This is a genomic window from Streptomyces sp. GbtcB7 (genome assembly GCF_019091445.1).
GTDB classification, from domain to species: domain Bacteria; phylum Actinomycetota; class Actinomycetes; order Streptomycetales; family Streptomycetaceae; genus Streptomyces; species Streptomyces mirabilis.
On sequence record NZ_JAGXJM010000026.1, the window covers coordinates 1 to 55706 of the forward strand.

A 55706-nucleotide genomic window follows, 5' to 3' on the forward strand; every position below is an offset into this window, starting at 1 on the left:
AGGACGAGGTTGCCGAGCTTCTGGTGACCGGCCAGGGAGGACGCCTCGTGCGAGATGCCCTCCTGGAGGCAGCCGTCACCGGCGATCGCGTAGATGAAGTGGTCGAAGGGGGACTCGCCCTGCGCCGCGTCCGGGTCGAACAGACCGCGCTCGTAGCGGGCGGCCATCGCCATGCCCACCGCGTTGGCGACACCCTGCCCGAGCGGGCCGGTCGTGGTCTCCACACCCGGGGTGTGCCCGTACTCGGGGTGGCCCGGGGTGCGGGAGCCCCACGTCCGGAAGGACTCCAGATCGTCCAGCTCCAGGCCGAACCCGGCCAGGTAGAGCTGCGTGTAGAGGGTCAGGGACGAGTGGCCCGCGGACAGCACGAAGCGGTCACGTCCGGTCCAGTCGGGGTCCGCCGGGTCGTGCCGCATCACCTTCTGAAAGAGGGTGTACGCGGCAGGCGCCAGACTCATGGCCGTACCGGGATGGCCGTTTCCGACCTTCTGTACGGCATCGGCGGCCAGGACGCGGGCGGTGTCGACGGCCCGCTGGTCCAACTCGGTCCACTCGAGGTCTGTGGTGGTCGGCTTGGTGCTCACCCTGGGTCAGGGCTCCTCTCCACATGTCACGCATGTCGAATGCCGGTGCACTGGGCGCCCACCGGCCGTTGTCGAGCCTACCCCCGTAGGTACGTGCGTTTTTTCGAGTCATTCCAGACTGCCGGGACTCTCCGGGATCCGCCTCCCGACTGGTCCGATCCGTGTTCGGCAACTGAATACGGAGCCGCTCGTAAGAGTGCTCAATCGAGCTCCGTCGCGCCCGTCGTGCACGCCCTCTCCCCGCCCTGGTGCGGCCGCTCCCAACACGACCCCACCCCCGCGAAGGCCGAGGTATAGGCAACGTCTACAGTGGCGTGGTACGCGCGAGCCTTTACGGGGAGTTCACACCCGGGGGCTTGCTGGGATGTCTCTGTCAGGGGTGTGCGTGACGGCCGTCGAATCCCGTCCAGCGGGAGTGCTCGGGACGAGCAGCAGCCCAAGCCACCGGCCGTTCGGGGCCCGTGTCAAGGCGTTCGTGGCGCTGACCAAGCCGCGAATCATCGAACTGCTGCTGATCACCACCGTTCCGGTGATGTTCCTGGCCCAGCAGGGTGTACCCGACCTCAAACTGGTCCTGCTCACCTGCCTCGGAGGCTATCTGTCGGCGGGCGGCGCCAACGCGCTGAACATGTACATCGACCGCGACATCGACGCCCTGATGGAGCGCACCTCGCAGCGGCCGCTGGTCACCGGCATGGTCAGCCCGCGCGAGTGCCTGGCCTTCGGGATCACGCTGGCGGTCGTCTCGACCCTGCTGTTCGGACTGGCCGTCAACTGGCTGTCCGCCTGGCTGTCACTCGGAGCGCTCCTTTTCTACGTCGTCGTTTACACGATGATCCTCAAGCGGCGCACCTCCCAGAACATCGTCTGGGGCGGCATCGCCGGCTGCCTCCCGGTGCTCATCGGCTGGTCGTCCGTCACCAACTCCATGTCGTGGGCGCCGGTCATCCTCTTCCTCGTCATGTTCTTCTGGACGCCGCCGCACTACTGGCCGCTGTCCATGAAGGTGAAGGAGGACTACGCGCGCGTGGGCGTGCCGATGCTCCCGGTCGTCGCCTCCAACAAGGTGGTCGCCCGCCAGATCGTCATCTACAGCTGGGTGATGGTCGCGGTCTCGCTGCTGCTCACCCCGCTCGGCTACACCGGCTGGTTCTACACCCTGGTCGCGCTCGGCGCGGGCGGGTTCTGGCTGTGGGAGGCGCACGGTCTGCAGAACCGCGCCAAGGCCGAGGTGACCGGCGGGAAGCTCAAGGAGATGCGGCTGTTCCACTGGTCCATCACCTATGTGTCGCTCCTGTTCGTCGCGGTCGCGGTGGACCCCTTCCTGCGCTAAGGCCCGTCCGGCGGATCTTCACGGGCGGGGTACGTGGGCCAAGCCACGTACCCCGCCCGTCGCCGTTTGATCTACCCGTCGGTAGCATCCTGACCATGGCAGACACGCAGCAGGTTGACGAGACCACCGGCGCCGCCCAGGACGTCAAGGCCGAGCGCAAGGCGGCCAAGCTCGCCCAGCGGATCAACGCCTTCGCCAAGGAGCACGGCGGGACCGAGGGGCACGTCGAGTACATCGGACAGCGCGGCGCCCGGATCGTCCTCGTCGGCGCGGACGGTGCCTGGGGGGACGTGGTGGCGCCCACCTTCACGATTGCCCAAGAGGCCGTGAAGAAGGCCGGGATCACTGTTCACGAGACGTTCGACGGTGAGTTCGCGGCGAAGGTCAAGACGGGGCCGTACGAGTGGAAGAGGATGGCGGGGATCCAGCTCGGGGCGCCGAGTAACGACTGACAGTATCTGTTATCTGTCACCTGATAGTTGATATCCGTCATCTGATATCCGTCAGCCGATTTCCGCCGGCTGTCACTCGTCAGGTGTCATCTGTCGGCTGTCATCCGTCAGCTGTTGGTACGCCTTGCGCTTCACCAACACCTGACGCCCGCCTCACCCGTTAGGACCTGAAGAACGCAACGGTCCAGTCGCGGGGAGTCCGGATGATCGAAACGCCGTCCCTGGTGGACCAGTACTGCCACGGCGTACTGAGGACGGAGTTGGGCCTCGGCACCTTCGAGGCCCACCTCGCCAGAACCGAGGGCCCCCCGGCCCCCGGCACCACCTTCTTCGACACCCAGACCGGCTTCGCGGTACGCCGCTGGTGCCCGCCCCTGCTCGGTCTGGAACCGCACTGTCCGCCCGCCCGCTATCTGGCCCGGCGCCGTGAACTCGGCGTCCTGGAGTCGGGGCGCAGACTCCTGCGCGGCAGCGGCATCACGACGTATCTCGTCGACACGGGGCTGCCCGGGGACCTGACGGGACCGGGCGAGATGGCGTCGACCGGCGCGGCCCACGCCCATGAGATCGTCCGCCTGGAGTTGCTGGCGGAACAGGTCGCGGACACCTCGGGCACCGTCGAGTCCTTCCTCGCCAATCTCGCCGAGTCCGTTCACGGGGCCGCCGCGAACGCCGTGGCCTTCACGTCGGTCGCGGGGGGACGCCACGGTCTGGCGCTCGCGCCCGAGCCGCCGGGACCGGGGGAGGTGCGGGGCGCGGCGGGCCGCTGGCTCGCGGGCCGCCGGGTGGGCGGGGCGCTGAGCGACCCGGTTCTGCTGCGCCACTTACTGTGGATCGCGGTCGCCTCGGGGCTGCCTCTCCAGCTCCACGCAGGCCTGGGCGAACCCGGTCTGCGCATCGACCGCACCGACCCCGTCCTGCTCACCGACTTCGCCCGTGCCACGGCCGGGCTGGGCACGGATCTCGTCCTCCTGCACGGCTACCCGTACCACCGTCACGCGGCGCACCTCGCCGGGGTCTTCCCGCACGTCTACGCCGACCTGGGTGCCGCGCTGGTGCGTACGGGGGCCCGGGCGGCGGCCGTCCTCTCCGAGATCCTGGAGCTGGCCCCTTTCGGCAAGCTTCTGTTCTCCAGCGGGGCACACGGTCTGCCCGAACTGCACGTCGTCGGCGCGCGCCTGTTCCGTGAGGCGCTCGCCCGGGTGCTGGGCGCCTGGGTCGCCGAGGGCGCCTGGTCGCTGGTGGACGCGCAGCGGGTGGCGGGCCTGATCGCGGCGGGGAACGCGCGGCGGGTGTACGGGGTGGAGTGAGCCTACGCGCGCGTGAGCGCCGATTCCGCGGCAGGACCCGGCAGTTCCGCCGCGGCCTCCGGGCGTTCGCGCAGCGACAGCAGGACCCGCAGGACGCCGATCCACACCAGGCAGGAGCCGAACATGTGGAGGCCGACCAGGGCTTCGGGGAGGTCCGTGAAGTACTGGACGTAGCCGATGACGCCCTGGCCGAGCAGGATCAGGAACAGCTCGCGGGTGCGGTCGAGCGGGCCCTTGGGGGCGTCGACGGCCTTGAGGACGAACCACAGGGCGAAGGTCAGCGTGACCACGATCCAGGCCAGCACGGCGTGCAGCTTGGCGACGGTCTCCCAGTTCACGGCCATGCGTTCGACTTCGCTGGAGTCGCCCGCGTGCGGACCCGCGCCGGTGACCACCGTGCCCACCGCGATCAGCAGGATGGCGGCGGCGACCAGGCACCACACGAGCTGCTGCACCGCCTTGCCGACCAGCGGGCGGGGCTCGGCGGAGCCCTCGCGCGTGCGCTGCCACATCACCGTGGCCACCGTGATGAGCGCCGTGGAGAGCAGGAAGTGCGCGGCGACCGTGTAGGGGTTGAGGCCGACCAGGACGACGATGCCGCCGAGGATCGCGTTGCTCATGACGATCCAGAACTGCGCCCAGCCGAGCCGGGTGAGATCGCGCCGCCAGGGCTTCTCGGAGCGCGCGGCGATGATCGCCCAGCCGACCGCCGCGCACAGCACGTAGGTCAGCATGCGGTTGGTGAACTCGATGACTCCGTGGAAGCCCATCGCGCTCGTCGTGGTGAGCGAGTCGTCGGTGCACTTGGGCCAGGTCGGGCAGCCGAGGCCCGAACCGGTCAGCCGTACGGCGCCGCCGGTGACCACGATGACCACCGACATGACGAGCGCGGCGAGGGCCGCTCGTCGAACCGTCCGGGAGGTCGGGGTCCAGCGTTCGGCGATGAGGGCGAGCGGGTTGCGCGCGAAGGCTACGGCGTCGGCTCGGGTCACGTTTGGCACGCGCCCCATCGTAGGCGGCCGCTTGTGCACGCCTTCACGAGGCCCCCGCACCTACGCAAATCGCCACCTCAGCCCGTTTCGGAGGTCCGTACACCCGGAACACCCGGAGTCGCTCACACCCGGAGTCACTCCCAGCGGAAGAACTTGGCCGCCGCTCCCAGGCCGACGACCGCCCACACGGCCAGGATCCCGAGGTCGCCCCACGGCAGGCCCGCACCGTGCTGGAGCACCTCCCGCAGCCCGTCCGAGAGAGCCGAGACGGGCAGCAGGCCGAGCACGTCCTGGGCGCCCGCCGGGAACTTGTCCATCGGGACGATCACACCGCCGCCCACGAGGAGCAGCAGGAAGACCAGGTTCGCGGCGGCGAGCGTCGCCTCCGCCTTGAGCGTGCCGGCCATCAGCAGGCCCAGGCCCGAGAAGGCGGCCGTGCCGAGGATCAGCAGGAGCAGGACGGACAGGGGGTTGCCGTGCGGCGACCAGCCCAGCGAGAAGGCGATCGCCGTCAGCAGGACGACCTGGAGGACCTCCGTGACCAGCACGGACGCCGTCTTCGCGGTCATCAGGCCCCAGCGGGGCAGCGGGGAGGCGGCGAGCCGCTTCAGGACCCCGTAGCGCCGCTCGAAGCCGGTGGCGATGGCCTGCCCGGTGAACGCGGTCGACATCACGGCGAGTGCCAGGATGCCGGGGGCCAGGAAGTCGACCGACTTGCCCTTGCCGGTGTCGATGATGTCGACCGAGCTGAACAGGACCAGCAGGAGTGTCGGGATGATCACCGTGAGGAGGAGCTGCTCACCGTTGCGGAGCAGCATCTTCGTCTCGAGCGCGGCCTGCGCGCCGATCATCCGGGGCAGCGGGGCCGCCCCCGGCTTCGGGGTGTAGGTACCGGCGGTGGTCACGAACGCAGCTCCTTGCCGGTCAGTTCCAAGAACACGTCTTCCAGGGTGTGGCGTTCGACGGAGATCTTCTCCGGCATCACCCCGTGCTGCGCGCACCAGGACGTGACGGTGGCCAGCAGCTGCGGGTCGATCTTGCCGCCCACCCGGTACGAGCCGGGCGTCAGCTCGGCGGCCGTGCAGTCGGCCGGCAGGGCCTTCAGCAGGGAGCCGACGTCGAGCCCCGGACGGCCGGTGAAGCGCAGGGTGTTCTCGGCGCCGCCGCGGCACAGCTGCTCGGGGGAGCCCTGCGCGATGACCCTGCCCGCGTCGATGATCGCGACGTCGTCGGCGAGTTGCTCGGCCTCGTCCATGTAGTGCGTGGTGAGGATGACCGAGGCGCCGTCGGCGCGCAGATCGCGGACGAGGTCCCAGGTGGCGCGGCGGGCCTGCGGGTCGAGGCCCGCGGTCGGCTCGTCGAGGAAGACCAGTTCGGGGCGGCCGACCACGGCCATCGCGAGCGCCAGGCGCTGCTGCTGGCCGCCCGAGAGCCGCCGGTAGGTCGTGCGGCCGCAGCTGTCGAGGCCGAGCCGTTCGATGAGCGCGTCGACGTCCAGGGGGTGGGCGTGGAGCTTCGCCACATGGCGGAGCATCTCGTCGGCGCGGGCACCGGAGTAGACCCCGCCGGACTGGAGCATCACGCCGATGCGGGAGTGGAGCTGCCCGGACTGTCTCACCGGGTCGAGGCCCAGGACGCGTACCGTGCCGGAATCCGGCTTCCGGTACCCCTCGCAGGTCTCGACCGTGGTCGTCTTGCCCGCCCCGTTGGGGCCCAGTACGGCGGTGATGCCCGCCTCGGCCACCAGGTCGAGGCCGTCCACCGCGGTCTTGTCGCCGTACCGCTTCACCAGGGCCTGGACCTGGACCACGGGCTCGCTTCGCATGAGGCGCAAGTCTAGGGAGCCGGTCGGGTGATCGGGTGGGCGGGGTTCAGGAGGCGGTGTTGGGCATGACCCATTCCTCGCGGGGGCGGTGCAGTGCCAGCCAGCGCTCCGCGTACGCCACCGCGTCGGCCACAGGGAACAGGCGTACGTCGGCCGCGCCCACCCGGCCCCGTACGACGGGGCGGTCCCGTTCGAAGTCGGAGCCCAGTTCGTCGAAGCGGTCGGAGTCGACGGAGACCTCCGTGACGACCTCCCAGCGGGTCGCTCCCTGCGGGGTGCGCACCGGGCGTCCCACCTCGACGAGCGGGGACGGTATGCGGTATTCGGCGAGGTGGAAGCTGGTGCACGTGTCGTAGTCCGCGCCGAGCAGGAGCACCCGGGCGTCTAGGGCCTCCAGGCGGGCCAGGGGGCTGCGCTCGCCGAGCCGGCAGTCGGGGGCGTGCCCCTCGACGATCTGTGCCGCGCGGGGGCCGAGGGCCGCGAAGGAGGTCTGCGGATGGGCGCTGCGCAGGGCGCCGGGCCAGGTGCGGACGGTCTCCGGGATCACGCCGACCCCGCGGCTGGGCGTCACGAGGGGGTCGTAGGCGGGCATCGTCGCCCGAATGGGCGACCACCACTCCTCGGGTACGGGCGGATTGCTCCACAGCGCCGGGTCGGAGAGGTCCCCGGACTGGGTGGGGACCACCAGGGTGCCGTCGGGACCCAGCGCGTCCAGCAGTCCCTGGACGACGGCGACCGGGCCGCCGTTGACCCAGCCGAGGGAACTCAGGGAGGAGTGCGCGAGAAGCGTTTCTCCGGGCTGGACGCCCAGCTCCAGAAGCTGCGCGGCGAGGGTCGCGCGTGTGACGAGTGGGCCGGTCGGAGGGGGTGTCGACATGGTTCCCGAGTCTTGCGGAGAGGAGGTCCCGAAGCCAGTGAATTGATCGATCAAAGATCGTTTCCGCAGGTCACCTTAGGTATACCTAAGTGATGTAGCGCACCGCCCGTCTCCGGGGGCGCGGCTTGTCAGGCTCCAGGGAATTACGCAACAATGGCGTTGTGAAAAACGTTGGCGAGGCTCGGGAGACCCCCACGGGGGCCCCTCAGGAGGAACTCGCGACCGGTGAGCGTTCGACGCGCAACCGTGTCGCGCGGTCCATCCTGGACCACGGCCCGTCGACCGTGGCCGACCTCGCGGGGCGGCTGGGCCTGACCCAGGCCGCCGTGCGCCGTCATCTCGACGCGCTGGTCGCCGACGACGTGGTGGAAGCACGGGAGCAGCGGGTCTACGGAGCGCGTACGCGCGGCCGTCCCGCCAAGGTGTTCGCCCTGACCGACTGCGGTCGGGACGCCTTCGACCAGTCCTACGACAAGCTCGCCGCGGACGCGATGCGCTGGATCGCGGCGCGCGAGGGCGGGGACGAGGCGGTCGTCGCGTTCGCCCGCGCCCGGATGGCCGCCCAGGCCGAGGCGTACCGCAGGGCCGTCGAGGCCGCCGCGCCGGAGCAGCGCACCGAAGCGCTGGCCAAGGCCTTGAGTGTGGACGGGTACGCTGCTGCAGCGCGTAGCGCACCGGTCGGCGAGCAGCTCTGCCAGCACCACTGCCCGGTCGCTCATGTCGCCGAGCAGTTCCCGCAGCTGTGCGAGGCGGAGACCGAGATCTTCTCCCAGCTGCTCGGCACCCATGTTCAGCGGCTGGCCACCATCGCCCACGGCGACGGTGTGTGCACCACGTTCATCCCCAAGATTTCCAAGATTTCCGAATCTACCCATAACGCATCTGCAAGTACCGCCGGGAGGAACCCCGCATGACGCTCCCCATCGAGGAGACTGCCCACCCTGAGCTCGAGGGTCTGGGTACGTACGAATACGGCTGGGCCGACTCCGACGTGGCCGGTGCCTCTGCCAAGCGCGGTATCAACGAGGACGTCGTCCGCGACATCTCCGCGAAGAAGAGCGAGCCGGAGTGGATGACCAAGCTCCGCCTCAAGGGCCTGCGCCTCTTCGAGAAGAAGCCCATGCCCAACTGGGGCTCGGACCTGTCCGGGATCGACTTCGACAACATCAAGTACTTCGTGCGTTCCACGGAGAAGCAGGCGGAGTCCTGGGAGGACCTGCCCGAGGACATCAAGAACACGTACGACAAGCTCGGCATCCCGGAGGCGGAGAAGCAGCGCCTCGTCGCCGGTGTCGCGGCCCAGTACGAGTCCGAGGTCGTCTACCACCAGATCCGCGAGGACCTGGAGGAGCAGGGCGTCATCTTCCTCGACACCGACACCGCGCTCAAGGAGCACCCGGAGCTCTTCAAGGAGTACTTCGGCACCGTCATCCCGGTCGGCGACAACAAGTTCGCGTCGCTGAACACCGCCGTGTGGTCCGGTGGCTCCTTCATCTACGTGCCGAAGGGCGTGCACGTCGAGATCCCGCTCCAGGCCTACTTCCGTATCAACACGGAGAACATGGGCCAGTTCGAGCGGACGCTGATCATCGTCGACGAGGACGCCTACGTCCACTACGTCGAGGGTTGTACGGCGCCGATCTACAAGTCGGACTCCCTGCACTCCGCGGTGGTCGAGATCATCGTGAAGAAGGGCGCCCGCTGCCGCTACACGACCATCCAGAACTGGTCGAACAACGTCTACAACCTGGTCACCAAGCGCGCCGTGGCGTACGAGGGCGCGACCATGGAGTGGATCGACGGCAACATCGGCTCCAAGGTCACCATGAAGTACCCGGCCGTCTACCTGATGGGCGAGCACGCCAAGGGTGAGACCCTCTCCATCGCCTTCGCGGGCGAGGGCCAGCACCAGGACGCGGGCTCCAAGATGGTCCACATGGCGCCGAACACGTCGTCGAACATCGTGTCGAAGTCCGTGGCGCGCGGTGGCGGTCGTACGTCCTACCGCGGTCTGGTCGAGATCGGCGAGGGCGCCCACGGCTCGAAGTCGAACGTGCTGTGCGACGCGCTGCTCGTCGACACCATCTCCCGCTCCGACACCTACCCGTACGTCGACGTCCGTGAGGACGACGTGTCCATGGGCCACGAGGCGACGGTCTCCAAGGTCTCCGAGGACCAGCTCTTCTACCTGATGAGCCGCGGTCTGACGGAGTTCGAGGCGATGGCGATGATCGTGCGCGGCTTCGTCGAGCCGATCGCCAAGGAGCTGCCCATGGAGTACGCGCTTGAACTCAACCGGCTGATCGAGCTGCAGATGGAAGGCGCAGTCGGCTAAGACCCGCCGCCCGGAAAACAGCTGGTGGCCCGCCCCTTCCGGCGGGCCCGAGGATCTCAACCGACGCAGGAAAGAGAGCAGACCGACAGCCATGGCTGAGGCTCAGAACATCCCGGTGGGTTCCACCACCGCCGGACAGATCGCGGTGGCCGCCGAGTCGACCGTCGCCACGCGCATGAGCGCGCCCCCGTCCTTCGACGTGGCGGACTTCCCGGTCCCCCACGGCCGCGAGGAGGAGTGGCGGTTCACCCCGCTGGAGCGCCTGCGCGGGCTGCACGACGGGACCGCGGTCGCGACCGGCGACGGCCTGAAGGTCGACGTGGAGGCGCCCGCGGGCGTCGTCGTGGAGACCGTCGGCCGTGACGACGCGCGCCTCGGCCGGGCGGGCACCCCGGTGGACCGCGTCGCCGCCCAGGCGTACTCCGCGTTCGAGAAGGCCGGCGTGATCACCGTCCCCAAGGAGACGGTGCTCACCGAGCCCATCCGCATCGCGGTGCACGGCGAGGGCGGGGTCGCTTACGGCCACCAGGTCGTGGAGCTCGGAGCCTTCGCCGAGGCCGTCGTCGTCATCGACCACACCGGTGACACCGTGCTCGCCGCCAACGTCGACTACATCCTGGGCGACGGCGCCAAGCTCACCGTCGTCTCCGTCCAGGACTGGGACGACAAGGCCGTGCACGTGGGCCAGCACAACGCGCTGATCGGCCGGGACGCCACGTTCAAGTCGTTCGTGGTCACCTTCGGCGGCGACCTCGTGCGCCTGCACCCGCGCGTGGCCTACGCCGGCACCGGTGGTGAGGTCGAGCTGTTCGGTCTGTACTTCACGGACGCGGGCCAGCACCAGGAGCACCGTCTGCTGGTCGACCACAACACCCCGCACTGCAAGTCGAACGTCGCCTACAAGGGCGCGCTCCAGGGCGACGGCGCGCACGCCGTGTGGATCGGTGACGTCCTCATCGAGGCCAAGGCCGAGGGCACGGACACGTACGAGATGAACCGCAACCTGGTTCTGACCGACGGCGCCCGCGTCGACTCCGTGCCGAACCTGGAGATCGAGACCGGCGAGATCGTCGGCGCCGGACACGCCTCCGCGACCGGCCGCTTCGACGACGAGCAGCTCTTCTACCTGATGGCCCGCGGCATCCCCGCCGACGAGGCCCGCCGACTGGTGGTCCGCGGCTTCTTCGCCGAGCTCGTGCAGCAGATCGGTGTCGACGACATCGAAGAGCGGCTCCTCGTGAAGATCGACGAGGAGCTGGAGGCGTCGGTCTGATGACTGCCTCGTCGACGTTCGTACGCGCCTGTGGGCTGAGCGAGCTGGAGGAGGACACCCCGAAGCGGGTGGAACTCGACGGCACGCCGGTCTCGGTCGTGAAGACCGAGGGGGAGGTGTTCGCGATCAACGACATCTGCTCGCACGCGAACGTCTCGCTCTCCGAGGGCGAGGTGGAGGACTGCCAGATCGAATGCTGGCTGCACGGCTCCGCGTTCGACCTGCGCACCGGCAAGCCGTCCGGCCTTCCCGCGACGCGCCCCGTCCCCGTATACCCCGTAAAGATCGAAGGGGACGACGTGCTCGTCTCCCTCACCCAGGAGTCCTGAGGAACCCATGGCAACGCTTGAAATCCACGACCTGCACGTCACCGTCGAGGCCGACAACGCCACGAAGGAGATCCTCAAGGGCGTCGACCTGACCGTGAAGCAGGGCGAGACGCACGCCATCATGGGCCCCAACGGCTCCGGCAAGTCGACCCTCGCCTACTCCCTCGCGGGCCACCCGAAGTACACGATCACCGGCGGCACCGTCACCCTCGACGGCGAGAACGTCCTGGAGATGTCCGTCGACGAGCGCGCCCGCGCGGGCCTGTTCCTGGCGATGCAGTACCCGGTCGAGATCCCCGGTGTCTCGGTCTCCAACTTCCTGCGCACCTCCGCCACGGCCGTCCGCGGCGAGGCCCCCAAGCTGCGCACCTGGGTGAAGGAGGTCAAGGAGACCATGGAGCGCCTCTCCATGGACCCCGCCTTCGCCGAGCGCAACGTGAACGAGGGCTTCTCCGGCGGTGAGAAGAAGCGCCACGAGATCCTCCAGCTGGAGCTGCTCAAGCCGAAGATCGCGGTCCTCGACGAGACCGACTCCGGCCTGGACGTCGACGCCCTGCGCGTCGTCTCCGAGGGTGTCAACCGCGTCCGTGAGACCGGTGAGGTCGGCACCCTGCTGATCACGCACTACACGCGCATCCTGCGCTACATCAAGCCCGACTTCGTCCACGTCTTCTCCGGCGGCCGCATCGTCGAGTCCGGCGGCGCCGAGCTCGCCGACAAGCTGGAGAACGAGGGCTACGAGGCTTATGCGAAGCATGAAGTCGACACGAAGGGTGGCGCATCCGCGTGACACAGCTGCCGGGCCTCCTCGACACCGAGGCGATCCGCAAGGACTTCCCCATCCTGGACCGTCAGGTCCACGACGGCAGGAAGCTCGTGTACCTGGACAACGCGGCGACCTCGCAGAAGCCGCGCCAGGTGCTGGACGCCCTGAGTGAGTACTACGAGCGCTACAACGCCAACGTCCACCGCGGTGTGCATGTGCTCGCCGAGGAGGCCACGGCGCTGTACGAGGGCGCGCGCGACAAGGTCGCCGCGTTCATCAACGCGCCGAGCCGCGACGAGGTGATCTTCACCAAGAACGCCTCCGAGTCGCTCAACCTCGTGGCCAACATGCTCGGCTGGGCCGACGAGCCCTACCGGGTCGACCACGAGACCGAGATCGTCATCACCGAGATGGAGCACCACTCCAACATCGTGCCGTGGCAGCTGCTGGCGCAGCGCACGGGCGCGAAGCTGAAGTGGTTCGGTCTCACCGACGACGGCCGTCTCGACCTGTCGAACATCAACGAGATCATCACCGAGAAGACGAAGATCGTCTCCTTCGTGCTGGTGTCGAACATCCTGGGCACCGTGAACCCGGTCGAGGCCATAGTCCGCCGCGCCCAGGAGGTCGGTGCGCTGGTCTGCATCGACGCCTCGCAGGCCGCGCCGCACATGCCGCTGGACGTCCAGGCCCTCCAGGCCGACTTCGTGGCCTTCACCGGCCACAAGATGTGCGGCCCGACGGGCATCGGCGTGCTGTGGGGCCGCCAGGAGCTCCTGGAGGACCTGCCTCCGTTCCTCGGCGGCGGCGAGATGATCGAGACGGTGTCGATGCACTCGTCGACGTACGCCCCGGCGCCGCACAAGTTCGAGGCGGGCACCCCGCCGATCGCGCAGGCGGTCGGCCTCGGCGCGGCGATCGACTACCTGAACGCGATCGGCATGGACAAGATCCTCGCCCACGAGCACGCGCTCACCGAATACGCGGTGAAGCGGCTCGGCGAGGTCCCCGACCTGCGGATCATCGGCCCGACCACGGCCGAGGACCGCGGCGCCGCGATCTCGTTCACCCTGGGTGACATCCACCCGCACGACGTGGGCCAGGTCCTGGACGAGCAGGGCATCGCGGTCCGGGTCGGACACCACTGCGCACGCCCGGTCTGCCTGCGGTACGGAATTCCTGCGACCACGCGAGCGTCGTTCTATCTGTACTCCACGCCGGCCGAGATCGACGCGCTGGTGGACGGCCTGGAGCACGTCCGGAACTTCTTCGGCTGAGGGGCTGGCTGAGACGTGAAGCTTGATTCGATGTACCAGGAAGTCATCCTGGACCACTACAAGCACCCCCATGGGCGAGGCTTGCGGGATGGCGATGCCGAGGTGCACCACGTCAACCCGACGTGCGGCGACGAGATCACGCTGCGCGTGAAGTACGACGGCGAGCAGATCGCGGACATCTCGTACGAGGGGCAGGGCTGCTCCATCAGCCAGGCCTCGGCGTCCGTGCTGAACGAGCTCCTCGTCGGCAAGGACGTGTCCGAGGCGCAGAAGATCCAGGAGGCCTTCCTGGAGCTGATGCAGTCCAAGGGCAGGATCGAGCCCGACGACGCGATGGAGGAGGTGCTGGAGGACGCGGTCGCGTTCGCCGGTGTCTCCAAGTACCCGGCCCGGGTCAAGTGCGCCCTCCTGAGTTGGATGGCGTGGAAGGACGCGACGGCCCAGGCTCTGGGCGAGAGCGCCGAGAGGAAGACGGCATGAGCGAGAACGAGACCCTGACGATGAAGCCGGCCTCGGAGGAAGAAGTCCGTGAGGCGCTGTACGACGTCGTCGACCCCGAGCTGGGCATCGACGTCGTCAACCTCGGCCTGATCTACGGTATCCACATCGACGACGCGAACATCGCGACGATCGACATGACCCTGACGTCCGCGGCCTGCCCGCTCACCGACGTCATCGAGGACCAGGCCAAGTCCGCCACGGACGGCATCGTCAACGAACTGCGCATCAACTGGGTCTGGATGCCGCCGTGGGGCCCGGACAAGATCACGGACGACGGGCGTGAGCAGCTTCGGGCGCTCGGGTTCAACGTCTGAGTCCGCGCACGCCCTCGCACACGTCTGTGGCCCCCGGCAGTTCGCCGGGGGCCACAGGTGTTCCTGCGCTAGGTGTTCCTGCGCTCAGGACCAGCCGTTCACCACACGGAACGCCGAGTCCGCGCGGAAGAGCTGACTGTTGTCGTCCCTGTCCAGGCGGAGCTGGAAGTTGCGGTGGCGCAGATAGCGGCCCGGGTAGTTGATCGACTCCAGCATGACGGCGCCGGTGTACGGGGACGTCCGGGGGCAGAAGGTGGCGTCCTTGCGGAAGAGGTCGGAGCCGTCGTTGCGGTCGGCGCGCAGAGAGAAGTTGCGGTGGCGCAGATAGGCGCCGTCGGCGGTGGCGAAGGAGTAGCAGTCGGAGTTGCCGAGTCCCGCCACCACCTTGAAGCTGGCGTCCCGCTTGGTCGAGCCCGAACTGCCCGAATCCACCGGATCGAGCCGTACGAAGCCGTCGCTCAGATGCCAGTAGCGGTTCGGGTAGTTGACCGACTGGAGCGACTTCCGCGAGGAGACGGGCTTGGACTCGGGAGGCTTGCTGGACGAGGCGGTCTTCGACGGCTCGGTGGTGCCGGCGACGGGCCTGTCGTCGGACCCCTGTTCCGAAGGCCCCGGCGAGGCCGAGTCCGACGCGGTGGAGGTGGAGCCGGACTGCCGCGGGGAGGACAGGGCGTTCTTGCCCGCCGGGGCCGTGGTGCTGCCGTCGGCCGAGGCGGAGAAGCCGGGTATGAACGGGACGTCGGTGTCGGAGGCGGTGTGGTTCGCCCGGTTCTTCGACGCGGCGTCAGTGTTGCTGTCCAGTACGGCGATCGCGGTCGCGGTGGCGATCAGTACCGCCACCGCGAGTCCGCCGGCCATCCACAGCCGTCGGGTTCCGGGCAGCCGTCCCTCGTCCGGGAACTCCCCGGACTCCCAGGGCACCGGCGGCTCGACGAAGGGAGGCAGTTCCGCAGGATAGGGAGTGCCTTGGGGGGTGGGGCGCCAGGCGGGTTCCTCCGAAGTGGGCACGGGCTGGTCGGGCCCGGGCTCGGGTTCGGGCTCTGGCGTTGTTTCTGGCATGCGCGTTCCTCCAGCGTCGCCCAAGGCGCACGCGGATTCGTCTACTGGTCTCAGCACAAGAGGGGGCGCAGGCACACGGAACGGCGGTAGCCGTGGAAACCCGGTGCGCGACTGGTGAAACAGTAGTGGACTTGGTGACTTCTGAGCAGCCGTTTGCCCACTGATCCCGGTGGCCCCACGGGGATTCATGGGGGTTGATGGGATTTCATGGGCGTGGTGGCTTCACATTGCATTCTCAGTGTGATCCAAGTCCGGGCCCATCGGGGCGCGACAGCGTGAGGTCGTGTCCGCTTCTGTGCAACCCACCCCCACCCGTCCGGTGTTCGTCCTCGGCTGCGCTCGAGCGTTGGATCACGGGCCGCAGGGAGACCCGCTTCCACGAGCTCGGGCTGGACGCCGGGCGCGTGACCGCGCGGATCACCGACGGGCCGCCGACCCTCGGTTCGGCGCTCGGGATCGCGCTCCGGGCGTACGCCGAGGAGCACGGCAAGGTGCGCCGGGGCGACAAGCGGCCCGCGTACGCCCTGCATGTGGCGGAGATCCAGCGGCTGTTCCCCGACGCGCAGTTCGTCCACCTCGTACGGGACGGCCGGGGCTGCGTCGCCTCGCTGCTCCGGATGCAGCGAACTGGGCCCGGACAGCTGGTACCGACTTCGCTTCGAGGAGCTCGTGGCCGATCCCGCGGGTCAACTCCGGGGCGTGTGCGGGTTCCTGGGCGAGAAGTACGCCCCCGGGATGACCGAGCCGCATCGTGTCGCAGGCATGGCCGTACCCGCCCGCAAGACCTGGCGCCGGCGCACCCACGGCGCACTGGACACCTCCCGGGCGGGCACCTGGTCCGCCAGGCTGACGCCCGATCAAATACGGCTGAGCGAGGCCGTATTGGGCGAACGGCTGACCTCGTACGGCTATGAACTCGCCGGAGCCGTCCGCCCCGACCCCGCCGAACTGCCGTGCTACCGGCGGGTGGAGGTACCGCGCCGGGCCGCCCACGCCAAGCGGCGGGCGCTCGACCGCCTGACGCGGGTGCGCGCACCGGGGCCGGTGGCCTGCCGGCCGGCTACAGGGTGAGCTGTGGCGAGGGGCTCGCGCTCCTTGTGTACGTGCGTACGCATCGATGCGTACACTCGTACACATGGGATACGCACTGCTCGCCGGAGCCATCGCCTCCGAGGTGGCCGCCACGACCGCCATGAAGTACAGCGAGGGCTTCAGCAGGCTCTGGCCCTCGCTGGTGACCGTCCTCGGATACGTCATCGCCTTCGTGCTGCTCGCGCAGTGCCTCAAGACCGTCCAGGTCGGCACGGCCTACGCGATCTGGGCCGGCGCCGGCACCGCCGTCATCGCCGCGATCGGCATGGTGTTCCTCGGCGAGGCGCTCAGCTTCACCAAGGTCGCCGGGATACTGCTGATCATCGGCGGGGTCGTGGTGCTGAACCTCGGCGGGGCCCACTGATGGCGGCGCGCCGCTACGACCCCGAGCGGCGGCAGCGGATCATCGACGCGGCGATCCGGGTCGTGGGCGCCAAGGGACTCGCCGGGCTGAGCCATCGCACCGTCGCAGCCGAGGCCGATGTGCCGCTCGGCTCCACCACGTACCACTTCAAGACCCTCGACGAGCTCATGGTCGCCGCGCTGCGCCAGGCGAACGAGGGCTTCGCCAAGGTGATCGCCGCGCGCGGCGCGCTGGAGGACCCCCGGGCCGACCTCGCCGGCGAACTCGCCGGACTGATGGGGGAGTGGCTCGCGGGCGACCGTACGGGGGTGGAGCTGGAGTACGAGCTCTACCTCGCGGCGCTGCGCCGCCCCGCCCTGCGCCCCGTCGCGGCCGAATGGGTCCAGGACCTCGCCCAACCCCTCGCCCGCCGCACCGACCCCGTCACCGCGAGGGCGCTGGTGGCACTGGTGGACGGGATCTGTCTGCAGGTGCTGCTGACGGGGGCCTCGTACGACGAGGAGTATGCGCGGGAGGTGTTGGGGCGGGTGATCGGCTGAGGGGAGGGCTCGGCGCGGGGGGACGCGCGGGGTGCGAGGGCGGGGTCCTGCCGTGCGTCCCGCAGAGGAGCGTACGGGGCGCCCGGCACGTGAGATGGCGGGTGTACCGGTTCGCTCGTGCGCCCCGGGCCGCGTTAGGTTTCACCCATGACCGACACGACTGCTACTCGCACCACCGGCGCCGTCGCCGCCGGCCTCGCCACGCTCACGGCCGACGGCACCGTCCTCGACACCTGGTTCCCCGCGCCCGAGCTGTCCGCCGAACCCGGCCCGGCCGGCACCGAGCGGCTGTCCGCCGAGCGTGCCGTCGAGCTGCTCGGCGAAGGCGCCGCCAAAGCCATCGGGCCCGACGCCCGCCGGGGCGTCGAAGTGGTCGCGGTCCGCACGGTCATCGCCTCACTGGACGAGAAGCCGATCGACGCGCACGACACCTACCTGCGCCTGCACCTGCTCTCGCACCGCCTCGTGAAGCCGCACGGCCAGAGCCTGGACGGCATCTTCGGTCACCTCGCCAACGTCGCCTGGACCTCGCTCGGCCCGGTCGCCGTGGACGACGTCGAGAAGGTGCGCCTCAACGCCCGCGCCGACGGCCTGCACCTCCAGGTGACGTCCATCGACAAGTTCCCGCGCATGACGGACTACGTCGCCCCCAAGGGCGTCCGGATCGCCGACGCCGACCGCGTCCGGCTCGGCGCGCACCTCGCCGAGGGCACCACCGTCATGCACGAGGGCTTCGTGAACTTCAACGCGGGCACGCTCGGCACGTCGATGATCGAGGGCCGCATCTCGGCCGGTGTCGTGATCGGCGACGGCTCCGACATCGGCGGCGGCGCCTCCACCATGGGCACCCTGTCCGGCGGTGGCAACGTCCGCATCACCATCGGCGAGCGCTGCCTGATCGGCGCCGAGGCGGGCGTCGGTATCGCCCTCGGCGACGAGTGCGTGGTCGAGGCGGGGCTGTACGTCACCGCGGGCACCCGCGTGACCATGCCCGACGGGCAGATCGTCAAGGCCCGCGAGCTGTCCGGTGCGTCGAACATCCTCTTCCGCCGCAACTCGGTGACCGGAACCGTCGAGGCGCGGCCGAACAACGCGGTGTGGGGCGGCCTGAACGAGATTCTGCACAGCCACAACTGATCATCGGCGGCCGTGACCTGCGGCCGCCTCCTCGACCAACGCCCTGACCTGCTGCCGAGCTGTCGGCAGCTGTCGACGTTGGTCACCATCGAGCGCCCTTCCACGGCCCCAGGACGGCAGGGAGGGCGCTCGCTGCCGCTCCATGGCCGACGCGCCTGTCCACGACGTCCTACCGCTCTTCGCCGGGCGGGAGCACCAGCTGATCTTTCAACGCCGCGTATGCGCGCTCGACCTCGCCCAGGTACTGCTCCAGGCGGAAGTGAGCCTCCTCGACAACTGTGCCATCGAGGCCCGGGTACATCAGGTCGGACCAGATGACCGTCTCGCCCCGGAGCCGGACCCGGACGGTCAGCCTGTCCGGCCCCGGCTCGGGCCGCTCCTGGGCCGCCACATCCACGTTGCACGGCATGTCCGTCGGACAGAGCGGTCCGCCCGGGCGGAGCAGTCGCCTCGGATCGAGGCCGGCCATTCTGCTGTCGCTGCGCGCGACCACGTCGAGGCCGTCGACGAAGAGGTATGTGTGCACGGCAGCACACGCCGGCGGCCCAGGACACGCGCTGATGAGCAGCGTGCTCGCCGCACCGTCGCTTCGCCCGACGGGCACGGTGGCCCTCAGCTCGCGCGGGGACCTACGCGGCATCCGCCTGATGTGACGTCATGGGCCGATCCTATCGGCCACCCCGCACCAGCACGGAAGAGCGCGTGCAGCCCGTGCTGCGGGCGGGGTCCGCTTACCTCTCAGGTCATCGACCGGGGTGCGCCCGCATGCCAGGCTTCCAGCGTACGGAGCCCGACCGACCGGAAGGACCACGATGCCCGCCTACGCCATTGCCCACCTGCAAGAGGCCGCTCCGCACCCGGAGATCGCCGAGTACATCGAGCGCATCCCCACCACCTTCGAGCCGTACGGCGGACGCTTTCTCGTGCACGCCGCGCAGCACGAGGTGAAGGAGGGCAGTTGGCCCGGGCACGTCGTCGTGATCGGGTTCCCGGGGATCGCCGAAGCGCGGGCCTGGTGGGACTCACCCGCATACCAGGAGATCGCACCGCTGCGGTCGCGGCACATCGAGGGCGAGATCATTCTGGTCGAAGGCGTCCCCGAGGGCTACGACCCGACCGCCACCGCAAAGGCGATGCGGGAGGCCCTGCCTGCGGAGCAGCCCTCGGGCTGGGCCGGCGCGCCCTGTTGATCGTCGGTGTCGAAGCGGCTTCATCAGCTTGTGAGGATGACGAGTTGCCGGGTCGCTCGGGTCATCGCGACATAGCGGTCGACCGCTCCTTCGATGCCGTCGCCGAACGCCTCCGGATCGATGAGGACGACCAGGTCGAACTCGAGCCCCTTCGACAGCTCCGGGGTCAGCGAACGGACACGGGACGTCGTCGGGAATGAGGGATCGCCGATGACGCAGGCGATCCCGTCGGCGTGCGTGGCGAGCCAGGTGTCGAGGATCGAGCTCAGATCCGCGGCGGATCCGTGGACGACGGGAACGCCGCCGCTGCGGATGGAGGTCGGCACATTGGCGTCCGGGAGCACGGCCCGGATGACCGGCTCGGCCTCCGCCATGATTTCTTCCGGCGTCCGGTAGTTGATGCCCAGGGAGGCCGACTCGATCCGGTCGAGCCCGATCCGCTCGAGCCGTTCCCGCCACGACTCCGTGAACCCGTGCCTGGCCTGGGCACGGTCCCCGACGATGGTGAAGCTCCGGGACGGGCACCGCAGCAGCAGCATCTGCCACTCCGCGTCGGTCAGCTCCTGGGCCTCGTCCACGACGATGTGCGCGAACGGGCCCGCCAGCAGGTCCGGTTCGGTGCCGGGCAGCGCGGACTCGTCGACCAGGGTGTCCCGCAGATCCTGTCCGTGCAGCATGCCCAGCGCGCCCTCGCTCTCGTCGATCACGACGTTCTGCAGCAGGCTGTCGATGACGTCGGCCCTGCGCGCGCGTTCGGCGGCCACGGCGGCTTCGTTGCGACGCTTGCGCCGCGCCGCCTCCGGGTCGCCGAGCCGCTGCCGTGCCGCGTCCAGGAACGGCAGGTCGGACACCGTCCAGGCCTGGGCGTCCTCGCGCTGCAGTGTCCGGACCTCGTCGGGGCCGAGCCAGGGTGCGCACTTGCGCAGGTAGGCGGGTACCGACCACAGATCTGAGACGAGGTCGGCCGCTTCGAGCAGCGGCCAGGCGCGGTTGAAGGCCAGGAGCAGCTCCCTGTTCCGCCGCAGCGACGTGCGGAGCAGGTCGGCCGAGACGTCGTCGTCATGTGCCGAGGCGTCGTCGTGCCTGTCCACCAGGATCGTGAGCAGCTCCTCCCAGACCTGGTCGCGGGCCTCGTTGTGCGGAGTACCGGGTTCCGCCGCTTCGAACGCCATGGCCCAGTCGTCGGCGCTCAGCCAGATGTCGGACCAGTGGGTCGTGACCGTCATGCCCTTGGTGGGCGGCTCCTCGTAGAACCTGACGGCCGTCTCGATCGCCTTCACCAGGTTCGCGGACGACTTCAGGGCGGCCACGTCCGGGTCGGCCTCGATCGTCGCCGCGGCCCCCTCGGTGACGAGGTCCCGCAGGACGCAGGTCTGCACGCCCTCCTCTCCGAGGCTGGGCAGGACGTCGGCGACGTACGCCAGGTAGGGCCGGTGCGGACCGACGAACAGCACGCCGCCCCGGCGGTGACCGAGGCGCGGGTCGGAGTGGAGGAGGTAGGCGGAGCGGTGCAGGGCGACGACCGTCTTGCCCGTACCCGGGCCGCCGTCGACGACGAGAGCGCCGCGTGATCCCGCGCGGATGATGGCGTCCTGGTCGGCCTGGATGGTGCCGAGCACGTCGCGCATCCGCCCCGACCGGTCGCCGCCCAGGCTGGCGATGAAGGCGGACTGGTCGTCGAGCGCGGCGTGCCCGGCGAACCCGTCCGAGGTGAACACCTCGTCCCAGTAGTCGCCGATCCGGCCGCGCGTCCAGCGATACCTGCGGCGGCTCGCCAGCCCCATCGGGTTGGCGTGGGTGGCTCCGAAGAACGGCTCGGCGGCGGGGGAGCGCCAGTCGAGCAGCAGCCGACGACCCGTGCTGTCCGTAAGGCCGAGTCGTCCGACGTACACGGGCTCGGGGCTGTCCGCGCCGACCATGTGCCCCAGGCACAGGTCCAGACCGAAGCGACGCAGTGCGCGCAGGCGAGCGGTCAGCCGGTGGATCTCGATGTCCCGGTCCATCGCCTGCTGGCCGAGGCCGCCGGGCGCCCTGCGCGCGGCGTCGAGGCGTTCGGTCAGCTCGGCGATCGACTCCTCCAAGCACTCCGCGAGAGCCGCGAAGTGCCGCTCGTCGCCGGCGATCAGCGTCGGGTCGGCCTTGGCGGAGAGACGGTCGGGAAGGTCGAACGCGCTGGTGGTCAGGGGGTTCACGTCGTTGGCTCCGAATCCTGCGAAGGTGAGGTCGCTCGTGACCCTTGCGCGCGGCAAGGCGTCCGGACCGGTGTGTGCGGGTTGTCGTGTGCGGGGTCCTGACAGGGCGGTCCCGTGTGGCTCATGCGGACATGCGCGGCTTTTCCCGGCCGGTCATGCCGATCACGTCGATCATGTCGAGGAGAAGCTTCGCGGCCCCCGTCGCCCCGTCGGTGCGGATCGTGGCGGCCACGGCCTCGCTCGTGCGCGGGTCTCGGGGCCAGAACCGTCCTGAGCGCGGCCGACAGGGACTCGAAGGTCGGAGCCGGACCGTCGTGGGCCACGCCGATGCCCAACTCGGCGACCTGTGCGGCCCAGTACGGCTGGTCCACGATCTGGGGTACGACCACCTGGGGCGCGCCGGCCCGGGCGGCCGTCGCCGAACGGATGGAAGCACGTGAACACGTGGCGGAGGCCCAGTTTCTCGGCCGCCGAGCGCGCGTCGGCCGGCATCAGACCGGTCGCCGCCAGCGCGTCACACCCCTCGGCCGCCGCGGTGAGCGTCTTGTACCTCGCGGCGACCAGCTCGGGCGCGAGCCGGAACGCGGTCGCTGCCGACGGCGGGCTCTCGCCGGTCACCACCGAGCGCACCGACGGGCCGAGCGGCACGAGCGGCACGCCGACCCGAGCCGGCAGCGCCACGAACCCCTCGTCCGGCGGCGCGCACACCCGCACGTCCGCGCCGAGTTCCCGCAACCCCATCGCCAGTCCCGCCAGCGGTTCGGCGTCCCCGCGCGATCCCCACGTCGACAACAGCACCCGCACTTCGCGACTCCCCGTTCCGCAGATTCCGGCCTCGGCCGGAGATTCTGCGGCACGACGGGGGCCTTGCCGCAAGCCCCCCGGTGCGCTATAAGTTGAAAGTGGCAAGGAGTGGGTCATCACTTCCTTGCCTCTTTCTTTTGCCGTCGTCTTTTGTCGTCCGCCGTGGAATTGATCGTGGCCCCGGGGCATAGCGGCGGGCGGTCACACGCGTCACAAGGGGATACAGGGGCGGGCCGTCAGGGCCGTCGGAGCAGACCCTCGGGGAAGACGTAGGTGACGATGGATGCCGAAGCGCAGAAGAGCTTCCGGGAGTTCGTGGCGAATCGGTCGTCCACGCTGTTGAGGACGGCCGTGCTGCTCAGCGGCGGCGACCGGCACGCCGCCGAGGATCTGCTGCAGAACGCCCTGATCAAGACCGCGGGGCGATGGCACCGGATCGACGAACCCGAGGCGTACGTACGGCAGGTCCTGTACCGCCAGCAGGTGAGCCGCTGGCGGCTGAAGTGGCCCCGGCGCGAGTTGAGCGTCGCCGAGCCGCCCGAGGGCGGGTTCCACGACGCGGACGCCTCGTCCGCCGCGGAGTTGCGGGTCGTGATGCGGGGGGCGCTGGCCCGGCTCACCGCCCGGCAGCGCACCGTGCTCGTCCTGCGCTATTTCGAGGACCTGCCCGAGGCCGACGTGGCCCGCCTCCTCGGCTGCTCCGTCGGAACCGTACGGTCCACCACCCACCGCTCGCTCGCCCGGCTGCGCACCCTCGCCCCCGAACTGGCCGCACTCGGCCGGGGCGACGACGAGCGGCCGTCGTCCCGTGACTTCTCACCGCTGGAGGTGCGCCCGTGAACGTCGACGACCTCGTCCGAGACTCCTTCCACGAGCAGGTCGCGGACCTCGCCCCGCCGCCCGTGGACTTCGCCGACCGGGTACTGGCCGTCCGACGGCGCCGCCGGACCCGCACGATCGCGTCCGCCGCCGTGGCCACCGCCGCCGCGGTCGCCGTCGCCGTCGCGATGCCCGTGCTGGGCACCGGCAAGGACGACGTGCGCCCGGCGAACGTCCTGAACGAGAACGACATCATCGCCCACCCCGGCCAGACCCCACCGCGCGACCTGATCGCGGCCGGGGGAGTCGCGCTGGCCGCGTACTACACGGAGACGAACGTCAAGTTGTCGGCCACGCACCACGTCGGCGTCCGTACGTACTGGCTCCTCGACGCGCGCACCCGTACGTACGAGAAGACGAAGTGGTCGTTCGTGGCGGTCGCCCCCGGCCTGCGGACCGCCGCCGTCCTGGAGCGGACACTGCCCGCCAAGCGGATCGGTCTGCTCAACCTGCTCACCGGCAAGGTGGAACGCTGGATTCCGGTCGACCACACCGTCGGAGCGGTCGCGTTCTCGCCCGACGGCCGCAAACTCGTCGCGACGACCTACAAGAAGAACCCCGATCTGCATGTCACGCCGAAGGACGGTCAGGGCAGCCCCTGGCCGAACTTCCAGGAGCCGGGCCGGACCGGCTTCTACGTCGTCGATGTCGCTTCCGGTGAGGCGGCGTCCTGGAACGAGGTGTCGCCCGGCGACGGCAGCGGCCTCAACGACCGCCAGGACTTCGGCTTCAGCCACGACGGAAAGCTGGTCTACACCGGGTTCACCACGACACCGGGCCAGTACTTCTACGACTTCCGGGGCCACCAGGTTCAGGCACCCGCGAACGAGAAGCACCTGCCCTGGTACGTCGACGCGCGGCTGTCCCCGGACGGCAGGCGCGCCGCGGGCGACTTCGCGGGCGGCGCGGAGAACACCGCCTCCGCGATCCTGGACCCCGTCACCGGCGGGCGGATCACGACCGTACGCGGGCAGGAACTGCTCGCCTGGGTCGACGACAAGCGCCTGATCGCGTGGGACATCACGCCGGGCTCGAACGAGTTCCACAACCGGCTCGTGGTCGTCGCCCTGGGCAGCGACAAGGAGGTACCGCTGAGCGGATTCCGGGGCGGCCGGGACGGCGCGGCCGGGCGCTGGACACCGGTCTTCGCCAGGCGCTGATCAGGCGGCCGTCAACTCCTCGTACGCCGCCAGCAGTCCGTCGGTCACCTCCCGGCCGGCGGGCCGCAGCGGCGGGCGGACCGGACCCGCGGGCAGGCCGAGCCGGCCGAGCAGGGCCTTGGCCGTGACCGTGCCGGGCAGGCCCGACGACATCATCAACTCGATGAGCGGGACAGCGCGTTGTTGCCGACGGGCCGCCTCCGCCGTGTCCCCCGCCTCGAACGCGTCGAGGATCGCGCGGAAGGAGCCCGGGGCGGCGTTCGCCACCGTGCTGATGTAGCCGGTCCCGCCGACCGCCCGCAGCGCGAGCACCTGCTCGTCGCAGCCCGCGTAGTACGCCAACTCCGTGCGGGCCAGCACCTTCTGGGTGCCGAGGAGGTCGTACGCGCAGTCCTTGACGGCGACGATCCGGGGGTGCTCGGCGAGCCGGATCAGGGTGTCGGGCTCGATGCGGGTGCCGGTGCGGCCGGGAATGTCGTACAGCGTGAGCGGCAGTCCGGTGGCGTCGGCGATCTCCCGGAAGTGGGCCTCGACGGCGTCCTGCGGAGGCCTGCTGTAGTACGGCGTCACGACCAACAGGCCGTCCGCGCCCGCCTTTTCGGCCGCCAGGGCCAGTTCGACGGTGTGCCGCGTGTCGGCGGTGCCGACGCCCGCGACGATCGCGGCCCGGTCGCCGACCGCCTCGCGCACGGCGCGTACGAGCGCGGACTTCTCGGCGTCGGTCGTGGTCGGGGACTCGCCCGTGGTGCCGGACAGGACCAGGCCGTCGCAGCCCGCGCGGACCAGCCGGTCGGCGAGCCACGCCGCCCCGTCGAGGTCGAGCGCGCCCGCCTCGGTGAAGGGCGTGACCATCGCGCAGAGCGCACGGCCGAAGGGAGGGGTGGGGGAAGAAGCGGGGGGAGGGGGGGAGGGGGCTGAGGTCGTCATACGAGTAGTCTCGGCAGCTCCACTGTGAAGCTCCACTTAATTCTTCTACGAGGTAAAGGAAAGCGTTGCTATCAGGTCGCCGCTTTCGCGAGGCCCTGGTGCCAACCCGGCCCCTCATGGGTCACCATGGCGGGGACGGAAGTCGACGGCAGATCGCGGGAGGCGTCATGAGGCTGGGCAAGGCACTCGCCACCGGAGTCGCGGAAGAGCGGACTCGCGCGGACGAAGACAATCTCCAACTTCCCGAGGAAATCGAGGAGCTGGAGGCGTCCGTGCCCGAAGAGGTCCCGGTCGCCCGATGAGGCTGCGGCTCCCCGAGGAACGCCCGACGGAGCCGCCGACCGGATACAAGATCGCCCACCCGGTGCTGTCCCAGGACGGCACCCGGGCCGGGTTCACCGGCGTCTCGCTGGGCGGCGCGGTGCCGTACGGAGTGCTGGACGAGGCGCGCTGCGTCTACGGGCTGCGGCACCGGGCGCCACACCGCCGCTGCGACTGCGGCTTCCACTGCGTGCACGACTCGGCCACGGCCGAGGCCATGCTCTGCACCGCCGAGCACCGGGCGGCCGTCCTCCTGGAGGTCTCCGTCCTCGGCGCCTACATCCGCTTCGAACAGGGGTTCCGCTACGCCCGCCAGCGGGTGCGGAGCGCGACGGTCGGTCCCTGCGCCTGCGGTGCGGTGGCCGCCGCGCTCGCGGACGCGGGCTGGGGGCGCCCCGGCTGGCGCGCCCTCGCGGCGGCCTGCGCGGGCTGTGTACGCGGTCGTACGTCCCTGTCGTTGGCGGGGTTCGCGCGGCTGGCCGGTGACGGGCTGCGGGTCCGCGCCGGGAGCGGGGCCGTGGTCGGGGATCTGCCCGCCGGGCTCGGGGTGTCCGAACTCGTGGCCGAGGCGGCACTGCTGCAGGCCCGGCTGGACTGGTTCCAGACCCAACTGGCACGTCTCGACGAGGGTGGGCCGCAGGGCTGAGTCCCCTTCGCCGGCAACTCGACTTCTCCGACAACTCGACCCGTCTGGACAAAAAAAATGTTCGGTGAGACGGTGGAGTCATGTTGGACGTGACCGTGATCGAGGACGCCGAGGCGGCCGCCGTCTCGCTTGACCCCATACGGGCCCGGCTGCTGGCCGAGCTGGCCGCCGGACCCGCGTCGGCCGCCATGCTGGCCGGAAAGGTCGGACTGCCGCGGCAGAAGGTGAACTACCACCTGAAGGCGCTGGAGCGGCACGGCCTGGTCGAGCTCGCGGGCGAGCGCCGCAAGGGCAATGTCACCGAGCGGCTGATGCGCGCGACGGCGGCGTCGTACGTCATCTCGCCGCTCGCCCTCGCCGCCGTGCAGCCCGACCCGGACCGCTTCCGGGACCAGCTCTCGGCCCGCTGGCTGCTCGCCGTCGGTGCCCGGCTGGTCCGGGACGTGGGGGCGCTGATCACCGGCGCGGCGAAGGCCCGCAAGCGGCTCGCGACCTACGCGCTCGACGGTGAGGTGACCTTCGCCTCCGCCGCCGACCGCGCCGCGTTCATCGAGGAGCTGACGCAAGGGGTCGGCGCGCTCATCCGCAAGTACCACGACGGGAACGCGGAGGGCGGGCGCGACCACCGGATCGTCGTCGCCGTCCACCCGACGCTCAAGCCGGAAGCCATCGCCAAGCCGGAAGTCACCGCCGAGCCGGAAGCCATCGCGGTGGACTCGACCCCGCCCGGCCAGGACTGAACCACAGGAGAACCACCACCATGTCCAAGGAATTCGAGATCGCCCGCGAGTTCGAGGTCGACGCCACCCCGGAGCAGATGTGGGAGGCGATCACCACCGGTACCGGCGGCTGGCTGTGGCCGATGGAGTTCGAGCCGCGTCAGGGCGGGACCGGGCCGTTCGGCTCCACGCTCACCAACTGGGACCCGCCGCACCGTCTCACCAGCCTGGTCGAGGACGTCGAGGGCATCTCCCAGCAGACCCTCAACCAGATCGACGAGACCATCGAGCCGCGCGACGACGGCCGCCGGTCCTGGGTGCGGTACGTGCACAGCGGCATCTTCGTCGAGGACTGGGACAACCAGTACGACGGCGCGAGCAAGCACACGGACTTCTATCTGCACACCCTGCGCCAGTACGTGACGCACTTCGCGGGGCGCCCGGTCGCCTTCGCCACCTTCGACGGGCCCGGCGCGTCCACGGCGTCCGACGCCTTCGCCGCCGTCGGGCGGGCGCTCGGCCTCGCGGACGACACGGCCGAGGGCGCGCGGGTGCGGGCCCGGGGACCCGAGGGGCAGCTCCTCGACGCCGTGGTCGACTACCGCAACCCGTACTTCATCGGGCTGCGCACCGACAACGCCCTCATCCGCTTCTTCGGGCGCAACCACTGGGGCGCCCCCGTCGGCATGAGCGTCCACGACTTCGCGTCCGACGCCGACGCCAAGCACAACGAGACCGCCTGGAAGGGCTGGCTGAACGAGACGTTCGCCGCCTGACATCGGGCAAGGGAAGAGCCCGGCCCCCCGGACGACGGGGCCGGGCTCTTCCCTTTTCGGGGCTGTGGCCTCATCCACAGCCCCTACAGGCCTACGGCCGGAACCGCAGTACCTGCGGGTCGTGGTCGCTGATCTGGTCGGAGAACTCCGAGTTGACGTGCACGCTGTCGTAGTCGAGGTCGCAGCCCTCGCGAATCGACGGGCTGACCAGGATCTGGTCCAGGACCTGCTGGTTGCCCTGGTAGTCGTACGTGTAACGCTCGCTCTTCGGCAGCGACTTGATCGCCGACCAGAGCTCGCCGTCACCCTCGAGGATCTTGGTGGTGTCCGAGAACTCGAAGTCGTTCATGTCGCCGAGGGCGAGCACGTCGGCGTTCTTCTGCGCCTTGAGGATCTCGTTGACGAAGGAGTTCACCGCCGTCGCCTGCAGATGACGCTGGGTCTCCGAGCTGCGGGCCGGGGGCTGGTACTGCGCGGTCAGACCCTGGTCACCGCCCTTGGAGTTGAGGTGGTTGGCGATGACGAAGACCGTCTTGCCACGGAAGACGAACTCGCCGGCCAGCGGCTTGCGGCTGGACGTCCAGGCCGTGTTGGCCGGGTCGATGCGGCCGGGGGAGGCCGTCAGCTGGGCCTTGCCGTGCACCTTGGTGACACCGACGGCGGTCGTCGAGTCGCCGCCCGCGCGGTCCGTGAAGGAGACCCGCTCCGGGTTGAAGAGGAAGACCTGGCGGATGTTGCCGCCGGGCTCGCCGCCGTCCTTGTCGTTGACCGGGTCTATGGAACGCCAGTCGTACTTCGGGCCGCCCGCCGCGACGATCGCGTCGATCAGCTTGTTCACCGTCTGGTCGGCGGCGACCGTGCCGTCGTCCGTGGCGCCGTTGTTGTCCTGGATCTCCTCCAGGGACACGATGTCGGGCGACTGGAGGTTGTTCACGATCGCGGCCGCGTGGGCGGCGAACGTGCCGTCGCCCGGGTCCAGGTTCTCGACGTTGTACGTCGCCACGGCCAGCTCGCTCCGCGACTGCTTGCGGGTCGTCTCGCGCTTCAGGTCGCCCTTCTCCAGGGTGCCCAACTGGCTCGCGACGAGCGTGTAGCCGCCGAACTGGTTGTAGTCGAGCGGGCCCGCGGTGGTGCCGGCGAGCTTGTCGCCGACGTTCGCGACGGGGAAGTCGGCGGTCGAGCCGAGGGACTGGATCTGCAGGCGTCCGGTGTTCTGCGAGGTGTACGCGCCGTAGATCGTGCCGCCGCGGCGGGTGACGTTCTCGTGCGGCTTCACCGTGACCCACAGCTCGCTGTACGGGTCGGTGGCGGTGACCACGCGGGTGTCGGCGACCTGGACGTTCATGCCCTCGAGGGACTCGTAGTAGTCCAGGGCGTACTTCGTCGGCTCCAGGGTGAGCGCGTTGATCGAGCCGCTCGCGGCCGTGTCGCCGGCGGGGGTGTAGGCGGCCGGCACGGAACGGCTGTCGATGACCGTGGGCGCGGGGACCGCGTTGCCGGACGACAGCACCGTGATCGTCGGCTTGGTGATCTCCGTCAGCGACTGGTTGCCGGAGGAGGCGCCGCCGGGCACGTACTCCGAGACGGTGCCCGTGACGGTGACCGAGTCGCCGACGGCGACCTTCGGGGTGGAGCTGGTGAAGACGAAGACGCCCTCACTGGTGGCCGGGTCGTTGTCCGGGGTCGGGTCCTGGATCCAGAAACCCCGGGACGAACCGTAGGTCCGCAGGGCCGTGACGATGCCCGCCACGTCCGTGACCTTCTGGCCCGCGTAGGGGGACGTCCGGGTGGTGCCCTGGATGTCGTGGATGTGGACGGTGTCCGCGTGGGCGGGTGCGGTCAGCACCACGGCGGAGACGGTGGAACAGACCGCGGCTACGGTCAGCGCGCCGATGCGCGCGGTTCTCTTGCTCGGCAAGGGAATCCCTCCGGGGACTTACATGAGCGCCGGGACGAGGGTGGAGCGTGTGGTGGTAGCGCGACCTGTGTGCGGGTCGGTGACGCGCGTAGAAGCTGGTGAGACGGGTGCCTCTTTGAACTTCTACGCGCGTCAATCTCGTGTGTGGGAAGGGGAGTTGTCAAGGATGGAGTGATGTACAACTCCTGACAGGGACATGAACCGGGCGGCATGGGTGGAAATCCGTCTAGGCTGAGCCGTCGACACGGCTTTCCGGTGTGGCGTCCGGATCCTCGGGTCCGGAGGCGGTTCGCGGGCGCGCCGGATGTCCTGCGGGGCGATGTCCTTACGGGCTCGGTGGGCGTTCTGCCGGACCCCGGTGGATGTCACGCTTGTTCCGCTCGTCATGCTTGTTCTGCTTGTACTGCGTTTCCTGCTTGTCATGCTTGGTCGGTCCCGCCGGTCGGGTCGCCCGGTTCCGCTCGTTCGGGCCGTTCGATCCCGCTGTTCGGGTCCTGATTGTTCGGAGGAGAACCCAGCCGATGTCAGAGAGCTCCCCCTTGCCGCCGGTGCGGCTGACTTCCGAAGCGGAGCTGGCGCGGGACGCGCTCGCCACACCGCTGCTCTCCCGCGCCGCACGGCTGGCCCGCTGGGCCGGCCCGGACACGCGGGTCGGCGCCGGGGGCGAACTCGTCGAGGAACAGCTTCCCGGGGCGGCCGACGCGCTCGGGCTCACCGGCGACGACGCGGCGGCGACGGCCAGTGAGGCCTGGCGGGTGGCCGTCGACACCGGGCTCGTCGAGATCGTGGACGAGGAGGAGGGCACGGTCGCCGCGGGCGCGGACCTCGCGCTGCTCACCTCCGGAGCGCCGCAGGACGTCCTCGGGGTGTGGCTCACCGCCCTGGAGACCGTTCTGGCCGACGCGAGCGTGCCCGACCTCGACGACCTCGTCGACGCGATGGACGGCGGCGGGGAGATCGACTTCTCCTCGCTGGACTGGGACCCCGAGGCCGAGGCCGAGTTCCTGGACGGAGTGCTCGGCAATCTGTACCTGCTGACCGTGAGCGAGGGCGGGGCCGGCGAAAGCCCCGTACCGCTGCCGGCCCTCGCCGCGTCCATGATCGTGCCGGACGACATGGGGGAGCCGACCAACGACGTACTGGAGCAGGTGTCGGACGCGATGATGCGGCTCGACGACCAGTTCCGGCTGCTCGAACCCGTCGGCCTCGTCGACTTCCAGCCGGTCGACGAGACACTGATGGCGGACACCGACGAGGAGTCCTCGGCCGCCGCCGACGAGGCCGACGTGTCGCGGTACGGGATGGTACGGCTGACACCGCTCGGCCTGTACGGGCTGCGGGCGCGGCTGCTGGAGTCCGGCCTCACCGCCCCCGCGGTGGGCGACCTGGCGGACAAGGGCGCGGACGCGCTGCTGGACGGCACCGCCGCCTTCCCGCCGACCGCCGCCCGGGCAGAGACCGAGCAGTGGCTCGCCCGGCGTGAACCCCTGGCCGCCGCACGGGAGTTGCTCGCCGCGGCGCGCGGTGGTGACGCCGGGGCGCCGCTGCGCCGGCTGCACTGTCAGCAGGCGCTCTCGCTCGTCGGCCTGGCGGCCGAGCCCGCGCTGCGCGAGGTCCTCGACGACGCCGAACTGGGCGGACTCGCCCGGGTCTGGCTCTCCGAACACGGCGCCGCCGATGTGCCCCCGCCGTCCGAGGCGATGATCTTCTGGCTCACCATCGACACGATCGCCGCGCAGCTCGCCGCCGAGGGCAACTCCGCCGAGCTGCAGGGGCTGGTCGAGGGCCTCGCCCAGCAGCACGGCGGCTTCTTCGCCGCGGCCTGGCGCGTCGACCACCCGGCTACCCCGGACGTCCTGGAGGCGATGGGCCGCCTCCACCCCGACAAGAAGGTCGCCAAGGAGGCCCGCAAGGCCGCGTTCAAGGCACGCTCACAACAAGGGGGTTGAGCGGGCCGGGACCGGTCGCGGGGGCCCTTGCCCCCCGGCCCCGAGGGGCGCTCGTTCCGCGGCCCCGACGGGCTTCGCCCGTTCTCGGGCCTCGGGAGGGGCGCTTCCCCGGCCCGGGCGGGGTTTCGCCTGTCCCCCGGTCCCGAGGGGGCGCTCGTTCCCCGGCCCCGGGAGTGGCGTCCGTTCCTCGGCCCCGGTGGGGCTTCGCCCATTCCTCGGCCTCGGGAGGTTTCGCCCGTTCTCCAGTCCCGGCAGGGGCGCTTCCTCGGCCTCGGGGGGCTTCGCCTATTCCTCGGCCCCGGTGGGGTTTCGCCCGTTCCCCGGTCCCGAGGGGGTGCTCGTTCCTCGGCCCCGAAGGGTTTCGCCCGTTCTCCAGTCTCGGGAGGGGCGCGCTTCCCCGGCCCCGGTGGGGTTTCGCCCGATCCTCAGCCCCGAGGGGGCGCCCGTTCCTCGGCCTCGGTGGGGCTTCGCCCATTCCTCGACCTCGGGGGGCTTCGACCGATCCCCAGCCTCGGGAGGGGCGCTTCCCTGGCCGCGGGGGGGGCTTCGCCTATTCCTCGGCCTCGGGGGGCGCCCGATCCCCAGCCCCGAGCGGGCGCTCGTTCCCTGGCCCCGAGCGGGCGCTCGTTCCCCGGCCCCGGGAGGGGCGCTCGTTCCCGGTTCCGGAGGGGCCGGCCCGTTCCCCCGTCCGGAGGACTTTTGGTCCCTGTGGCTGAGTCCTTACGGATTCATGGAACCGAGTGCGGTGAAGTCGCCCGGTGTTCAACCGGCGTTCAGGCGTGGGCGGGACGGTGTGGCCGCAATGCCCTCGGCCACCCTCCACGGTCATCCTCCACCGTCACGGGAGACACCCATGTCGCTCACCCGCAGGGACTTCGCCGGTCGATCCGCGCTGACCGGCGCCGGTATCGTCCTGGCCGGCAGTGTCGGCGCCCTCGCCACCGCTCCGAACGCCCTCGCGTCCACCGACACCGAGAGCGTGGGGGAGGACGGCAAGCCGACGGACCGGCACGGCGGAGTCGGCTACGGACCGCTGGTCCCGGACCCGAAGGGCCTGCTCGCGCTGCCCGCCGGATTCTCCTACCGCGTCATCACCTACAGCGGCCGTACCAAGCTGGACTCGGGCGAGTTCACGCCGTCCAACCACGACGGCACCTCCACCTTCGACGGGCCGCGCGGCGCCACCCTCCTCGTCAACAACCACGAGCTCAAGGGCCCCCGCGCCGGCTGGAAGTACCCCGTGCCGCTCACCGAGGGCCTGGTCTACGACCCGGCCGCGTCCGGCGGCTGCACGGTCGTCGAGGTGCGCCACGACAAGGTCGCCGAGTGGGTCGGCGTCGCGGGCACCTCCACCAACTGCGCGGGCGGCAACACCCCTTGGGGCACCTGGCTCACCTGCGAGGAGACCGAGGACAAGGCCGGCCAGAACGGCATGACCAAGGACCACGGTTACGTCTTCGAGGTCGACCCCGTCGACCGCCGCCGCAACCGGAACCCCAAGCCGATCAAGGCGCTCGGCCGGTACGCCCACGAGGCCGTCGTCGTCGACCCCAAGCGCGGCCGCCTCTACCTCACCGAGGACGCCTCGGGCCCCAACGGCCTCCTCTACCGCTGGACGCCCCCGCAGGGCTTCGAGCACGGCCACGGACAGCTCGCCACCCTCGCCGACGACGCCGGCGCCCTCCAGGCCTTCAAGTGCTTCGACTCCGGCGGCCGGTTCATCGACGACCTCTCCCGCGCCACGAAGATCGGCACGGTGTACGGCGTGGACTGGGTCGACGTCCCGGACCGTGACGCGAAGACCGTCTCCGTCCGCAAGCAGTTCACCGACGGCCAGGTCACCCGCGCCCGGAAGCTCGAAGGCATGTGGTGGGGCGACGGCGGCACGTACATCGTCTCCTCGTACGCCCGTGAGGAGAGCCCCGTCCAGCACGACGGCGCCGTCTGGTTCTACGACCCCAAGCGCCGCACCCTGACCCTCAAGGTCCTGCTCGGCGTGAACCCCGACCCGTCCAAGGACGGCGCCTTCGACGGCCCCGACAACATCACCGTCTCCCCCTACGGCGGCCTCGTCATCGCCGAGGACGGCGAGGGCGTCCAGCACCTCTTCGGCGCCACCGACAGCGGCCGTACCTACCCGATCGCCCGCAACGAACTGAACATCGGGACCGAAGCCGAGCCGGCCTACAGCGAGTTCACCGGCGTCACCTTCTCGCCCGACGGCAGGACCCTCTTCGCCAACATCCAGGAGCCCGGCATCATGCTCGCCATCACCGGCCCCTGGAAGCGCCAGAAGCGCGGGTAGTTAATTCAATGGCTCGAACCGCGGCCGCCCTCCTAAAGTGATGCATGTCCAGGTGCGAAGGCAGGACCTACTTCCACTGATAATGGGGCGGCCGCGGGTTCGAGTCCCGCCACCGGTACAACGCGCCGGTGTAGCTCAGGGGTTAGAGCACCTACGTCGGTTCCGCCGGCCTTGAACTCTGGACACCACAACTTCATGCACCTCCCGGTGCGCGGGCTGCGGCTACTTCTCTCTCAAAGAATCCACGCCGCCGCCGACTTGACCTCGGGAGGCGCAGCTCATGGTGGGTGCCCGGTGCGCAGGCAGCGGATACTTCGGGACACGGTATGTTGCGGGTTCGAATCCCGTCATCGACTCCGGGTCGATGTGGCGGAACTGGCAGACGCGCCGGGTGAATAGGAACCGTCGCCGACTCCTGATCTCGGGCCCCCTCCATTTGCTGTGCCTCCCTCCGAAATACTCATGAATTCGGGGGAATTCACCATGGCACGCTTCAACACCCGTGCGGCGAAGGCGCAGCCGACCTCCCGCGTGACGTCCACCGGCCGCGTGCTGCGCACGCACCAGGGCGGCCGCGGCCAGGAGCGCGACGCGCGCTCCGAGCTCTTTCTGCTGGCCATCGCCAACTTCGTCTCGCAGAACACTTTCTACGAGACCGGCGAGGCCCGCGACGACCGGTTCGCCGCCCTCGTGCGCGAGCTCGCCGTCGCCGACCCCTCGTGGACGGCCGCCCTGCTGGGTTGGCTGCGCGGCGAGGGCAACCTGCGGACGGCCTCGCTCGTGGGCGCCGCCGAGTACGTGAAGGCACGCCTCGACGCGGGCGCCACCGACGGCCCCGCCAACCGCCAGGTCATCGCCTCCGTGCTGCGCCGCCCCGAGGAGCCCGGCGAGCTGCTCGCCTACTGGACCTCCCGGTACGGCCGCAACGTGCCCAAGCCCGTCAAGCGGGGCATCGCCGACGCCGTACGCCGGCTCTACGGCGAGAAGTCGCTGCTGAAGTACGACACGGCGGGCAAGGGCTACCGCTTCGGCGACATCCTCAACCTGGTGCACGCGGCGCCCGATCCGGCGAAGCCGTGGCAGGGCGACCTGTTCCAGTACGCCCTCGACCGGCGGCACCACCCGGACACGGCCGTGGTGCCCAAGTCGCTGCCCGTCGTGGTGGCTCACCGTGACCTGATGGCGCTGCGGCCCGCCAAGCGGCGCAAGGTCGTGACCGGCGCGCACGGTGCGCGGCGCCTCGCGGAGGCGGGGATGACGTGGGAGGCGCTGGCCGGCTGGCTGCAGGGCCCGATGGACAAGGCGGCCTGGGAGGCCGTCATCCCGTCCATGGGCGCGATGGCACTCGTACGCAACCTGCGGAACTTCGACGAGGCGGGAGTGAGCGACGAGGTGGCGGCTCAGGTCGCCGCCAGGATCAGCGACCCGGCGGAGGTGGCGCGCTCGCGGCAGTTCCCCTTCCGCTACCTCGCCGCGTACCAGCACGCGCCCTCGCTGCGCTGGTCGTACCCGCTGGAGCAGGCGCTCGGCCACTCGCTGGCGAACGTGCCGGCGCTGCCCGGACGCACGCTCGTGCTCGTCGACCGGTCCGGGTCGATGTTCTACTCGCGGCTGTCGGAGCGCTCGGAGCTCAACCGGGCCGACGCGGCGGCGATCTTCGGAACGGCGCTCGCGCTGCGGGCGGCGGACGCGGATCTCGTCGAGTTCGGCACGAGCAGCAACCGGGTGAAGTTCACGAAGGGCGAGTCGGTGCTGAAGGTGCTGGAGCGCTTCGGCGACCTCGGCGGCACCAACACGAGCGAGGCGGTGCGCGCGCACTACAGGAAGCACGACCGGGTGCTCATCGTCACCGACGAGCAGGCCACCTACAGCCACTACGGCGACCCGACCGAGCAGGTCCCGGCGCACGTCCCGGTCTACACCTGGAACCTGGCCGGCTACCGGGCGGGCCACGGCCCCTCCGGGAAGGCCAACCGGCACACCTTCGGGGGCCTCTCGGACGCGGCTTTCCGGATGGTTCCCCTGCTGGAGTCGGCGCGCGACGCCGACTGGCCGTGGGCCGGATAGCCGAGCGCGCGTGAGAGCGGCCCGTACTTCGGTACGGGCCGCACTCTTGTGCGGAACGGGAACTGATATCTAACATTTCAGTTCATGGAGGCGATACGACCCGTGCGCCGGACCCTGCTGAGGGACCGCGCGTACGAAGCGATACGGGACGCCATCGTGGCCGGTGAGCTCGCGCCGGGCGCGGTGGTGCGCGACGCCGGGCTCGCCGAGCTGCTCGGGCTGTCGCGTGCGCCGGTGCGCGAGGCCTTCTCCCGGCTGGTCGACGAGGGGCTGCTGGAGTCCAAGCCGCAGAGCTACACGCGGGTGACCCCCCTGGTGGCCGCTGATGTACGGGACGCGGCGGCCGTGGTCGGCGCCATGCACGAGCTGGCCGCGCGCACGGCGGTGCCCCGGCTCCAAGCGCCGCACATCGAGGTGATGCGCGAGGCCAACGTGCGCTTCGCGGACGCTGTGCGCGCCGGTGACGTGGACGCCGCTTTGATGGCCGACGACGAGTTGCACGACGTATTGGTACGGGTGAGCGGCAATCGTGCCGCAGCTGCCACCGTCGCCCGCTACACCCCGCTGATCCGCCGTCTGGAACGGCGCCGCTTCGGTGAGGGCGGCAACTGCCGTTCGGCGGGCCTGCACGACGAGCTGATCGACGCCTGCGCCGAACGGGACGTGGCCGGCGCCGTCCGCGTCACCGCGGAGATCTGGGGCGCGCTCGAAGACCTGGCCGATGTCGAACCCTGATGCGGGAGGACCCATGTCCCTTTCCTCGTACGAGCGTTACCCCCTGCTCTTCGGGCCCTCGCCCGTGCATCCGCTGGAGCGCCTGACCGAGCACCTCGGCGGTGCCTCCCTGTGGGCCAAGCGGGAGGACTGCAACTCCGGTGTCGCCTACGGCGGGAACAAGACCCGCAAGCTGGAGTACCTCGTCGCCGACGCGCTGGCCCAGGGCTGCGACACCCTCGTCTCGATCGGTGGCGTGCAGTCCAACCACACCCGCCAGGTCGCGGCCGTCGCCGCCCGCGCGGGGCTCAAGTGCGTGCTCGTGCAGGAGAGTTGGGTGGAGTGGCCCGACTCCGTGTACGACAAGGTCGGCAACATCCTCATCAGCCGCCTCGCCGGCGCCGACGTACGGCTCGTGCGGGCCGGGTTCGGGATCGGTTTCAAGGAGAGCTGGGAGCAGGCGCTGCGGGAGGTCGAGGAGGGCGGCGGCAAGCCGTACGCCATTCCGGCCGGGGCGTCGGATCATCCGCTGGGCGGTCTCGGGTTCGCCGGATGGGCCTATGAAGTGGCCGAGCAGGAGGCGGAGTTGGGCGTCTTCTTCGACACCGTCGTGGTGTGCTCGGTGACCGGGTCGACCCAGGCGGGCATGGTCGCCGGGTTCGCGGCCCTGGAGCAGGCGGGCGGGCGACCGCGGCGCGTCCTCGGGATCGACGCGTCGGCGGCGCCCGCCCGCACCCGTGAGCAGATCGCGCGGATCGCGCACGGCACCGGGCAGCTCATCGGCGTACGGAAGGAGTTGACGGAGGCGGACGTCGAGCTGGACGAGCGGTACCACGCGGGCACGTACGGGATTCCGGACGAGGCCACGCTGGAGGCGATGCGGCTCGCGGCGCGCACCGAGGGGATGGTCACCGACCCCGTCTACGAAGGCAAGTCGATGGCCGGGATGGTGGATCTGGTGGCGCGGGGGGAGATCGGGCGGGAGTCCACCGTGCTCTATGCCCACCTGGGCGGACAGCCGGCGTTGAACGCGTACAGCGCGTTGTTCTAGGTGCTGGGTTTCTTCAAGCGGTCTGCTCCTTTGGGTGGTGGATTTCCTCAGGCGGTGTGCTTCGGCCTGGTGTCTGTGATCACGAACGCCGACACCAGCAGGGCGGTCAGCGCGATCAGTGAGCCGATGCCGAACGCGCGGGCCGCACCCTCGGTGAGGATGTCGGACGGGGAGCCGTGCGCGTGCCGGGCCGCCGTGCCGAAGACCGTGACCAGGATGGAGAGGCCTAGGGTGCCGCCGAGCCACTGCAGGGTCTGCAGCAGGCCGGAGGCGGCGCCCGCCTCCCGTGGCTCGATGCCCGCGAGGATCGTCGCGTTGAGCGGCATGAAGCTCAGGCCGACGCCCAGGCCCATCAGCACCAGCGGGCCGAACAGGCCGGCGAGGTAGCCGTCGTCGGGTCGCAGTCGCCACAGCCACGCGGCCGCGACGACGAGCAGGGCCATGCCGGTGAGCAGCACCGGCTTGGCGCCGAGCCGCGCGAGCAGCCGGGGCACGAAGCGTACGACCGTGAACATCGCCAGGGTCATGGGCAGGAAGGCGAATCCCGCGCGGAGCGGGCTGTACCCCAGGACCTGCTGGCAGATCAGGGTGAGGAAGTAGAACGCGCCGAACATGCCCGCGGGCAGCAGCAGTACGCCCGCGTAGCCGCCCGCGCGGTTGCGGCTGGCGAACAGGCGCAGCGGCATGATCGGCTGGTCCGCGCGGGACTCGATCAACGTGAAGCCCACCAGCAGCGCCGTCGCCGAACTGAAGCCCAGCAGCGCCTGGGTGTCGGACCAGCCCTCCTCCGAGACCCGGATGAACGCGTACACCAGCGAGGTCATCCCGGCCGTGCCGGCGAGTGCCCCCGCCGCGTCGAACCGGCCCGCGTGGCGCGGGGTCTCGGTGACGAAGCGGGGCAGGGCGACGGAGACCGCGATGCCGATCGGTACGTTGATCAGCAGGGCCCAGCGCCAGGACGCCCAGGAGGTGAGCATGCCGCCGAGGACGAGGCCGATGGAGGCGCCGATGCCCGCCATCGACGCGTAGATGCCCAGGGCGTGGTGGCGGCGCGGACCGTCGGGGAAGTTCGTGGTGATCAGCGCGAGGGTGCTGGGCGCGGTGAGGGCGGCGCCGACGCCCTGCAGGGCGCGCGCGGTGAGCAGCCAGGCGCTTTCGGTGGCGAGCCCGCCGAGCAGGGAGGATCCGGCGAAGAGCAGGACGCCGATGGTCAGGGTGCGGCGGCGGCCCGCGATGTCGCCGACCCGGCCGCCGAGGAGGAGCAGGCCGCCGAAGGTGAGGGTGTACGCGTTGAGCACCCAGGACAGGCCGGTCGGGCTGAAGTGCAGGTCCTTCTGGATGTCGGGCAGTGCGACATTGACGACGGTGGAGTCCACGCCGACCATCAGGTAGGCGGTGACGATGACGAACAGGACGGCGCCGAGCCTGGCGGGTTGGGGTGGTGCGGAGAGAGCGTCGGTGGTGGTGGACGGTGCGGACGGGGTAGACGAGGTGGACACGGTGTTCTCCCGGTCTGGCGTCCCCGGACGAAGGTGCGTACGGGCAGCACGGACTGCCCGCGAGATAAGCGGGGACTGTCTCCGTTTAACCCTCGCTAAGATACGGAGGGGGTCCCCGGTTCGCAAGGAGTATCTGAATGACGCAGGTCAAGCCCATGCGCGCGGACGCTCGGCGCAACTACGAGCGGTTGCTGAAGGTGGCGGCCGAGGCGTTCGCCGAGCACGGGGAAGGCGCGTCGCTCGACGACATCGCCAAGCGGGCGGGCGTCGGGTCCGGCACGCTGTACCGGCACTTCCCGACGCGGCAGGCGCTGCTGGAGGCGGCGTACGTCGACCGGATCGAGGCGCTCGGGGCGCGAGCCGACGAGATCGCGAAGGAGCTGCCCCCGGGCGAGGCGCTGGCGGAGTGGCTCTACGAGCTGTGCGTCGGCACGATCCAGGTACGCGGAATGAAGGCCCTGCTGGGCTCGGCCGTCACGGACGGCAGCAGGGCCGCGCTCACGGCCTGCGGCACTTCCATGAAGGGGGCGGCGCAGCGGCTGGTCGAGGCGGCGCAGCGGGAGGGGACCCTGCGCCACGACATCGAGCCGATCGAGGTCCTGCGGCTGGCCCACGGGGTTTCCACGGCCTCGGAGCTGGCGAACGGTCAGGGCAAGCAGATCCGCCGGTATCTGTCCCTGCTGACGGAGGGGCTGCGGCCGTAGTGGCGGGTTCTTGGGCGGTGCGCTGTCCGCCGGTGGGTGGGTCGGGGCCGTGGCGGTACGTCGAGCCCGTCGCCGCTGGATCAGACGTGGGCCGGGCAAGGAAGCCGCTGCTCGATCCGGACGTAAGCGACGGGCTTGCGACGTACCGCCACGGCCCCTTCGGAGGGTGGGCGGATGCGGGTCAGAGGGACTGGGCCGCGGGCTTCACCATGCCGCGGACCGTACGGGACTTCACGAAGTCGCCCATCGCCGTCATTTCCCACTCGCCGGAGAACTGCTTGATCATCTTGGCCATCATCACGCCGGTCTGGGCCTCGGCGTTGGTGAGGTCGAAGCGGACCAGCTCCTCGTCGGTGGCGGCGTCCAGCAGGCGGCAGTAGGCCTTGGCGACCTCGGTGAACTTCTGGCCGGAGAAGGAGTTGACCGTGAAGACCAGGCCGGTGACGTCCTGGGGGAGTCGGCCGAGGTCGACCACGATCACCTCGTCGTCACCGCCGCCCTCGCCCGTGAGGTTGTCGCCGGAGTGCTTGATCGCGCCGTTGATGATGGACAGCTTGCCGAAGTAGCAGCTGTCGATGTGGTTGCGCTGCGGGCCGTAGGCGATGACCGAGGCGTCCAGGTCGATGTCCTTGCCGCGGTACGCCGGCTCCCAGCCGAGGCCCATCTTGACCTGGGAGAGCAGCGGGCGGCCGCCCTTGACCAGGGAGACGGTCTGGTTCTTCTGGAGGCTGACGCGGCCCTTGTCGAGGTTGATCTTCCCGGAGGCGGGGGGAGTGGGAGGGGCGGGCGGCGCGGGAGGGGCCGGCGGGGTCACGGGGGTTTGCATGGGGGGTGCGGGCGGGGCCGCGGGTGTGGCTACGGGCTGGACCGCCGGGGCGGGTGCCGGTTCCTCCACCGAGACGCCGAAGTCCGTGGCGATGCCCGCGAGGCCGTTCGCGTACCCCTGGCCGACCGCGCGGGCCTTCCAGGCGCCGTTGCGGAGATAGATCTCCACGACCACCAGTGCCGTCTCGGTGCCGAGCTGCGGGGGCGTGAACGAGCCCAGGACGCTGTTGTCGTCCGCGTTGCGGATCGTGGCCGTCGGTTCGATGCCCTGGAAGGTCTGGCCCGCGGCGTCCGGGCTCGCGGTGACCACGATCTTCTCGATGCCGGGCGGGACGGCGGCGGTGTCGACGGTGATCGCGTCGGGGGCCGCACCGCCGCCCGAGCGGTACGTCACGCCCGGTCCCGTCGGCTGGTTGTAGAAGATGAAGTCGTCGTCGGAGCGCACCTTGCCGTCGGCGGTGAGCAGCAGGCCCGATACGTCGAGCCGCACGGGGGCGGCGACGTCCACCGTCACGCGCGCGGCGGAGAGAGGGATGTTCGAGCCGGGGGTCATAGCTGTCATGCCTCGTGAACGAGCGAGACCATTTTGCCGTTCCCTTACCAAGCGGCCAATTGGCCCAGCCGTGAAATCTCCGGCTCGAAACCCCTCGCGCGGACTACGGAACCACCACGATCTTCCTGCCCACCCCGGCCGCGAACTGCTCCAGCGCCTGCGGATACCGCTCCAGCTCGATCCGGTCGCTGATGAAGATCTCCGGGTCGAGCACGCCGTTCGCGAACAGCTCCGCCGCCCGCTCGAAGCTGTGCAGCACCGCCATCGAACCGGTGATGGTGATCTCCTGGTTGTAGATGCGGTACGGGTCGATCGTCACGCGGGTGGCGTAGTCGGCGACCCCGAACTGGAGGAACGTGCCCGCCTTGGCCACCCGGTCCAGGCCGTCCTGGATGGCCGCCGCGTTGCCGGTCGCGTCGACGACGACGTCCCAGCCCTGCGGCCGGTCCAGCTCGTCCGCGTTCGCGGCCGACCCCGAGACGCCGAGCGTGCGTGCCGTCTCCAGTCGGGCCGCGTTCAGGTCCACCACGTCCACGCTCGCCGCGCCGGTTCGCTTGGCCAGCTCCAGCATCATCAGGCCCATCGTCCCGGAGCCGTAGATCAGGACATGGGCTCCCAGGCGGGACCGCAGGACGTCGTAGCCGCGTACCGCGCACGACAGCGGCTCCACCAACGCCGCGTCCTGGGTGCGTACGTGCTCGGGCAGCTTCACGCAGTTCGCCACCGGGGCCACCGCGTACTGCGCGGCCCCGCCCGCCGTGGTGACGCCGATCGCGGCCCAGCGTTCGCAGAGGTTGTTGTGGCCCGCACGGCAGTAGCGGCACTCGTAGCAGTAGAGGGAGGGGTCCACCGCCACGCGGTCGCCGATCGAGATCTCCGTGACCTGGGCGCCGACCCCGACCACCTCGCCGGCGAACTCGTGCCCGGGCACGATCGGCAGCTTCGGCGCGAACTCGCCCTGGAGGATGTGCAGGTCCGTGCCGCACAGGCCGCAGGCGGCGACCTCGACGACGACCTCGCGGGGGCCCGGCGTCGGGTCGGGGACCTCGGTGACGACGGCGCGGCCCACGGACTCGATGACGGCGGCCTTCATTTGACGGCTCCCAAGGACAGGCCCTGGACCAGTTTGTCCTGGGCGGCGAACCCCGCGGCGAGCACCGGCAGGGAGATGACGAGCGACGCGGCGCACACCTTGGCCAGGAACAGGCCCTGGCTGGTGATGAAGCCGGTCAGGAAGACGGGGGCCGTCTCGGCGACCACACCGGTCAGCACGCGGGCGAACAGCAGTTCGTTCCAGCTGAAGATGAAGCAGATCAGGGCCGTGGCCGCGATACCGGGGAGGGCTATGGGGGCTACGACTCGGGCCAGGATCGTCGGTAGTTTCGCGCCGTCGATCTGGGCCGCCTCGATCACCGCCACCGGTACCTCGGCGAGGAACGACTGCATCATCCACACCGCGATCGGCAGGTTCATGGAGGTGTAGAGGATGACCAGGAGCCAGATGTTGTCCAGCATTCCGGTGTTCTTCGCGAAGAGGTAGATCGGGAGGAGGCCAGCCACCACCGGCAGCATCTTCGTCGACAGGAAGAAGAACAGGACGTCCGTCCACTTCTTCACCGGGCGGATGGAGAGTGCGTACGCCGCCGGGAAGGCCAGCAGGAGGACGCAGAGGGTGGAGACCACCGAGGCCACCGTCGAGTTGAGCAGCGCGGGCCAGGGGCTCGCGCCGCCGCCCGTGCCGAAGAAGTCGCGGTAGCCGTCGAGGGTGAGGGCGGCTCCGAAGGACGGCGGGTTGGTCGCCGCGTCCGACTCCGAGTGGAACGACGTCAGGGCCATCCACGCGATGGGCAGGAAGAACAGCACACCGAGCAGCCAGGCCAGCAGGCCCAGGCCCGTTCCCCGGGCACGCCGGGGTCGTACGCGGATCGTGGTGGCGCTCATGCGCGGGACACCTCCTCGCGGAACAGGGACGAGACCACGCGCAGCGCGAAGGTCGCGATGATGATCGAACCGATGACGACCAGGACGCCCGCGGCGGAGGCGAGGCCGTTCTCGTGGGCCTGGTAGAAGCTCTGGTAGACGGTGTAGGGGAGGTTCGCCGTCCCCAGGCCGCCGGACGTGAGGGTGAAGACCGCGTCGAAGTTCTGGACGATGTAGATCGAGCCCAGCAGGGCGCCCAGTTCGAGGTAGCGGCGCAGGTGGGGGAGGGTGAGGTAGCGGAAGACCTGCCAGTCGCTCGCGCCGTCCACCCGCGCGGCCTCGATCTGCTGGTGGTCGCGGCTCTGCAGGCCGGCCAGGAGGATCAGCATCATGAACGGCGTCCACTGCCAGACCAGGGAGGCCTCGACCGCCAGCAGCGGGGTGCCCGAGATCCAGTCCGGCTGGGGGCCGCCGACGTAGTGCAGCAGTCCGTTGAGCAGGCCGTACTCCGGGTTGTAGAGCACGTGCTTCCAGAGCAGGGCCGCGGCCACCGGGACCACCAGGAAGGGGGCGATGAGGAGCGTTCTGACGATGCCCCGGCCGCGGAACTTGCGGTCCAGGAGCAGGGCCAGACCCAGGCCGATGACCAGGCTGGCGACGACCACGGCCGCCGTCAGGAGGATCGTCGTCCAGACGGAGTGGCGCAGATCGGGGTCGGTCAGGACGTCCGAGTAGTTGGAGAGGCCGGTGAAGTGGCGGGCCTTGGGGTAGAGCGCGTTCCAGTCGAAGAAGGAGATCACCAGCGTGGCCACGAAGGGGAGCTGGGTCACGGCGACCATGAAGATCAGGGCGGGGAGCAGCGGGGCGCGGGTGGCCCAGGCGCGCAGCCGGTTGGACGGCTTTCCCAGGGTGCGTACGGGAGTGGCGGCCACGGGGGCCGTTGTCGTGGCGGTCATCGTCCCTCGTACTCCTTGGAGATCTTCTCGGCGAGTTTCTGGGACTTCTTCAGGGCCGAGTCGACGGACTGGCGTCCGGCGATGGCCGCGCTGATCTCTTGCGAGACCTTGGTGCCGAGGTCGGTGAACTCGGGGATGCCGACGAACTGGATGCCGGGCGCGGGGCGCGGCTGCACGCCCGGGTCACGCGGCCGGGCGCCCTCGATGGCCTCGCGGGTCATCTCCTGGAAGGCGGCGGCCTCCTTGGTGTACGCGGCGTTCGTGTAGGTGGAGGCGCGTTTGCCGGCCGGCACGTTGGACCAGCCGATCGTGTCCCCGACCAGCTGCTCGTACTGCTTGCTTGAGGCCCAGGAGATGAACTTCCAGGCCTTGTCGGAGTTGTGGGAGGCCTTCTGCAGACCCCAGGCCCAGGTGTAGAGCCAGCCGGAGGACTTGGTCTTCTCGACGGGTGCGGGTACGTAGCCGATCTTGCCCTTGACCGGAGAGTCGGACGCCTCCAGGGAGCCCGCCGCGGAGGTGGCGTCGTACCACATGGCGGTCTTGCCCTGGGTCATGTTGTTGAGGCACTCGGCGAAGCCGGACTGGGCGGCGCCGGACTCGCCGTGTCCCCGTACGAGGTCAACGTAGAACTTCGTCGCCTTCTCGAACTCGGGGGAGTCGAGACGGGCCTTCCAGTCCTTGTCGAACCAGGTGCCGCCGAAGGTGTTCACGACGGTGGTGAGGGGTGCCATGAGCTCGCCCCAGCCGGGCAGGCCGCGCAGACAGATGCCCTTCATGCCGGACTGGGCGCCGTCGGCCTCGGCGGCCAGCTGTCCCACCTGCTCCCAGGTGGGGTGGTCGGGCATCGTCAGGCCCTTCTGGGCGAAGACGTCCTTGCGGTACATCAGGAAGGACGACTCGCCGTAGAACGGCTGCCCGTAGAGCTTGCCGTCGGCGGCCGTCAGGGACTGCCGCATGGGGGCGAGGATGTCCTGCTCGTCGTAGCCGCTGTCCTGGCGTACGTAGGAGTCCATGTCGTGCAGCCAGCCGTTGCGGGCGTAGATCGGTATCTCGTAGTTGGAGAGCGTGGCGACGTCGTACTGGCCGGCCTGGTTGGCGAAGTCCTGGCTGATCTTGTCGCGGACGTCGTTCTCCGGCAGCACGGTGAAGTTCACCTTGATGCCGGTCTCCTTGGTGAAGTGCGCCTTGGTGAGCTTCTGCAGCTCCACCATCTGCGGGTTGTTGACCATCAGGACGTTGATGGAGTCGCCGCCCGACCCCGACCCGCCCGCTCCGACCCAACAGCCGGAGAGCAGCGGGGCGAGCAGCGTCCCTGCGGCGACCGCGGCGAGTGCGCGCGGCCTCCGTCGGCTCTGGGTTCGCATGGATCGCTCCTGGACGTATAGGGAGATAAAGGGCTTTCTTGGGTGTGACTGTGCCCTTGTAGTGGGTGAGTTGGGTTTTCAGACTCGGATGACCTGGGGGCCCTGCAGGGAGTACCGGTGCGCCTCCGACGTCGGAAGCAGCGTGCTTGTGACGATCGCTTCCAGGGCGGTGATCTCCGCGAAGCGGCAGAAGCTGACCGCCCCGAACTTGGTGTGCACGCCCGCGAAGACCGTGCGCCGGGAGGCCCTGATCGCCTGGGCCTTGACCTCGCTGACCGCCGGGTCGGGGGTGGTGAGGCCGTGTTCGCGGGAGATGCCGTTGGCGCCTATGTACGCCAGGTCGATGACGAAGCCGGCGAGCATCTTCGTCGTCCAGTGGTCCACGGTCGCGAGCGTGCCGGGGCGGACCCGGCCGCCGAGAAGCAGGACGCTGGTGTGGTCGGCCTCGGCGAGTGCGCCCGCCGTGGCCAGGGAGGCGGTGACCACGGTCAGTGGCCGGTCCTTGGGGAGTGCCTCGGCGATGAGCTGCGGGGTGAACCCCTCGTCGATGAACACGGTCTCGGCGTCCCCGAGCAGCTCGGCCGCGGCGCTCGCGATCCGGCGCTTCTCGGGTACATGGCTGGTGGCCCGGAAGGCGAGCGTCGTCTCGAACCCGGCGCTCTCCACGGGGTAGGCGCCGCCGTGGGTGCGGCGGACCAGGCCGTGGTCCTCCAGGGCGCGCAGGTCGCGTCGCACGGTCTCCTTGGCGACGCCCAGTTCGGCGGCGAGCGCGGTGACGTCGACCGCGCCGGTACGGCGGGCGGCCCTGACGATCTCCCGCTGACGTTCTTCCGCGGTCATGGCCGACACCTGCTCCCTGCGTCCTGTGCGTACTGCCCGTTCGGGCCCGGTGTGGGCCTTGGGGGAAGTTCTACAGCGGGTGCGCGGCACTGACCAGGCCTGTTGCGTGACCGATGGTGCCCGGCTGTGACCGTTTGGCGGGGCGGGCGCCCGTGCCGGACCTGGGGCGCAGCGGTGGGCGGGGTGGGATCGGGCAGGGTTCGTGCCCGAACACGGCGGCGGGCGGGCCCGTTCGGTGCCCGCCCGCCCTCTCACGCCCTCGCCGCACGGTCGTCTTCCGGCCGCCCGGTCGTCGCTACGGCCGCCGTCCGGTCGTCCGTACGGCCGTCCGGTGGTCAGTACGGCCAGATCGGCGGATGCGTCGTGAAGTGGCCGCCCAGGTGGGCGTGGTCCGGGTTGGCCGGGTCGAGCTCGCCCTGTTCGGCGATGAGCTTCTCGGCGTACGGCTCGGAGTCGTCGCGCGGCTCGTAGCCCAGCGCCCGGGCCGTCGAGAGGTCCCACCACAGCCGGGTGTTGGCGGAGGAGCCGTAGACGACCGTGTGCCGTACGTCCTCGGCGGTCAGCGCCGCGTGGAAGAGACGGGCGCCGTCCTCGGGGCTCATCCAGACGGAGAGCATGCGCACGCTGGTGGGCTCCGCGAAGCAGGAGCCGATGCGGACCGAGACCGTCTCCAGGCCGTGCTTGTCCCAGTAGAACTGCGCCAGGTCCTCGCCGAAGGACTTGGAGAGCCCGTAGAAGGTGTCCGGGCGGTGCGGGGTGTCGATGGGGATCAGGGCGTCGTCGTCGAAGGGGGCCTCGCCCCGGGGGCGCGGGGTGAAGCCGACGGCGTGGTTGGAGGAGGCGAAGACGATGCGTCGTACGCCCTCTTCGCGCGCCGCCTCGTACAGGTTGTACGTCCCCTCGATGTTCGCCTTGAGGATCTTGTCGAAGGAGGCTTCCAGGGAGATGCCCGCGAGGTGGATGATCGCGTCGACGCCCCGCACGGCCTCGCGCAGGGCGGCCTTGTCCGCGAGGTCAGCGGTGAGCGCGTCCGGCTCGCCCTCGACGGGCAGCAGGTCGAGGAGGCGCAGCTCGTAGCCGTAGTCCGGCAGCAGTCCCCGCATCAGGGTGCCGAGTCCGCCGGCGGCGCCGGTGAGCAGAACGGTGCGGGGAGCGGGCATGCGGGTTTCTCCTCACGGCCACGTGAGTGGCCGTATTCGTGTACGGCATTCACATCCATGGACACGCTAAGGAGCCCCGACCTGCCGCGTCAAGTGTCGCGCGGAGGTGGCGAAATCCGCTGCTGTGTCGCGGGTTTGCGCGCTTGACCGGCCCCAAGGTCGCGCTTTAGCGTGGTGGCGTTCAGAAATATGGACATGGATCAGAAACATGCACCGCTGTTGTGTGCGTGAGCACCTGCCCCAGGGAGAGTCCGTGACGTCAGCCCCCCTTGCCGCTCGGCTCAGCGTCCCCAGCGGGCCGCTGTTCTTCCCCGTCACGGCGTACGGCCCCGACGGTGCCCTCGATCTCGACACCTACCGCGCGCACGTGCGGCGCGGCGTCGAGGCCGGTGCCGCCGCCGTCTTCGCCTGCTGCGGCACCGGGGAGTTCCACGCGCTCACGCCCGAGGAGTTCCAGGACTGCGTACGGGCGGCCGTGGAGGAGACGGCCGGGCGGGTTCCGGTCGTCGCGGGCGCCGGGTACGGGACCGCGCTCGCCGTACGGTTCGCACGCCTCGCCGAGGAGGCCGGGGCCGACGGGCTGCTCGCGATGCCGCCGTATCTGGTGGTGGCGGGGCAGGAGGGGCTCCTGCGGCACTACCGGGAACTCGCCGCCGCCACCTCGCTGGACATCGTGGTCTACCAGCGCGACAACGCCGTGTTCACGCCCGAGACCGTGGTCGAACTCGCCCGCACCGAAGGGATCATCGGCTTCAAGGACGGGGTGGGCGACCTCGACCTGATGCAGCGGATCGTGAGCGCCGTGCGGAGCGAGGTCCCCGGTGACTTCCTGTACTTCAACGGGCTGCCGACCGCCGAGCTGACGGGGCTCGCGTACCGGGGCATCGGCATCACGCTGTACTCGTCGGCGGTCTTCTGCTTCGCACCCGAGATCGCCCTGGCGTTCCACGCGGCGCTCAACGCGGGCGACGACGAGACGGCGAACCGGCTGCTGGACGGCTTCTACCGCCCCTTCGTCGACCTGCGGGCCCAGGGCCGCGGATACGCGGTCTCCCTGGTCAAGGCGGGGGTGCGGCTGCGGGGGCTGGACGTGGGTGAGGTACGGCCGCCGCTGCACGAGCCGACCGAGGACCATGTGAAGCAGCTCGCGCAGCTGATCGAGCGGGGGTACGCGCTGCTGGAACCGCTCGAGGGGCCTGAGGGAGCGCATGAGGGGCCTGCCGGAGCGCTTGAGGGACCTGGGGGAGAAGGTCGGCCGGGGGAGGGCGAGTGAAGGCGTCCGCTTTCGTCTATCCGTGGGACGTCGTCGGGGACCCGGGGGCGGCCGAGCGGATCGCCGGGCTCGGGGTGCGGCAGGCGACGCTCGCCTCCGCGTACCACTCCACGCGCGCGCTGACCCCCCGCCACCCCCGGCACCGGATCGTGACGGCCGCGCACGCCGCCGTCCTGTACCCCGTCGACGACGCACGGTGGGAGGGCCGCGCGCTGCGGCCGTTCGCCGCCGGGGACTGGGCGCCCGGGGACGCGTACGGGGAGGCGGCCGGCGCGCTCGCGGAGGCCGGCCTTGACGTCCACACATGGGTGGTCCTCGCGCACAACTCCCGGATGGGTGCCGAGCATCCGTCCACCTCCGTCGTCAACGCCTACGGGGACCGCTATGCGTGGGCGCCGTGCATCGCGCAGGCCGACACACGGGCGTACCTCGTCGACCTCGCGGTGGAGGCGGCGGTGCGGCCCGGGGCGCTGGGTACGGAACTGGAGTCGCTCGGCTGGTACGGCCTCACGCATCTGCACGCGCACGACAAGATCGGCGGGGTGGGACTCGGGGACGCCGGCCAGTACCTGATGTCGCTCTGCTTCTGCGCGGCCTGCCGGGCGGGGTACGGGGGATACGGGCTCGACGCGGACGACCTGGCGTCGGCCGTCCGGGAGGCGCTGGAGCCGGTGTGGCGGGGGGACGTGCCGTCGGAGGGCGGCTGGCCGGTGGTCGAGAAGCTGCTCGGGGGTGAGACGGCGGCCGCCACGCGCGCGTGGCGTGAGGGCGTGGCCTGTTCGCTCCAGGAGGCGGTGGTCGCGGCGGTGCGGGCGGCCGCGCCGGCCGGCTTCCAGGTGGTGCTGCACGCCGATCCCGTGTCGTACCACTGCGGGGCGAACGCCGGGGTCGATCCCGGGCACATTCTGTCCGTGGCGGACGGGGTGGTGGTGCCGTGCACGGGTGGGGTGGGCCCGCTGGCGCCGTTCGCGGAACAGGGGCGGGACGCGGCCGTGCTGGCCGCCAACTTCACGGTCGTGTCGGGGATGGGAGGCAGTCCGGGCACCTTGGCGGACGACGCGGCCCGGGCGGCTGCGGCGGGCGCGACCGAACTGCGGCTGTATCACGCGGGGTTGGCTTCGGACGGGGATCTGGAAGCCGTGCGGGCGGTGTTGACGGGGTCGGCCTGAGCCCGGCCCCCGGGGGCCCTACAAGCCCCGGGGCCTCCGGCGTTGGAGGAGCGGGGGCAGGGTCAGGAGGCGGGTCAGCCCGAGGGTGAGGAGCAGGGGCCGGTAGTCGACCAGTTCGACCAGGCCCGCGCCGACGGCCAGCCCGAGCGCGTTCGGGGCGTACATCAGGGTGTTCGCGGTGGCGGAGGCGCGGCCGAGGAGCGGGGCCGGAGTCTCGCGCTGGACGGCGGTGTACGCGGCGATCAGGACGCAGGGGAGGCCGAAGCCGATCGCCGCGCCGCAGACCAGGGCCACCGCGTCGGACGGGACCGCGCGGAGCGAGACCGCGACCGCCGTGAGGGCGATGCCGTACGCGGCGAAGCGGCGCTCGCCCAGTCGGCGCAGCAGGGGACCCGAGACCAGGCCGATCAGCACCGAGCCGACGCCCTGGGCGACGTAGAGGAGGCCGACGTACGCGGGGGAGTGGCCAAGACCCTCGGCGACGGCGTAGACCGTGGCGCCGTTGAGGCCCGCGAAGAGCATGGTCGTGGCCGCGGCCAGGATCAGTGGCCGCAGTTCCGGGTGATGCCGGATGTGGCGGATGCCCGCGGCGGTCCGGGCCCGCCAGGCCGAGGGGTCCGGGGCGGGCGGGGCCTCGCGGACCCGCAGCAGCGCGTACAGCCCGGCCGCTAGGGCGAACGTCACGGCGTCCAGGGCGGCCACCCTCGCACCGCCGTACGCCGCGTACAGGCCTGCCCCGGTCAGCGGGGCCAGGAGCTTCATGCCCTCGCCCGCCGTCATGCGCAGGCCGTTGAAGTCGCCGAGGAGGTGCCTGTCGACGGCCGTGGCCACGAGCGCCGACTCCGCCGCGTCATGGACGACGCCCGCCGCCCCGTAGATCAGAAGCACCGTGAAGAGGATCCACAGGCGGTCCCCTGTGGTCACGGCGAAAAGCGTCGGCAGGAGCGCGGCCAGGGCCAGGTTCACGGCGATCAGGAGTGGCCGGCGGTGGGTGCGGTCCGCGAGCACGCCGAGGACGGGGCCGACGAGCGTGGGGGCCCAGAGGGCGAACACGCACAGGGCCGCCAGACCGTTCGAGCCCGTCAGGTCCTTGACCCAGATGCCCGACACCAGCCACATCGCCGACGAGCCGAAGCCCGAGACCACCACTCCGGTCAGGTACAACCCCGCGTCGCGGTCGCCCAGAACACGCGTCACCGTCCATGTCATGGCAGGTGATCGTGGTGCTAAGGAGGGCGGTGGAGGATCGGGCACCCGACCTATCTCCTCGGCCGGGGAGCGATGAGTTCCGGGCGTGGTTCCGGTCTACCTCCGCAGGGGCGCCACACAAGAGCTGAAGAGCTCAAGAGCTGGGGAGCAGCGGATGACGGACGACCGGACCTTCGACACCTTCGACCTCGGGCCGCAGGCCCTGATCGTGGCGCGCCTCGCGGCGGAGACGACGCGGGAGCAGCTCGACCGCGACACTCCCTGTCCCGGGCTCGCGGTGCACCACATGCTCGGGCATCTGGGCGGACTGGCCGTCGCCTTCCGTGACGCCGGGCGCAAGGACCTGGGCGTCACGACCGACACCAACCCCGGTTCCGTGGTGCCGGACATCGGGCCCGACTGGCGCGAGACCCTGCCGAAGGCGCTCGACGAGCTCGCCGAGGCCTGGCGCGACCCGGCCGCCTGGACCGGTGAGACCCGTGCGGGCGGGGTGACGTTGCCGGGCGCGGTCGCCGGGGCCGTGGCCGCCGACGAACTGGTGGTGCACGGCTGGGACCTGGCCCGGGCCACCGGCCGGGAGTACGAGCCCGACGAGGTCGCGCTGCGGGCGGCGTACGGCTTCCTCGCCGCCGCGGCCGAGAACTCCGGTCCGGGCGAGGGCGTGTTCGGCCCCGTGGTGCCGGTGCCCGACGATGCGCCCCTCCTCGACCGCGTGATCGGCCTGAGCGGCCGCGACCCCGGCTGGAAGCCGTAGCCCGGCCTCGCCGGAGACCACGGGTGCCGCTGAAGCGGGGTGCCGGACGGGGATGCCCGGCACCTTCGCCGAGTTGCAGAGGCATACGGATTCCGGAAGGGCTGTGCGCGATCTGATCGTGCACGACATCGAGGCGAACGGGGCGCTGTACAGGGACCACGGGCCGAGTGTGAGGGGAGGGTTCTCGCGTTCCTCCGCAGGGCGGACATCAACCAGCATCGCGAAAGCGAACACCGCGCACAGACGGTCCGGCGGCCCGGACCTCCTTGGTCACTGCAACTTCTTTTGTTCGAAGCGTTGACGAAACACGGCTGCGCTCCTACCTTCAACGCGTCGTACTTCGTACGTCATATATGAGACGCGATACACGAGATCAGATACAGATCCGAGAGGCGCGCATGACCTCTGTGCCCATTCCGATCCCGTCCCGCACGCAATTCGTGCTGGAGGGGATCAAACACCGCATCCTCACCGGGCAGTTGACCCCGGGGCAGGCCCTGGTCGAGACCGAGCTCGCCGCGCAGTTCGGGGTGTCGAAGACGCCCGTGCGCGAGGCACTCAAGACCCTGGCCGGTACCGGACTCGTCGTGATGAACCAGTACAAGGGCGTCACGGTACGCATGGTGGACGCGGACATGGCGCGCGAGGTGTACGACGTGCGGCTGTTGCTGGAGCCGGAGGCGCTGCGGCGGACCGTACGGCGCCAGGCGTCGCTCGACGCCGCACGCGACGCGCTGACCCGCGCCGACGACGCCTCCGACACCGCCGAACGCTCGCTCTCCAACCGGGAGTTCCACCGCGCCCTGTACGTCTCCTGCGGCAACCCGCTGCTCGGCCGGATGCTCGACGAAGTGCGTGACCAGGCCGCTCTCGTGTCGGCGGTCGCCTGGGCCGCCGACCCGTCCTGGGAGCGCGAGGCCGGCGAGCACCGGGAGATCCTGCGCCTCGCCCTGGACGGTGACGCCGACGGCGCGGCCCGCGCGCTGCACGCCCACATCGAGTCGTTCGTGCGACGGGCCTTCCCCGCGACCCAGGAAGAGGTTGGACAGGAATGACAGCGACGTACGAGACCCAGCGGGCGGCGCTCGCCGAGGTCGTGGCGATCCCCGTGACCCCCTTCACGGAGGACGGGACGATCGACGGCGACACCCACCGGGCCCTGCTGCGTCGGCTGCTCGACGGCGGCATCCGCACCCTCACGCCGAACGGCAACACCGGTGAGTTCTACGCCCTGACCCCCGAAGAGCGGAACCTCGTCACCGAGTTGACGATCGACGAGGCCGGCGACCGCGCCGCCGTCCTGGTCGGCGTCGGACACGACGTGCCGACCGCCGTCGCCTCCGCCCGGCACGCCCGGGAGCTCGGGGCACAGATGGTGATGGTCCATCAGCCCGTGCACCCCTACGTCTCGGAGGGCGGCTGGGTCGACTACCACCGGGCCATCGCCGAGGCCGTGCCGGAGCTGGGCGTCGTGCCCTACATCCGCAACCCGGTGCTGCCCGGCGCCCGGCTCGCCGACCTCGCCGACGTCTGCCCGAACGTGATCGGCGTGAAGTACGCCGTCCCGGACGCGGCCCGCTTCGCCGCCTTCGCCCGGGACGCGGGGCTCGACCGGTTCGTGTGGGTCGCGGGCCTCGCCGAACCGTACGCCCCGTCCTACTTCTCGGCCGGTGCCACGGGCTTCACCTCGGGCCTCGTGAACGTCGCCCCGGCCGTCTCCCTGAACATGATCGAAGCCCTTCGAGCCGGCGACTACCCGGCCGCCATGAAGGTCTGGGAGCAGATCCGCCGCTTCGAGGAGCTGCGCGCGGCGAACACCTCCGCCAACAACGTCACCGTGGTCAAGGAGGCCCTCGCCTCGCTCGGCCTGTGCCGCCGCGAGGTGCGCCCGCCGAGCAGGGAACTGCCCGAGTCCGAGCGGGCGGAAGTCGCCGCCATCGCCGCGGGGTGGTCCATATGAGCCAGGGCAGAAGGGAGCCCAAGCGCCCCGAGGAGCTCCGGAGCCATCAGTGGTACGGCAGCGGCGTCTCGTCGGGTCTGCGCTCCTTCAGCCACCGGGCCCGCACCCGCCAGCTCGGCTACCTTCCCGAGGAGCACCTCGGCAAGCCGGTCATCGCGATCCTGAACACCTGGTCCGACATCAACCCCTGTCACGTCCATCTGCGCGATCGCGCGCAGGCCGTGAAGCGGGGGGTGTGGCAGGCCGGGGGCTTCCCGCTGGAGTTCCCGGTCTCCACCCTCAGCGAGACCTTCCAGAAGCCGACCCCGATGCTCTACCGCAACCTGCTGGCGATGGAGACCGAGGAACTGCTGCGCTCGTATCCCGTCGACGGCGCGGTGCTGATGGGCGGCTGCGACAAGTCCACGCCCGCCCTGCTCATGGGCGCCGCGTCCGTCGACCTGCCGGCCGTCTTCGTGCCCGCCGGGCCCATGCTGCCCGGACACTGGCGAGGCGAGGTCCTCGGCTCCGGCACCGACATGTGGAAGTACTGGGACGACAAGCGCGCCGGACTCATCGGCGACTGCGAGATGACCGAGCTGGAGAGCGGGCTCGCGCGGTCTGCGGGGCACTGCATGACCATGGGTACGGCGTCCACGCTGACGGCCGCCGCCGAGGCGCTCGGGGTGACCGTGCCCGGCGCGTCCAGCATCCCCGCCGTCGACTCCGGGCACGACCGGATGGCGGCCGCGGCGGGCCTCAGGATCGTCGAACTCGTCCGTCAGGACCGGAAGTTGTCCGACATCCTCACCGCGGACGCGTTCGAGGACGCGGTGACGACCGTCCTCGGGCTCGGCGGCTCCACCAACGCCGTGATCCATCTGATCGCCATGGCGGGCCGGGCGGGCGTCACCCTCACGCTCGACGACTTCGACCGGATCGCGCGGACCGTGCCGGTGCTCGCGAACGTCCGGCCCGGCGGCCAGAAGTACCTCATGGAGGACTTCCACTTCGCCGGCGGTCTGCCCGGGTTCCTGTCGCGGATCACCGATCTGCTGCACCTGGACCGGCCGACGGTGTCGTACGACAGCATGCGCGAGCAGCTGGCCGGCGCCCAGGTGCACGACGACGACGTCATCCGCACCCGGCACAACCCGGTCGCCGCCGAGGGCGGAGTCGCCGTACTGCGCGGCAACCTCTGCCCCGACGGCGCCGTCATCAAGCACATCGCCGCCGAGCCGCAGCTGCTCAAGCACACCGGTCCCGCGGTCGTCTTCGACGACTACAAGACCATGCAGCGGACCATCAACGACCCCTCGCTCGGCATCACGGCGGACAGCGTGCTGGTGCTGCGGGGCTCCGGGCCCAAGGGCGGTCCCGGCATGCCGGAGTACGGGATGCTGCCCATCCCCGACCATCTGCTGAAGCAGGGGGTACGGGACATGCTGCGGATCTCCGACGCCCGGATGAGCGGCACGAGTTACGGCGCCTGTGTGCTGCACGTGGCGCCCGAGTCGCACATCGGCGGACCCCTCGCCCTGGTACGCACCGGGGACACGATCAC

At 70.5% G+C, this 55706-nt stretch carries 52 protein-coding genes and 2 pseudogenes (1 of these 54 running past the window's edge); 35 read left to right on the forward strand and 19 right to left on the reverse strand.

All coding sequences use genetic code 11. From position 1 onward, the window contains the following. A pseudogene (locus KVT44_RS35310) lies at positions 1 to 584 on the reverse strand (transketolase); the annotation flags it as partial. A 379-nt stretch (positions 585 to 963) separates the two neighbouring features. Between KVT44_RS35310 and KVT44_RS35315 the strand changes: the two are divergent. The 3 genes from KVT44_RS35315 to KVT44_RS35325 all read left to right on the forward strand — a co-directional run bounded on the left by KVT44_RS35315 (position 964) and on the right by KVT44_RS35325 (position 3679). Continuing rightward, on the forward strand, positions 964 to 1917 hold the full coding sequence (locus tag KVT44_RS35315; RefSeq protein ID WP_099923309.1) for a heme o synthase: 954 nt from the start codon (positions 964 to 966) through the stop codon (positions 1915 to 1917). 95 nt (positions 1918 to 2012) lie between these two features. Then, complete coding sequence (locus KVT44_RS35320) at positions 2013 to 2369, forward strand: hypothetical protein (RefSeq protein ID WP_217571467.1); 357 nt, start codon at positions 2013 to 2015, stop codon at positions 2367 to 2369. 203 nt (positions 2370 to 2572) lie between these two features. After that, positions 2573 to 3679, forward strand: coding sequence for an amidohydrolase family protein (locus KVT44_RS35325; protein ID WP_168508055.1), 1107 nt, complete (start codon positions 2573 to 2575; stop codon positions 3677 to 3679). Positions 3680 to 3681: 2 nt separating this feature from the next. On the opposite strand, the gene KVT44_RS35330 is transcribed toward KVT44_RS35325, so the two are convergent. The 4 genes from KVT44_RS35330 to KVT44_RS35345 all read right to left on the reverse strand — a co-directional run bounded on the left by KVT44_RS35330 (position 3682) and on the right by KVT44_RS35345 (position 7373). Then, on the reverse strand, positions 3682 to 4689 hold the full coding sequence (locus KVT44_RS35330) for a heme A synthase (RefSeq protein WP_099923312.1): 1008 nt from the start codon (positions 4687 to 4689) through the stop codon (positions 3682 to 3684). Positions 4690 to 4805: 116 nt separating this feature from the next. Continuing rightward, the gene (locus KVT44_RS35335) at positions 4806 to 5522 is read right to left on the reverse strand and encodes an ABC transporter permease (RefSeq protein ID WP_254650359.1); all 717 of its coding nucleotides are present in this window, start codon (positions 5520 to 5522) and stop codon (positions 4806 to 4808) included. Positions 5523 to 5572: 50 nt separating this feature from the next. After that, positions 5573 to 6496: an ABC transporter ATP-binding protein gene (locus KVT44_RS35340; RefSeq protein WP_067733685.1), complete on the reverse strand. Its 924-nt coding sequence runs from the start codon at positions 6494 to 6496 to the stop codon at positions 5573 to 5575. Between the two features lie 46 nt (positions 6497 to 6542). Next, positions 6543 to 7373: an aminoglycoside N(3)-acetyltransferase gene (locus KVT44_RS35345; protein WP_217571470.1), complete on the reverse strand. Its 831-nt coding sequence runs from the start codon at positions 7371 to 7373 to the stop codon at positions 6543 to 6545. 161 nt (positions 7374 to 7534) lie between these two features. Between KVT44_RS35345 and KVT44_RS35350 the strand changes: the two genes are divergently transcribed. The 8 genes from KVT44_RS35350 (at position 7535) to KVT44_RS35385 (ending at position 14168) form a co-directional block, all read left to right on the forward strand. After that, positions 7535 to 8287, forward strand: coding sequence for a metalloregulator ArsR/SmtB family transcription factor (locus tag KVT44_RS35350; RefSeq protein ID WP_217571472.1), 753 nt, complete (start codon positions 7535 to 7537; stop codon positions 8285 to 8287). Further along, positions 8284 to 9708: a Fe-S cluster assembly protein SufB gene (gene sufB / locus KVT44_RS35355; RefSeq protein ID WP_054235898.1), complete on the forward strand. Its 1425-nt coding sequence runs from the start codon at positions 8284 to 8286 to the stop codon at positions 9706 to 9708. Before KVT44_RS35350 ends, sufB begins: the two co-directional genes overlap by 4 nt. A gap of 91 nt (positions 9709 to 9799) precedes the next feature. Then, entirely contained in the window at positions 9800 to 10981 is a 1182-nt protein-coding gene (sufD, locus tag KVT44_RS35360; protein WP_217571474.1) for a Fe-S cluster assembly protein SufD, read from the forward strand. Then, on the forward strand, positions 10981 to 11310 hold the full coding sequence (locus KVT44_RS35365; RefSeq protein WP_054235896.1) for a bifunctional 3-phenylpropionate/cinnamic acid dioxygenase ferredoxin subunit: 330 nt from the start codon (positions 10981 to 10983) through the stop codon (positions 11308 to 11310). The genes sufD and KVT44_RS35365 overlap by 1 nt, the downstream gene beginning before the upstream one ends. 7 nt (positions 11311 to 11317) lie before the next feature. Next, positions 11318 to 12100 carry a Fe-S cluster assembly ATPase SufC gene (sufC, locus tag KVT44_RS35370; protein WP_099923317.1) on the forward strand — a complete coding sequence of 261 codons (783 nt, stop codon included), beginning with the start codon at positions 11318 to 11320 and terminating at the stop codon, positions 12098 to 12100. After that, the gene (locus tag KVT44_RS35375; RefSeq protein WP_054235894.1) at positions 12097 to 13353 is read left to right on the forward strand and encodes a cysteine desulfurase; all 1257 of its coding nucleotides are present in this window, start codon (positions 12097 to 12099) and stop codon (positions 13351 to 13353) included. The genes sufC and KVT44_RS35375 overlap by 4 nt, the downstream gene beginning before the upstream one ends. Positions 13354 to 13368: 15 nt before the next feature. Beyond that, on the forward strand, positions 13369 to 13833 hold the full coding sequence (sufU, locus tag KVT44_RS35380; RefSeq protein ID WP_190170295.1) for a Fe-S cluster assembly sulfur transfer protein SufU: 465 nt from the start codon (positions 13369 to 13371) through the stop codon (positions 13831 to 13833). Then, complete coding sequence (locus tag KVT44_RS35385; protein ID WP_054235892.1) at positions 13830 to 14168, forward strand: metal-sulfur cluster assembly factor; 339 nt, start codon at positions 13830 to 13832, stop codon at positions 14166 to 14168. The genes sufU and KVT44_RS35385 overlap by 4 nt, the downstream gene beginning before the upstream one ends. 84 nt (positions 14169 to 14252) lie before the next feature. Here the strand turns inward: KVT44_RS35385 and KVT44_RS35390 are convergent, their stop codons facing one another. Next, positions 14253 to 15227 (reverse strand): AbfB domain-containing protein, encoded by a 975-nt coding sequence (locus tag KVT44_RS35390; RefSeq protein ID WP_217571476.1) that lies wholly within the window; start codon positions 15225 to 15227, stop codon positions 14253 to 14255. A 197-nt stretch (positions 15228 to 15424) separates the two neighbouring features. On the opposite strand from KVT44_RS35390, the pseudogene KVT44_RS61145 reads away from it, so the two are divergent. The 5 genes and pseudogenes from KVT44_RS61145 to dapD all read left to right on the forward strand — a co-directional run. Beyond that, a pseudogene (locus KVT44_RS61145) lies at positions 15425 to 15896 on the forward strand (sulfotransferase); the annotation flags it as partial. Then, on the forward strand, positions 15897 to 16298 hold the full coding sequence (locus KVT44_RS58645) for a hypothetical protein (RefSeq protein WP_254650351.1): 402 nt from the start codon (positions 15897 to 15899) through the stop codon (positions 16296 to 16298). It abuts the pseudogene before it with no gap. A 64-nt stretch (positions 16299 to 16362) separates the two neighbouring features. Next, on the forward strand, positions 16363 to 16683 hold the full coding sequence (locus KVT44_RS35405; RefSeq protein ID WP_060902166.1) for a multidrug efflux SMR transporter: 321 nt from the start codon (positions 16363 to 16365) through the stop codon (positions 16681 to 16683). After that, positions 16683 to 17222, forward strand: a complete 540-nt coding sequence (locus KVT44_RS35410) for a TetR/AcrR family transcriptional regulator (protein ID WP_190170298.1) — start codon at positions 16683 to 16685, stop codon at positions 17220 to 17222. Before KVT44_RS35405 ends, KVT44_RS35410 begins: the two co-directional genes overlap by 1 nt. Positions 17223 to 17369: 147 nt before the next feature. Further along, positions 17370 to 18359, forward strand: a complete 990-nt coding sequence (gene dapD / locus KVT44_RS35415; protein ID WP_217571482.1) for a 2,3,4,5-tetrahydropyridine-2,6-dicarboxylate N-succinyltransferase — start codon at positions 17370 to 17372, stop codon at positions 18357 to 18359. A 169-nt stretch (positions 18360 to 18528) separates the two neighbouring features. On the opposite strand, the gene KVT44_RS35420 is transcribed toward dapD, so the two are convergent. Beyond that, positions 18529 to 18885, reverse strand: coding sequence for a hypothetical protein (locus KVT44_RS35420; RefSeq protein WP_217571484.1), 357 nt, complete (start codon positions 18883 to 18885; stop codon positions 18529 to 18531). 286 nt (positions 18886 to 19171) lie between these two features. Here KVT44_RS35420 and KVT44_RS35425 point away from each other — a divergent pair, with 286 nt between their 5' ends. After that, positions 19172 to 19549 carry a DUF1330 domain-containing protein gene (locus tag KVT44_RS35425; RefSeq protein ID WP_217571486.1) on the forward strand — a complete coding sequence of 126 codons (378 nt, stop codon included), beginning with the start codon at positions 19172 to 19174 and terminating at the stop codon, positions 19547 to 19549. A gap of 23 nt (positions 19550 to 19572) precedes the next feature. Here KVT44_RS35425 and helR read toward each other — a convergent pair whose 3' ends face one another. Further along, entirely contained in the window at positions 19573 to 21741 is a 2169-nt protein-coding gene (gene helR / locus KVT44_RS35430; RefSeq protein ID WP_217571488.1) for an RNA polymerase recycling motor ATPase HelR, read from the reverse strand. Between the two features lie 1083 nt (positions 21742 to 22824). Between helR and KVT44_RS35440 the strand changes: the two genes are divergently transcribed. Both KVT44_RS35440 and KVT44_RS35445 read left to right on the forward strand, forming a co-directional pair. Further along, positions 22825 to 23385, forward strand: coding sequence for a SigE family RNA polymerase sigma factor (locus KVT44_RS35440; protein ID WP_190170406.1), 561 nt, complete (start codon positions 22825 to 22827; stop codon positions 23383 to 23385). After that, positions 23382 to 24584 carry a WD40 repeat domain-containing protein gene (locus KVT44_RS35445; protein WP_217571490.1) on the forward strand — a complete coding sequence of 401 codons (1203 nt, stop codon included), beginning with the start codon at positions 23382 to 23384 and terminating at the stop codon, positions 24582 to 24584. Before KVT44_RS35440 ends, KVT44_RS35445 begins: the two co-directional genes overlap by 4 nt. Here the strand turns inward: KVT44_RS35445 and dapA are convergent, their stop codons facing one another. Then, positions 24585 to 25511, reverse strand: coding sequence for a 4-hydroxy-tetrahydrodipicolinate synthase (dapA, locus tag KVT44_RS35450; RefSeq protein ID WP_217571492.1), 927 nt, complete (start codon positions 25509 to 25511; stop codon positions 24585 to 24587). Between the two features lie 167 nt (positions 25512 to 25678). Between dapA and KVT44_RS60185 the strand changes: the two genes are divergently transcribed. From KVT44_RS60185 to KVT44_RS35465, 4 genes are all read left to right on the forward strand, one after another. Beyond that, complete coding sequence (locus KVT44_RS60185) at positions 25679 to 25813, forward strand: hypothetical protein (protein WP_268256010.1); 135 nt, start codon at positions 25679 to 25681, stop codon at positions 25811 to 25813. Beyond that, entirely contained in the window at positions 25810 to 26478 is a 669-nt protein-coding gene (locus KVT44_RS35455) for a hypothetical protein (protein WP_097284183.1), read from the forward strand. The genes KVT44_RS60185 and KVT44_RS35455 overlap by 4 nt, the downstream gene beginning before the upstream one ends. An 80-nt stretch (positions 26479 to 26558) precedes the next feature. Further along, complete coding sequence (locus KVT44_RS35460) at positions 26559 to 27218, forward strand: helix-turn-helix domain-containing protein (protein WP_217571494.1); 660 nt, start codon at positions 26559 to 26561, stop codon at positions 27216 to 27218. A 20-nt stretch (positions 27219 to 27238) separates the two neighbouring features. Beyond that, positions 27239 to 27973: an SRPBCC domain-containing protein gene (locus KVT44_RS35465; protein ID WP_217571496.1), complete on the forward strand. Its 735-nt coding sequence runs from the start codon at positions 27239 to 27241 to the stop codon at positions 27971 to 27973. A gap of 91 nt (positions 27974 to 28064) precedes the next feature. On the opposite strand, the gene KVT44_RS35470 is transcribed toward KVT44_RS35465, so the two are convergent. Further along, positions 28065 to 29891 carry an endonuclease/exonuclease/phosphatase family protein gene (locus KVT44_RS35470; RefSeq protein WP_217571498.1) on the reverse strand — a complete coding sequence of 609 codons (1827 nt, stop codon included), beginning with the start codon at positions 29889 to 29891 and terminating at the stop codon, positions 28065 to 28067. 521 nt (positions 29892 to 30412) lie between these two features. On the opposite strand from KVT44_RS35470, the gene KVT44_RS35475 reads away from it, so the two are divergent. The 5 genes from KVT44_RS35475 (at position 30413) to KVT44_RS35495 (ending at position 37977) form a co-directional block, all read left to right on the forward strand. Further along, positions 30413 to 31840 carry a hypothetical protein gene (locus tag KVT44_RS35475; protein ID WP_217571500.1) on the forward strand — a complete coding sequence of 476 codons (1428 nt, stop codon included), beginning with the start codon at positions 30413 to 30415 and terminating at the stop codon, positions 31838 to 31840. A gap of 853 nt (positions 31841 to 32693) precedes the next feature. Beyond that, positions 32694 to 34145 (forward strand): alkaline phosphatase PhoX, encoded by a 1452-nt coding sequence (locus KVT44_RS35480; protein ID WP_099923332.1) that lies wholly within the window; start codon positions 32694 to 32696, stop codon positions 34143 to 34145. A 483-nt stretch (positions 34146 to 34628) separates the two neighbouring features. Continuing rightward, complete coding sequence (locus KVT44_RS35485) at positions 34629 to 36212, forward strand: TROVE domain-containing protein (protein ID WP_217571502.1); 1584 nt, start codon at positions 34629 to 34631, stop codon at positions 36210 to 36212. An 84-nt stretch (positions 36213 to 36296) separates the two neighbouring features. Then, positions 36297 to 36947 (forward strand): GntR family transcriptional regulator, encoded by a 651-nt coding sequence (locus KVT44_RS35490; RefSeq protein WP_099923334.1) that lies wholly within the window; start codon positions 36297 to 36299, stop codon positions 36945 to 36947. Between the two features lie 13 nt (positions 36948 to 36960). Continuing rightward, the gene (locus KVT44_RS35495) at positions 36961 to 37977 is read left to right on the forward strand and encodes a 1-aminocyclopropane-1-carboxylate deaminase (RefSeq protein ID WP_217571504.1); all 1017 of its coding nucleotides are present in this window, start codon (positions 36961 to 36963) and stop codon (positions 37975 to 37977) included. Between the two features lie 47 nt (positions 37978 to 38024). Here KVT44_RS35495 and KVT44_RS35500 read toward each other — a convergent pair whose 3' ends face one another. Continuing rightward, entirely contained in the window at positions 38025 to 39476 is a 1452-nt protein-coding gene (locus KVT44_RS35500; protein WP_217571506.1) for an MFS transporter, read from the reverse strand. Positions 39477 to 39613: 137 nt separating this feature from the next. On the opposite strand from KVT44_RS35500, the gene KVT44_RS35505 reads away from it, so the two are divergent. Then, complete coding sequence (locus KVT44_RS35505) at positions 39614 to 40180, forward strand: TetR/AcrR family transcriptional regulator (RefSeq protein WP_190170311.1); 567 nt, start codon at positions 39614 to 39616, stop codon at positions 40178 to 40180. Between the two features lie 181 nt (positions 40181 to 40361). On the opposite strand, the gene KVT44_RS35510 is transcribed toward KVT44_RS35505, so the two are convergent. The 7 genes from KVT44_RS35510 to KVT44_RS35540 form a co-directional block, all read right to left on the reverse strand. After that, a complete protein-coding gene (locus KVT44_RS35510) occupies positions 40362 to 41558 on the reverse strand; it encodes a TerD family protein (protein WP_217571635.1) in 1197 nt (398 codons plus the stop codon). A 103-nt stretch (positions 41559 to 41661) separates the two neighbouring features. Next, positions 41662 to 42651, reverse strand: a complete 990-nt coding sequence (locus KVT44_RS35515; protein WP_097284173.1) for a zinc-dependent alcohol dehydrogenase family protein — start codon at positions 42649 to 42651, stop codon at positions 41662 to 41664. Beyond that, positions 42648 to 43499: a carbohydrate ABC transporter permease gene (locus tag KVT44_RS35520; RefSeq protein WP_067364318.1), complete on the reverse strand. Its 852-nt coding sequence runs from the start codon at positions 43497 to 43499 to the stop codon at positions 42648 to 42650. The genes KVT44_RS35515 and KVT44_RS35520 overlap by 4 nt, the downstream gene beginning before the upstream one ends. Next, positions 43496 to 44434 (reverse strand): carbohydrate ABC transporter permease, encoded by a 939-nt coding sequence (locus KVT44_RS35525; protein ID WP_060902182.1) that lies wholly within the window; start codon positions 44432 to 44434, stop codon positions 43496 to 43498. Before KVT44_RS35525 ends, KVT44_RS35520 begins: the two co-directional genes overlap by 4 nt. Then, complete coding sequence (locus tag KVT44_RS35530) at positions 44431 to 45798, reverse strand: sugar ABC transporter substrate-binding protein (RefSeq protein WP_054232318.1); 1368 nt, start codon at positions 45796 to 45798, stop codon at positions 44431 to 44433. Before KVT44_RS35530 ends, KVT44_RS35525 begins: the two co-directional genes overlap by 4 nt. Positions 45799 to 45876: 78 nt before the next feature. Continuing rightward, positions 45877 to 46647: a DeoR/GlpR family DNA-binding transcription regulator gene (locus KVT44_RS35535; RefSeq protein WP_079064868.1), complete on the reverse strand. Its 771-nt coding sequence runs from the start codon at positions 46645 to 46647 to the stop codon at positions 45877 to 45879. A 326-nt stretch (positions 46648 to 46973) separates the two neighbouring features. Continuing rightward, positions 46974 to 47798 carry an NAD(P)-dependent oxidoreductase gene (locus KVT44_RS35540; RefSeq protein ID WP_217571508.1) on the reverse strand — a complete coding sequence of 275 codons (825 nt, stop codon included), beginning with the start codon at positions 47796 to 47798 and terminating at the stop codon, positions 46974 to 46976. A 253-nt stretch (positions 47799 to 48051) separates the two neighbouring features. Here KVT44_RS35540 and KVT44_RS35545 point away from each other — a divergent pair, with 253 nt between their 5' ends. Together KVT44_RS35545 and KVT44_RS35550 are read left to right on the forward strand one after the other, a co-directional pair. Continuing rightward, positions 48052 to 49071 (forward strand): 5-dehydro-4-deoxyglucarate dehydratase, encoded by a 1020-nt coding sequence (locus KVT44_RS35545; RefSeq protein WP_308314198.1) that lies wholly within the window; start codon positions 48052 to 48054, stop codon positions 49069 to 49071. Then, complete coding sequence (locus tag KVT44_RS35550; RefSeq protein ID WP_217571509.1) at positions 49068 to 50240, forward strand: hypothetical protein; 1173 nt, start codon at positions 49068 to 49070, stop codon at positions 50238 to 50240. The genes KVT44_RS35545 and KVT44_RS35550 overlap by 4 nt, the downstream gene beginning before the upstream one ends. Before the next feature lie 18 nt (positions 50241 to 50258). Here the strand turns inward: KVT44_RS35550 and KVT44_RS35555 are convergent, their stop codons facing one another. Then, positions 50259 to 51449 (reverse strand): MFS transporter, encoded by a 1191-nt coding sequence (locus KVT44_RS35555; protein WP_217571512.1) that lies wholly within the window; start codon positions 51447 to 51449, stop codon positions 50259 to 50261. Positions 51450 to 51603: 154 nt separating this feature from the next. On the opposite strand from KVT44_RS35555, the gene KVT44_RS35560 reads away from it, so the two are divergent. The 4 genes from KVT44_RS35560 to araD all read left to right on the forward strand — a co-directional run. Continuing rightward, complete coding sequence (locus tag KVT44_RS35560) at positions 51604 to 52203, forward strand: TIGR03086 family metal-binding protein (RefSeq protein WP_217571514.1); 600 nt, start codon at positions 51604 to 51606, stop codon at positions 52201 to 52203. Between the two features lie 398 nt (positions 52204 to 52601). Next, positions 52602 to 53258 (forward strand): GntR family transcriptional regulator, encoded by a 657-nt coding sequence (locus tag KVT44_RS35565; RefSeq protein WP_190170317.1) that lies wholly within the window; start codon positions 52602 to 52604, stop codon positions 53256 to 53258. Beyond that, entirely contained in the window at positions 53255 to 54163 is a 909-nt protein-coding gene (locus KVT44_RS35570; protein ID WP_060899646.1) for a dihydrodipicolinate synthase family protein, read from the forward strand. Before KVT44_RS35565 ends, KVT44_RS35570 begins: the two co-directional genes overlap by 4 nt. Further along, a protein-coding gene (araD, locus tag KVT44_RS35575; RefSeq protein ID WP_217571516.1) for an L-arabinonate dehydratase crosses the window boundary here: on the forward strand, positions 54160 to 55706 show its 5' portion. The gene runs 205 nt beyond the window's last position; 1547 of the gene's 1752 nt are visible here — the first part of the coding sequence; the start codon lies at positions 54160 to 54162; its stop codon lies off the right edge, out of view. The genes KVT44_RS35570 and araD overlap by 4 nt, the downstream gene beginning before the upstream one ends.

Bases quoted from the DNA above. Each gene is read 5' to 3' on its own strand.
- KVT44_RS35320 (WP_217571467.1), top strand. From the start codon at position 2,013: ATGGCAGACACGCAGCAGGTTGACGAGACCACCGGCGCCGCCCAGGAC.
- KVT44_RS35325 (WP_168508055.1), top strand. From the start codon at position 2,573: ATGATCGAAACGCCGTCCCTGGTGGACCAGTACTGCCACGGCGTACTG.
- KVT44_RS35330 (WP_099923312.1), bottom strand. From the start codon at position 4,689: ATGGGGCGCGTGCCAAACGTGACCCGAGCCGACGCCGTAGCCTTCGCG.
- KVT44_RS35335 (WP_254650359.1), bottom strand. From the start codon at position 5,522: ATGATCGGCGCGCAGGCCGCGCTCGAGACGAAGATGCTGCTCCGCAAC.
- KVT44_RS35340 (WP_067733685.1), bottom strand. From the start codon at position 6,496: ATGCGAAGCGAGCCCGTGGTCCAGGTCCAGGCCCTGGTGAAGCGGTAC.
- KVT44_RS35345 (WP_217571470.1), bottom strand. From the start codon at position 7,373: ATGTCGACACCCCCTCCGACCGGCCCACTCGTCACACGCGCGACCCTC.
- sufB (WP_054235898.1), top strand. From the start codon at position 8,284: ATGACGCTCCCCATCGAGGAGACTGCCCACCCTGAGCTCGAGGGTCTG.
- sufD (WP_217571474.1), top strand. From the start codon at position 9,800: ATGGCTGAGGCTCAGAACATCCCGGTGGGTTCCACCACCGCCGGACAG.
- KVT44_RS35365 (WP_054235896.1), top strand. From the start codon at position 10,981: ATGACTGCCTCGTCGACGTTCGTACGCGCCTGTGGGCTGAGCGAGCTG.
- sufC (WP_099923317.1), top strand. From the start codon at position 11,318: ATGGCAACGCTTGAAATCCACGACCTGCACGTCACCGTCGAGGCCGAC.
- KVT44_RS35385 (WP_054235892.1), top strand. From the start codon at position 13,830: ATGAGCGAGAACGAGACCCTGACGATGAAGCCGGCCTCGGAGGAAGAA.
- KVT44_RS35390 (WP_217571476.1), bottom strand. From the start codon at position 15,227: ATGCCAGAAACAACGCCAGAGCCCGAACCCGAGCCCGGGCCCGACCAG.
- KVT44_RS35405 (WP_060902166.1), top strand. From the start codon at position 16,363: ATGGGATACGCACTGCTCGCCGGAGCCATCGCCTCCGAGGTGGCCGCC.
- KVT44_RS35410 (WP_190170298.1), top strand. From the start codon at position 16,683: ATGGCGGCGCGCCGCTACGACCCCGAGCGGCGGCAGCGGATCATCGAC.
- dapD (WP_217571482.1), top strand. From the start codon at position 17,370: ATGACCGACACGACTGCTACTCGCACCACCGGCGCCGTCGCCGCCGGC.
- KVT44_RS35425 (WP_217571486.1), top strand. From the start codon at position 19,172: ATGCCCGCCTACGCCATTGCCCACCTGCAAGAGGCCGCTCCGCACCCG.
- KVT44_RS35440 (WP_190170406.1), top strand. From the start codon at position 22,825: ATGGATGCCGAAGCGCAGAAGAGCTTCCGGGAGTTCGTGGCGAATCGG.
- dapA (WP_217571492.1), bottom strand. From the start codon at position 25,511: ATGACGACCTCAGCCCCCTCCCCCCCTCCCCCCGCTTCTTCCCCCACC.
- KVT44_RS60185 (WP_268256010.1), top strand. From the start codon at position 25,679: ATGAGGCTGGGCAAGGCACTCGCCACCGGAGTCGCGGAAGAGCGGACT.
- KVT44_RS35455 (WP_097284183.1), top strand. From the start codon at position 25,810: ATGAGGCTGCGGCTCCCCGAGGAACGCCCGACGGAGCCGCCGACCGGA.
- KVT44_RS35460 (WP_217571494.1), top strand. From the start codon at position 26,559: ATGTTGGACGTGACCGTGATCGAGGACGCCGAGGCGGCCGCCGTCTCG.
- KVT44_RS35465 (WP_217571496.1), top strand. From the start codon at position 27,239: ATGTCCAAGGAATTCGAGATCGCCCGCGAGTTCGAGGTCGACGCCACC.
- KVT44_RS35475 (WP_217571500.1), top strand. From the start codon at position 30,413: ATGTCAGAGAGCTCCCCCTTGCCGCCGGTGCGGCTGACTTCCGAAGCG.
- KVT44_RS35480 (WP_099923332.1), top strand. From the start codon at position 32,694: ATGTCGCTCACCCGCAGGGACTTCGCCGGTCGATCCGCGCTGACCGGC.
- KVT44_RS35485 (WP_217571502.1), top strand. From the start codon at position 34,629: ATGGCACGCTTCAACACCCGTGCGGCGAAGGCGCAGCCGACCTCCCGC.
- KVT44_RS35490 (WP_099923334.1), top strand. From the start codon at position 36,297: ATGGAGGCGATACGACCCGTGCGCCGGACCCTGCTGAGGGACCGCGCG.
- KVT44_RS35495 (WP_217571504.1), top strand. From the start codon at position 36,961: ATGTCCCTTTCCTCGTACGAGCGTTACCCCCTGCTCTTCGGGCCCTCG.
- KVT44_RS35505 (WP_190170311.1), top strand. From the start codon at position 39,614: ATGACGCAGGTCAAGCCCATGCGCGCGGACGCTCGGCGCAACTACGAG.
- KVT44_RS35510 (WP_217571635.1), bottom strand. From the start codon at position 41,558: ATGACCCCCGGCTCGAACATCCCTCTCTCCGCCGCGCGCGTGACGGTG.
- KVT44_RS35515 (WP_097284173.1), bottom strand. From the start codon at position 42,651: ATGAAGGCCGCCGTCATCGAGTCCGTGGGCCGCGCCGTCGTCACCGAG.
- KVT44_RS35520 (WP_067364318.1), bottom strand. From the start codon at position 43,499: ATGAGCGCCACCACGATCCGCGTACGACCCCGGCGTGCCCGGGGAACG.
- KVT44_RS35525 (WP_060902182.1), bottom strand. From the start codon at position 44,434: ATGACCGCCACGACAACGGCCCCCGTGGCCGCCACTCCCGTACGCACC.
- KVT44_RS35530 (WP_054232318.1), bottom strand. From the start codon at position 45,798: ATGCGAACCCAGAGCCGACGGAGGCCGCGCGCACTCGCCGCGGTCGCC.
- KVT44_RS35540 (WP_217571508.1), bottom strand. From the start codon at position 47,798: ATGCCCGCTCCCCGCACCGTTCTGCTCACCGGCGCCGCCGGCGGACTC.
- KVT44_RS35555 (WP_217571512.1), bottom strand. From the start codon at position 51,449: ATGACATGGACGGTGACGCGTGTTCTGGGCGACCGCGACGCGGGGTTG.
- KVT44_RS35560 (WP_217571514.1), top strand. From the start codon at position 51,604: ATGACGGACGACCGGACCTTCGACACCTTCGACCTCGGGCCGCAGGCC.
- KVT44_RS35565 (WP_190170317.1), top strand. From the start codon at position 52,602: ATGACCTCTGTGCCCATTCCGATCCCGTCCCGCACGCAATTCGTGCTG.
- KVT44_RS35570 (WP_060899646.1), top strand. From the start codon at position 53,255: ATGACAGCGACGTACGAGACCCAGCGGGCGGCGCTCGCCGAGGTCGTG.